Source organism: Streptomyces griseoloalbus (assembly GCA_014650015.1).
Lineage (GTDB): Bacteria > Actinomycetota > Actinomycetes > Streptomycetales > Streptomycetaceae > Streptomyces > Streptomyces griseoloalbus.
Genome location: BMUD01000006.1, coordinates 71,839 through 129,377, shown reverse-complemented (window position 1 = coordinate 129,377; position 57,539 = coordinate 71,839). Strand labels below are relative to the sequence as shown.

Genomic DNA, 57,539 nt, shown 5'->3' with positions numbered 1-57,539 from the left:
CCAACTCGGCCGGCACGGTCTGTTCGACCTGACCGTGAAGACCGAGGGCGACCTGCACATCGACTCGCACCACACCATCGAGGACACCGCCCTCGCCCTCGGCGCCGCCTTCAAGCAGGCCCTCGGCGACAAGGTGGGCATCTACCGCTTCGGCAACTGCACGGTCCCGCTGGACGAGTCCCTCGCCCAGGTCACCGTCGACCTGTCCGGCCGCCCCTACCTCGTGCACACCGAGCCCGAGAGGATGGCGCCGATGATCGGCGAGTACGACACCACGATGACCCGGCACATCCTGGAGTCCTTCGTCGCCCAGGCCCGGATCGCCCTGCACGTGCACGTCCCGTACGGGCGCAACGCGCACCACATCGTGGAGTGCCAGTTCAAGGCCCTCGCCCGCGCCCTGCGCTACGCGTCCGAACGCGACCCCCGCGCGGCCGGCATCCTTCCCTCCACGAAGGGCGCGCTGTAAGCCATGAACGGTCTGTCCACCGTCCTGATCGTCGTCGGCCTGTTCCTCGTCGGCGGGATCGTCTCCTTCGTCAAGCAGAAGATGCCCACGAGCCTGATCGTGGTCCTCTCGATCGGCGCCGCGATGTGCCTCGTCAGCGGCGCCCTGAGGCTGGAGGTGTGAGCGCTTGAGCAGCACTAGGAAGGTCGTGGTCTTCGACTACGGCTTCGGCAACGTCCGCTCCGCCGAGCGCGCCCTCGCCCGCGCGGGAGCCGACGTCGAGATCACCCGTGACTTCGACCGGGCCATGAACGCCGACGGGCTGCTGGTACCCGGCGTCGGCGCCTTCGCCGCCTGCATGCAGGGCCTGAAGGAGGCGCGCGGCGACTGGATCGTCGACCGCCGGCTCTCCGGTGGCCGCCCGGTGATGGGTATCTGCGTCGGCATGCAGATCCTGTTCGCGCGCGGCATCGAGCACGGCGTGGAGACCGAGGGCCTCGACGAGTGGCCCGGCTCGGTCGAACCGCTCCAGGCCGAGATCGTGCCCCACATGGGCTGGAACACCGTGGACGCCCCGGCCGGCTCCGAGCTGTTCGCCGGCCTCGACGAGGACGCCCGCTTCTACTTCGTGCACTCCTACGCCGTCCACGACTGGACCCTGGAGACGACCAACCCGGCGATGCGCGCCCCGCTCGTCACCTGGTCCACCCACGGCAAGCCGTTCGTGGCCGCCGTGGAGAACGGCGCCCTGTGGGCGACCCAGTTCCACCCCGAGAAGTCCGGCGACGCCGGTGCCCAGCTCCTCACCAACTGGATCGGAACCCTGTAGAGACATGGCCAAGCTCGAACTGCTCCCCGCCGTCGACGTCCGCGACGGCCAGGCCGTCCGCCTGGTGCACGGCGAGTCCGGGACGGAAACGTCGTACGGCTCCCCCCTGGAGGCCGCCCTCGCCTGGCAGCGCTCCGGCGCCGAGTGGCTGCACCTGGTCGACCTGGACGCCGCCTTCGGCACCGGGGACAACCGTGAGCTGATCGCAGAGGTCGCCGGGGCGATGGACATCAAGGTGGAGCTGTCCGGCGGCATCCGCGACGACGACACCCTCGCCGCCGCCCTCGCCACCGGCTGCACCCGCGTCAACCTCGGCACCGCGGCCCTGGAGAGCCCCGAGTGGGTGGCCGGGGTCATCGCCGAGCACGGCGACAAGATCGCCGTCGGCCTCGACGTACGCGGCACCACCCTGCGCGGCCGCGGCTGGACCCGCGACGGCGGCGACCTCTACGAGACGCTGGCCCGCCTCGACAAGGAGGGCTGCGCCCGCTACGTCGTCACCGACATCGCCAAGGACGGCACCCTCCAGGGCCCCAACCTGGAGCTGCTGAAGAACGTCTGCGCCGCCACCGACCGGCCCGTCGTCGCCTCCGGCGGCGTCTCCTCCCTGGACGACCTGCGCGCCATCGCCGGCCTGGTGCCGCTCGGTGTCGAGGGCGCCATCGTCGGGAAGGCCCTGTACGCCAAGGCGTTCACCCTGGAAGAGGCCCTGGAGGCCACCTCGTGAAAAAGGACACAGTGCGATGACGTCCGATGCCGTACGGCGCGTGCAGAGCGGAAGCCCCTGGGAGGAGTCCTTCGGCTTCGCGCGCGCCGTGGCGGCGGGTGACCGCGTCCTGGTGGCGGGCACGACCTCGTTCCGGGGCCGCGTGCTGTACGGGGAGGGCGACCCGTACGAACAGGCCAAGGTGGCCTTCACCATCGCGCTGGAGGCGATCGGCGAGTTCGGGCTCGGCATCGAGTCCGTGATCCGCACGCGCGTCCACCTCGCCCACGCGCGGGACGTCGACGCGGCCGGCCGGGCCCACAAGGAGCTCTTCGACTCCGTGCGTCCGGTCACCACCGTCCTGGTGGTCGAGGGCTTCGTCGACTCGCGCGTGCTGGTCTCAGTAGAACTGGAAGCATTCAGAGGAGCCGTGAACTCATGACCCTGGCGGTCCGAGTCATCCCCTGCCTGGACGTGGACAACGGCCGGGTCGTCAAGGGCGTCAACTTCCAGAACCTGCGCGACGCGGGCGACCCCGTCGAGATGGCCAAGGTGTACGACACCGAGGGCGCCGACGAGCTGACGTTCCTGGACATCACCGCCTCGTCGGGCAACCGCGAGACGACGTACGACGTGGTGCGCCGCACCGCCGAGCAGGTGTTCATCCCGCTCACCGTCGGCGGCGGCGTCCGCACCACCGAGGACGTGGACAAACTGCTGCGGGCGGGCGCCGACAAGGTGGGCGTGAACACCGCCGCCATCGCCCGCCCCGAGCTCATCCGCGAGATCGCCGAACGCTTCGGCCGCCAGGTCCTGGTCCTCTCCGTCGACGCCCGCCGCACCGCATCCGGTTCCTTCGAGGTCACCACGCACGGAGGCCGCCGCGGCACCGGCATCGACGCCGTGGAATGGGCGCACCGCGCCGCCGAGCTGGGCGCGGGCGAGATCCTGCTCAACTCCATGGACGCCGACGGCACCAAGGACGGCTACGACCTGGAGATGATCGCCGCCGTCCGCAAGCACGTCACCGTCCCGGTGATCGCCTCGGGCGGCGCCGGGAAACTGGCCGACTTCCCGCCCGCGGTCGCGGCCGGCGCGGACGCCGTCCTCGCCGCCTCCGTCTTCCACTTCGGCGACCTGCGGATCGGCCAGGTCAAGGACACCCTGCGGGAGGGGGGCCACCCGGTGCGGTGAGGCTCAGTGCGCCGACTGGGTCAGCTGGATCAGGTTGCCGACCGTGTCGTCCAGGACCGCGGTGAGGAACGGGCCCTGTTCCTGCGGGTCCTGGACGAAGTGGACGCCCTCCCCGCGGAGGCGTTCGAACTCCGCGCGGAGGTCGTCCACCGAGAGCACGATGGCGGGCAGGCCCGCCTCGCGGACCGACCTGCGGTAGGGCTCGGCGATCGGGCCCTGGCCCGGCTCCAGCAGGAGCTCCAGATCCTGCTGGGCGCCCTCGCGGGCGCCCACGGTGACGAACAGCGTGCCGTCGCCCAGGTCCATGTGGGTGCGGGTCTCGAAGCCGAGGACATCGGTGTAGAAGGCGTGCGCCTTCGCCACGTCGTCGACGTACACGCTGGTCATGGCCACTTTGATCACGAACTGCGCCTTTCGGATACGGATCAGATGCCGAGCTGCTTGCTCTCGCGCAGCTTCGCGATCGCGTCCTCGTCGCCCTCCACCTCGACCTTGGCCGCGCTCTGCCGGCCGTAGGCGAACAGCACCAGCTCGGACGGCTCCCCGGTCACCGTCACCACCGGGGTGCCGCGGTGCGCCACCGCCGTCTGGCCGTTCGGACGCCGCAGCACCAGGCCCGTCGGCGTGCCGCGGCCCATCAGCCGGGCGGAGCGCTCCAGCCGCGACCACAGGGCGTCCTGGAACACCGGGTCGAGTTCACGCGGCGTCCAGTCGGGCTGGGCCCGGCGGACGTCCTCCGCGTGGACGTAGAACTCGACGATGTTCGACAGCTCGTCGACCTGCTTGAGCGAAAAGGGCGAGAAGCGCGGCGGACCGGTCCTGATCAGCTGGATCAGCTCCTCGTACGGCTTGGCGGTGAACTCCGCCATCACCCGCTCCAGGCGCGCCGCGAGCTGCTTGACCAGCATTCCGCCCGCCGCGTCGGGGCGGCGCTCGCGCACCACCACATGGGCGGCGAGATCCCGGGTCGTCCAGCCCTCGCACAGGGTGGGGGCCTGAGGGCCCGCGGTCTCCAGCAGATCGGCCAGGAGGAGTCGTTCACGCTTGGCATGGGTCGACATGCCAGCCAGCCTACGGCCGAGTGCGGGGTCCGCCCAGTGGAACGGTCCGGGGCCGGTGGCCGGGGCGCGGCACAATGGTCCGCATGACCAGCACGTCCCGGCCCAGCCGCCTCGACCCGGAGATCGCCGCGCGGCTCAAGCGCAGCCCCGACGGCCTCCTGCCCGCCATCGCCCAGCAGTACGACACCGGAGAGGTGCTGATGCTCGGCTGGATGGACGACGAGGCGCTGCATCGCACGCTGACCACCGGCCGCTGCACCTACTGGTCGCGCAGCCGGCGGGAGTACTGGGTCAAGGGGGACACCTCCGGACACGTGCAGCACGTCAAGTCGGTCGCCCTGGACTGCGACGCCGACACGGTGCTCGTCAAGGTCGACCAGGTGGGCGCCGCCTGTCACACGGGCGCCCGCACCTGCTTCGACGCCGACGTCCTGCTGAAGGACGCCCCCGCCGACGGCGCCGATTCCGGCGCACCCGCCTCGGATCAGTAGGGTCTGCCGCCATGGATCTCGAGACGTTCCGCAAGCTCGCCACCGACCGCCGGGTCATCCCGGTCACCCGCAAGCTGCTCGCCGACGGCGACACCCCGGTCGCGCTCTACCGCAAGCTGGCCGCGGAGCGCCCCGGCACCTTCCTCCTGGAGTCCGCCGAGAACGGGCGCTCCTGGTCCCGCTACTCCTTCGTCGGCGTCCGCAGCTCCGCCCACCTCACCGAACGCGACGGGCGGGCGCACTGGGAGGGCACCCCGCCGGTCGGAGTCCCCACCGACGGCGACCCGCTCGCCGCGCTGCGCGCCACCCTCGAGGCCCTGCACACCCCGCGCGACCTCGCCCACGACCTGGGCCTGCCGCCCTTCACCGGCGGCATGGTCGGCTACCTCGGCTACGACATCGTGCGCCGCCTGGAGAAGATCGGCCCCGGCGAGCGGGACGACCTGGGACTGCCCGAGCTGACCATGCTGCTCACCAGCGACCTCGCCGTCATGGACCACTGGGAGGGCGCCGTCTGGCTGATCGCCAACGCGATCAACCACAACGACCTCGAGACGGGCGTGGACGAGGCGTACGCCGACGCCGTGGCCCGTCTCGACGCCATGGAGGCCGACCTCGCCCGCGCGGTGGCCCAGCCGCCCGCCGTGCTGCCGCCCTCGGAGCTGCCCGAGCACACCGCGCTGTGGGGCGGCCCCGACTTCCGGCGGGCCGTCGAGGACATCAAGGAGCGCATCCGCGCGGGGGAGGCATTCCAGGTCGTACCGTCGCAGCGGTTCGAGACCCCGTGCACGGCGAGCGCGCTGGACGTCTACCGGGTGCTGCGGGCCACCAACCCCTCGCCCTACATGTACCTGTTCCGCTTCGACGGCTTCGACGTCGTGGGCTCCTCCCCGGAGGCCCTGGTGAAGGTCGAGGACGGACAGGCCATGGTCCACCCCATCGCCGGCACCCGGCCCCGCGGCGCCACCCCGCAGGAGGACCAGGCCCTCGCCGACGAACTGCTCGCCGACCCCAAGGAGCGGGCGGAGCACCTGATGCTCGTCGACCTCGGGCGCAACGACCTCGGACGCGTCTGCGAGCCCGGCTCCGTCGAAGTCGTCGACTTCATGTCCATCGAGCGGTACTCGCACGTCATGCACATCGTCTCGACGGTCACCGGCCGGGTCACCGCCGACCGCACCGCGTTCGACGTGCTCACCGCCTGCTTCCCGGCCGGCACCCTCTCCGGGGCGCCCAAGCCCCGCGCGATGCAGATCATCGACGCACTCGAACCGTCCCGGCGCGGGCTGTACGGCGGCTGCGTCGGCTATCTCGACTTCGCCGGCGACTCCGACACCGCGATCGCCATCCGTACGGCCCTGCTGCGGGACGGCACCGCGTACGTCCAGGCCGGCGCCGGAATCGTCGCCGACTCCGACCCGGTCGCCGAGGACACCGAGTGCCGCAACAAGGCGGCGGCGGTGCTGCGCGCCGTCCACACCGCGAACCGGCTGGGAAGGGTCTGAGACGAACCCCGGGTGACGGTTCGCCCGGGGTTCAGGCGATAGTGGATGACGTGACTGCCGTACCTACCCCTCGTTCCGAAGCCGCCGGTTCCGCCCGGACCGGCCGCCTCAGCCTCGCCGTCGCCCTGCTGAGCGGCGCCCTGGGCGCGGCCGTGGCCCTGCTCGCCACCCGGCAGCAGTGGTCGGAGGGCACCGCGACGGTGGCCGGCGGCGCGTTCCCCCTGACTGCCCGGGGCAGCGACGTCACCGGCGTCCCCGCCGCCCTGGCCGTCGTCGGGCTGGCCGCGCTCGTCGCCGTCTTCGCCGTGCGCCGGGCCGGGCGTCTCGCCGTCGCCGCGCTGCTCGCCCTGTCCGGGGCGGGGACGATCGCCGCGGCGCTGCTCGGCGCGTCGGACAGCGCGGCGCTCGACGAGAAGGCCGCGGCGGCCTCCGGTGACACCTCCGCGACCGTGGACGCCCTCAGCCATACGGCGTGGCCCTACGTCGCTGCCGTGGGCGGTGCGCTGCTGCTGGTGGCCGGACTGCTCGCGCTGCGGTACGGGCGGTTGTGGCCGGGGATGTCCGGCCGGTACGAGCGGGCCGGCGCGGCGCGGCCGCGCCGCAGGCCCGCGGCCGTGGACCCCGACCGGCCCGAGGACCTGTGGAAGGCGCTGGACCGGGGCGAGGACCCGACCGGAGCGTGACGCCTCGCCGGCGTGGGACGGGCCGGGGTGGTCGCGCGGCCCCGGGGCCGTCGCGCTCACCCCTCCGGTACCCCCGGTCACCCTGGACGGGTGGGTGCGGGACAATGGGAGCGAGCGTCTGCTCAGACACGTACACAGCAACGAGGAGCAAGCAATGGCGGGCAGCAGCCACGGTCACACCCCGGCCGCCTGGACCGGTGTCATCATCGCCTTCATCGGTTTCTGCGTCGCGGGCGCCTTCATGGTGATGGACCAGCCCGTGGGCTTCTGGGGCGGCATGGGCATCGTGCTCCTCGGCGGTGTCGTCGGCGCCATCATGCGCGCGATGGGCATGGGCCAGCCGAAGAGCGACCACCCCGTGCACCAGGTCACCGGCGACCGCACCCCGGCCCACGCCGAGGGCTGAGCGCCGCGGAGCACTCCGGACGGGGGCGGCCGGCACGGTGGTGCCGGAACCGCCCCTGACACGTGTCCGGGGCGGTTGCGGCAGCGGACGCGCGTCCGGGGCACAATGCACGACGTGAATGCCCACCACCCCGGCGTGATGCGCGGCAGGGCGGCCCGGCTGGCCGTCCCCGCCGGCGTGCTCGCCGCCGTCGCCGGCGCCTTCGCCTACGTCGGAACCGTGGACCCCAACGAGGCCGGCCACTACCCCGTCTGTCCGCTGCTGCGCCTCACCGGCCTGTACTGCCCCGGCTGCGGCGGACTGCGCAGCGCGCACGCCGTCGTCCACGGCGACCTCCTGGCCGCCCTCCAGGCCAACGCGCCCGCCGTCCTCGGCTACGTGGGCTTCGCCGCGCTGTGGACCGTCTGGGTGGTCCGCGCGGTGCGCGGCCGGCCCCTGCGGATCGACCCGCCCCCGGTGCTCCTGTGGTCCCTGGGAGCATTGCTGCTGGTCTTCACGGTTGTCCGGAACCTTCCGTTCGGTGGCTGGTTGCATCCTTGATCAACAGGCGAACGTCCAGGTAGTGGAACCGGCGCCCACCGGATGCGGGGCATGCGCCCTGCTGCGGATACCATCACAGTGACCATCGAAGACCGACCGTCAGGAAGGGGGCCGCTCGCGTGAGTGTGCTCGACGAGATCATCGACGGAGTCCGTGCCGACCTGGCGGAGCGGCAGGCGCGCGTCAGCCTCGACGAGCTCAAGGAACGCGCTGCGAAGGCCCCCGCCGCCAAGGACGGCGTGGCCGCCCTGCGCGGCGACGGCGTCAAGGTGATCTGCGAGGTCAAGCGCTCCAGCCCGTCCAAGGGCGCGCTCGCCGCGATCGCCGACCCCGCGGGACTCGCCGCCGACTACGAGGCGGGCGGCGCCGCCGTCATCTCCGTCCTCACCGAACAGCGCCGCTTCGGCGGCTCGCTGGCCGACCTGGAGGCGGTCCGCGCGCGGGTGGACATCCCCGTGCTGCGCAAGGACTTCATCGTCACCTCGTACCAGCTCTGGGAGGCCCGCGCGTACGGCGCCGACCTCGCGCTGCTGATCGTCGCCGCCCTCGACCAGCCGGCCCTGGAGTCGCTGATCGAGCGCGCCGTGTCCATCGGACTCACCCCGCTCGTCGAGGTGCACGACGAGGACGAGGTCGAGCGCGCGGTGGACGCGGGCGCCAGGATCATCGGCGTCAACGCGCGCAACCTCAAGACCCTCGAGGTCGACCGCGGCACCTTCGAGCGGGTCGCCCCCGAGATCCCCGACCACCTCGTCAAGATCGCCGAGTCCGGCGTCCGCGGCCCGCACGACCTCATCGCCTACGCCAACGCCGGCGCCGACGCGGTCCTGGTCGGCGAGTCCCTCGTCACCGGCCGCGACCCCAAGACGGCGGTCTCCGACCTGGTCGCGGCGGGCGAACACCCGGCACTCCGCCACGGCCGCAGCTGATCCACCGGTAGGCTTGGCCCCGATGAATCCCCCGCCGACCCCGACGACCAGGGACCCGTACGCGCGCCTCGCGCGCGGCTGCCGCCCCCGCGGCTGCCGCGCCCCCGCGCGCCGCGTCCACGGCCGCAGGGTCCGCTACGTCATCGGCGACGAACCCGGGCAGGTCAACGGCATGCGATGGCAGCGCCCGCTTTCCGGGGACGCGGGGAACAGCGCGTCCGGCCACCACCGGCCCGCGGCCGACTGACGAACCCCGCCCCCACGGCGCACAGTGCCCACCCCACACTCACCGTGAGGCTCCAGCATGCCCAGTACCTTCTTCATCCCCGACCCGGAGGGGCAAGTCCCCACCGCCGACGGCTACTTCGGCGCGTTCGGGGGCAAGTTCATCCCCGAGGCCCTCGTCGCGGCAGTCGACCAGGTCGCCGTCGAGTACGACAAGGCCAAGCACGACCCCGAGTTCGCCCGTGAACTCGACGACCTCCTGGTCCACTACACCGGCCGCCCGAGCGCCCTCACCGAGGTGCCCCGGTTCGCCGAGCACGCCGGCGGTGCCCGGATCTTCCTCAAGCGCGAGGACCTGAACCACACCGGCTCGCACAAGATCAACAACGTGCTCGGTCAGGCCCTCCTCACCAAGCGCATGGGCAAGACCCGCGTCATCGCCGAGACCGGTGCCGGCCAGCACGGCGTGGCGACCGCCACCGCCTGCGCCCTCTTCGGCCTCGACTGCACGATCTACATGGGCGAGATCGACACGCAGCGCCAGGCCCTCAACGTGGCCCGGATGCGCATGCTCGGCGCCGAGGTCATCGCCGTGAAGTCCGGCAGCCGGACGCTGAAGGACGCCATCAACGAGGCGTTCCGTGACTGGGTCGCCAACGTCGACCACACGCACTACCTCTTCGGCACCGTCGCCGGGCCGCACCCCTTCCCGACCATGGTGCGCGACTTCCACCGCGTCATCGGCGTCGAGGCCCGCCGCCAGCTCCTCGAGCAGGCCGGACGCCTGCCCGACGCCGCCATCGCCTGCGTCGGCGGCGGCTCCAACGCCATCGGCCTGTTCCACGCCTTCATCCCGGACGCGGACGTACGGCTCATCGGCTGCGAGCCCGCCGGGCACGGCGTCGAGACCGGCGAGCACGCGGCGACCCTCACCGCGGGCGAGCCCGGCATCCTGCACGGCTCGCGCTCGTACGTCCTCCAGGACGACGAGGGCCAGATCACCGAGCCGTACTCCATCTCGGCCGGTCTGGACTACCCCGGCATCGGACCGGAGCACTCGTACCTCAAGGACAGCGGCCGAGGCGAGTACCGGGCGGTCACCGACGACGCCGCCATGCAGGCCCTGCGCCTGCTGTCGCGCACCGAGGGCATCATCCCGGCCATCGAGAGCGCCCACGCGCTGGCCGGCGCGCTGGAGGTCGGCAAGGAGCTGGGCAAGGACGGGCTGATCGTGGTCAACCTGTCCGGGCGCGGCGACAAGGACATGGACACCGCGGCCCGCTACTTCGGTCTGTACGACACCGACGCGGAGGTCGCCGCCGACGAGGCCGGCGGCGCCGCCGAGATCGAGGGGGACGCCAAGTGAGCGGGAACGTGCGGCTGCTGAACGACACCCTCGCCGCGGCGAAGGCCGAGGGCCGTTCCGCCCTCATCGCCTACCTCCCGGCCGGGTTCCCTACCGTGGACGGCGGCATCGAGGCGATCAGGGCCGCGCTGGACGGTGGCGCCGACGTCGTCGAGGTGGGCCTGCCGCACAGCGACCCCGTCCTCGACGGACCGGTCATCCAGACGGCCGACGACATCGCCCTGCGCGGCGGCGTCCGGATCGCCGACGTCATGCGCACGGTCCGTGAGGCCCACGAGGCCACCGGCAAGCCGATCCTCGTCATGACCTACTGGAATCCCATCGACCGCTACGGCGTCGAGCGCTTCACCGCCGAGCTCGCCGAGGCGGGCGGCGCCGGGTGCATCCTGCCCGACCTGCCCGTCCAGGAGTCGGCGCTGTGGCGGGAGCACGCCGACAAGCACGGGCTCGCCACGGTCTTCGTGGTCGCGCCCAGCAGCAAGGACGCGCGGCTCGCCGAGATCACCGCGGCGGGCAGCGGCTTCGTCTACGCCGCCTCCCTGATGGGCGTCACCGGCACCCGCGAGTCGGTCGGCTCGCAGGCCGAGGACCTGGTGCGGCGGACCCGCGCCACCACCGACATCCCGGTCTGTGTCGGGCTCGGCGTCTCCACCCCGGCCCAGGCGGCCGAGGTCGCCGGCTTCGCCGACGGCGTGATCGTCGGCTCGGCCTTCGTGAAGCGGATGCTGGACGCCCCCGACCACGCGGCCGGCGTCGAGGCCGTCCGGGCGCTCGCCGGTGACCTGGCCAAGGGCGTGCGCGGACAGGCGTAACCGGCCGGGTATCCGCAGGTAGTCATACGGGTCCCTCGTACGGGTGGACCTGGGACCGGGGAGGCGCTGTGCGCCTCCCCGGTTCGTTCTGCGGGTGTGAGCGAGAAGAACCGTGAGGGAAAGCGCACCGCCCGGGAGCGGCTGGCGGACGAGCGCGAGAAGCAGAAGGCCGCGGAGAAGCGGCGCCGCACCCTGATCGTGGGTGCGAGCGTGGTCTGTGTCCTGGGGCTCGCGGCGGTGATCGGCATCGTCGCGGCCAACGCGGGCGGCGGCGACAAGAGCGATTCGGCCGGCCCCGTCGTGGCCCCCTCGGGCGCCCTGGGCAAGGACGGCACGGCCATCCCGGTCGGGAAACAGAGCGCCAAGGCCACGCTCACCGTGTGGGAGGACTTCCGCTGCCCGGCCTGCAAGGTCTTCGAGCAGGCCTACAGACCGACCATCCACGAGCTGACCGACGCGGGGCAGCTGAAGGTGGAGTACCACCTGGTCACGCTCATCGACGGCGGCATGGGCGGCACCGGCTCGGGCCACGCGGCCAATGCCGCCGCCTGCGCCCAGGACGCCGGGAAGTTCGCCGCGTACCACGACGTGCTGTTCCAGAACCAGCCGATGGAGAGCGACGACGCCTTCGCCGACAACGGCAGGCTGCTCGAGCTGGCCGGCAAGGTCGAGGGACTCGACACCCCCGCCTTCCGTTCCTGCGTCGAGGACGGCAAGCACGACAGCTGGGTCGTCAAGTCCCATGAGGCATTCCAGAAGGGCGGCTTCAGCGGCACGCCGACCGTCGTGTTCGACGGCAGGAACATCTACCAGGACCGCTCGATGACCCCCGAGAAGTTCAAGCGGATGGTCGAGGAGGCCAACAAGGGATAGCGATGCCCCGGAGGAATCCCGGGGTCCTGTTATGGAGCCGTAGCCGGGCTGCCCGCCGTGCGGCCGGTCCGGCACGGTAGCGTCGACCCTGCCATGGAACTTGCCTACATTCCCAGCCCGTCGAGCGGGGTGCTGTACCTCGGCCCCGTTCCGCTGCGCGGCTACGCGTTCTGCATCATCATCGGTGTCTTCGTCGCCGTCTGGCTCGGCAACAAGCGCTGGGTCGCCCGGGGCGGGCGGGCCGGCACGGTGGCCGACATCGCTGTCTGGGCCGTGCCGTTCGGCCTGGTCGGCGGCAGGCTCTACCACGTGATCACGGATTACCAGCTGTACTTCAGCGAGGGCCGTGACTGGGTGGACGCCTTCAAGATCTGGGAAGGCGGCCTCGGCATCTGGGGCGCGATCGCCTTCGGCGCCCTGGGCGCGTGGATCGGCTGCCGCCGCCGGGGCGTCCCGATGCCCGCCTACGCCGACGCCGTCGCCCCGGGCATCGCCCTCGCCCAGGCCATCGGACGCTGGGGCAACTGGTTCAACCAGGAGCTGTACGGGCGGGCCACCGACCTGCCCTGGGCGGTGGAGATCACGTCCTCCGCCGACGGACGGGAGCCGGGCACGTACCACCCGACGTTCCTGTACGAGTCGCTGTGGTGCGTCGGCGTGGCCCTCCTGGTGATCTGGGCCGACCGTCGCTTCAGGCTCGGGCACGGGCGGGCGTTCGCGCTGTACGTCGCCGCGTACTGCACGGGCCGGTTCTGGATCGAGTACATGCGTGTCGACGAGGCCCACGAGATCCTCGGCCTGCGGCTGAACAACTGGACCTCGATCCTTGTGTTCCTGCTCGCGGTGCTGTACATCGTGCTGTCGGCGCGGAAGCGGCCGGGGCGTGAGGACGTGGTGGAGCCGGGTGTCTCCGACGGGGACGCTGCCTCCGGTGGTGAGGCCGACGGCGCCGACGAGGCCGGCGAGGGCGTGGAGAAGGACGAGGCCGAGGCGTCGGACGGCAAGAAGGAAGCCGACGGGGCCGGGCAGGATTCCAAGGACGGGGCCGGGTCGGCGAAGAAGAACTGACGGTCCGCCGTACGACGCGGAGGGCGCCCGGAGATTCTTCGGGCGCCCTCCGCGTGTGCCGGCCGAGGGGCGCGCAGCCCCGCGCCGGCGGGGTGCCGTCGCGCCCACCCGCGCCGCCCCGGGACCCTTCCAGGCCGTCAAGGCACCGGGGAGGCACGACTGCCCGCGGTGTCGGCCGAGCGGCGGCTCAGATTCTGCGGGCCAGGGAGAGGGTGCGGTGGGCCGCTGCCACCACCGCCGCGTCGATGAAGGTGCCGTCCGCAAGGGCCTGGGCGCCCTGTTCCGTGGCCGCTGCCTTGAGGACGGTCTCGGCCCGTTCGATCTCCTCCTGCGTGGGCAGATAGGCCCGCTCGATGACCGGCAGCTGGCGGGGATGGATCGCGGCGCGCCCCAGGAAGCCCAGGGCGCGGCCGTGGGCGCAGGAGGCCCTGAGTCCGTCCAGGTCCCGGGTGTCCGGGTGGACGGACTGGGTGGGCGGGGCCAGGCCCGCCGCCCGCGCGGCGACGACCACCCGCGAGCGGCACCAGTCGAGGCCCGCGTCGTCGTGTACGCCCAGGTCGGCCCGTAGGTCCGCCTCCCCGATGGCGATGCCGCGCAGGGATCGGTGGGCGGTGGCCACGGCACGGGCCCGTTCGATGCCGAGGGCCGTCTCCAGGAGGGCGTACAACGGCGGCACGCCACCGTGGGCGGACACGGCGCGACGCGCGACGCGGACGACGTCGGACGGCGAGGACACCTTGGGCAGCCGCAGTCCGGACAGCCCGGGGGCCGGGGCGAGGGCCGCGAGGTCGTCCCGGGCCCACGGGCCGGACAGGGCGTTGACCCGGACGTGGACCGGGACCGGCTGGGGGTCGCGCAACAGCTCGGCGGTGGCCGACCGGGCGTAGGCCTTCCGGTCGGGGGCGACCGCGTCCTCCAGGTCGATCACCACCACGTCGGCCCCGGAGGCAAGCGCCTTCGCCACCACGCAGGGACGGTCGCCGGGGGCGTACAACCAGGTCAGCGGAGTGTCCTTCACAGGGCACCCTCCGCGCGCAGCGCCGCGAGATCGGCCGGGGAGAGGCCGATCCCGGTCAGGACCTCCTCGGTGTCCGCGCCGTGCGGGCGGCCCGCCCAGCGGATCGCGCCCGGGGTGCCGGAGAGCCGGAAGAGGACGTTCTGCATGCGCAGCGGGCCCAGCTCGGGGTCGTCGACCGTGGTGATCGTGTTGAGGGCCTGGTACTGCGGGTCCGCCATGACGTCCCGCACGTCCTGGATGGGGGCGACGGCCGCCTCCGCCTTCTCGAAGGCGGCCAGCACGTCGGCGCGGGTGTGCCGGCCGATCCAGCCGCCGACCGCCTCGTCCAGGATGTCCGCGTGCCGGGCGCGGTCCGCGCCGGTGGCGAACCAGGGCTCGTCGATCAGGTCCGGCCGGCCCACCAGCACCATCACCCGCTCGGCGATCGACTGGGCCGAGGTGGAGACGGCGACCCAGGTGCCGTCGGCGGTGCGGTAGGTGCCCCGCGGGGCGTTGTTCGGGGAGCGGTTGCCGGTGCGGGGCTGGACGTGTCCCAGCTGGTCGTACCAGGTCGGCTGGGGTCCGAGCACGGTCAGGATCGGCTCGATCAGCGCCATGTCGACGACCTGCCCCTCGCCGGTGCGGTCCCGGCCGGCCAGCGCGGTCATCACCGCGTACGCGGTGGTCAGACCCGCGATGGAGTCCGCCAGGCCGAACGGGGGCAGGGTCGGCGGTGCGTCCGGTTCGCCGGTGATCGCGGCGAAGCCGCTCATCGCCTCGGCGAGGGTGCCGAAGCCAGGGCGGTGCGCGTACGGGCCGAACTGGCCGAAGCCGGTGACCCGCACCAGGATCAGCCGGGGGTTGGCGGCGGACAGCTCCGGCCAGCCCAGATCCCACTTCTCCAGGGTGCCGGGGCGGAAGTTCTCGATGATCACGTCGGCGGTCTCGGCCAGGCGCAGCAGGGTGGCCCGGCCGCCGGGCCGTGACAGGTCGAGGGTGATGGTCCGCTTGTTGCGGCCGAGCATCTTCCACCACAGGCCGATGCCGTCCTTCGACGGGCCGTGGCCACGGGAGGGGTCCGGTTTCCTCGGATGTTCGACCTTGACGACCTCCGCGCCGAAGTCGCCGAGCAGGGTGGCGGCGAGGGGGCCGGCGAAGAGGGTGGCGAGGTCCAGGACGCGCAGACCGGTCAGCGGGGGTCCGGTGGGGGCGGGGACGGACGGTGGGGCGGCGGTCGGGTCGGGCGGGGTCATGGGCGGGAGGCCTCCAGACGGGTCAGACGGGCCAGGGTGTCGAAGCCGGTGCCGTGGAAGTCGCCGACGGAGGTGGCCAGGCGGTTCTTCAGCGGGGCCGTCCAACGTTCGGGGAGCGCGGCCGGGGAACCCGCGAGCAGGCCGGCGATGCTCCCGGCGGTCGCGCCGTTGGAGTCGGTGTCCCAGCCGCCGGAGACCGCACGGCAGACGGAGCCGGCGAAGTCGCCGTCGGCGTGGGTGAGGGCGGCGGCGATCAGGGCGGTGTTGGGGACCGCGTGCACCCAGTGGTGGGTGGCGGCGTAGGTGTCGTGCAGCCGGTCGACGACGGTGGTGAAGTCGGCGTGCTCATGGGCCAGTCGGACGGCCCGCTCGACGGCGCGGGCGAGCCGGGAGCGGGGCGGGACGACGGTGAGGCCGGTGCGCAGACAGGCGTGGACGTCGTGGGTGCCGGTGGCGGCGGTGGCGATGACGGCGGCGGTGAACATCGCCGCGTAGACGCCGTTGGCGGTGTGGGTGAGGGTGGCGTCGCGGTGGACCTGCTCGGCTGCCGCGGCCGGGGCGCCGGGGTTGGTCCAGCCGTGCACGTCGGCGCGGATCAGGGCGCCGATCCACTCGCGGAACGGGTTGTGGTGACGCGCGGTCAGCGGGGGTTCCAGGCCGCCGAGGAGGTTGCGGTAGGCGATCCGCTCGGCGGTGAAGGTGCGGCCGGCGGGGAGTTCGTCGAGCCAGACGCGGGCGACGTCGGTGGTGGTGAAGGACCGGCCGTGGCGCTGGAGGACGATCAGGCCCAGGAGGGGGTAGTTGAGGTCGTCGTCCTCGGGCATGCCGTCGATGTTCTCGGCGAGGGAGGTGGCCGCGGAGCGGCGGTTCCAGGGGTACTGGGTGAGGAGCTCGCCGGGGACGCCACGGGCGGTGAAGTAGCCGGTCAGGGGCCAGTTGCCGGTGGCTCGGGCGAGGTGGCGGATGCCGTGCAGGGGGAGCTTCTCGACCGGTTTGCCCAGCAGGCAGCCCACGGCTCGGCCGAGCCAGGCGGCTTCGAGGCGGGCGGGGGACGGCGCCCGGGGGCCGGGTGCGCGGCCCGGCGCCTGCGGGGTGCCGCCGCGCCCGCCCTCCCCCGAGGGTTCGGCTCCGCCCGGGCAGGGCGGGCCTCCCTCGCCCCGGGCGGCACGACTGCCGGTGGGGTGCGGCGTGGGCCAGTCGGGGCACAGGCTCTTGATGTTGTGGAGGCCGGTCGGCTCGTCGTCTCCCCGGCTGCTGGGGAGGTCCGCCAGTTCGTCCAGGAGGTCTGTGGCCAGGAGGCGGAGGCAGCGGGACGCCGGCCGGGGGGACGCGCCTGCGGTGAGCGGGGCCTCGGGGCCGCCCGCCGCGCGCCAGCGGGCGGCGATCGCCGAGGGTTCACGGCCGTCCTGGACCGCCTGACGCAGTTCGTGGCCGATCAGGTCCTCCGGCTGGACCCAGGTCAGTCGGAGCATTCAGGGCCTTCCAGCTCCGCGAACGCCTCCTCGTGGGCGCGGCGGCGCCGTACGTCGCGGGCGAAGACCTCGCGGATCACGGCGGTGAGCGTCGCCGCCGGTTCCCACAGGTCGAGACGGCTGGCCTCCGCCACCGTCTTGGACCAGTCCTGGGGGACGGGTGAGCCGAGGGCGCCGGTCACGGCCCCGGCCATCGTGGCGATGGAGTCGCAGTCGCGGCCGTAGTTCACCGCGCCCAGCACCGCGTGCCGGAAGTCGCCACCGGCCACCACCACCATGCCCAGCGCGACCGGGAGTTCCTCGATGGCGTGCAGCCGGGAGGGGCGACGGGCGCCCAGGGACGGCGACCGGTAGTCGGGGCCCACGGTGTCGTACGGCGTCACCGCCTCCCGCAGCGGACCCAGCGCCGACTCGAAGTCGGTGTGCCGCGCCGCCTCCTCACAGACCCGCTCGATCGCCGCCCGGGTGCCGTCCTTCGCCACGGACAGACACGCGGCGACCACCGAGTCCGCCGTCGCGCCCGGTGCGCACGCCGCCGCCACGGCCGCCGCGAAGACACCGGCCGCCTCCCTGCCGTACGACGACTGGTGGGCGCCCGCGACGTCCAGCGCCTCGGCGTAGGCGGCTCCCGGGTGGGCGGCGTTGACCAGTCCGACCGGGGCCATGTACATCGCGGCACCGCAGTTGACGATGTTGCCGACGCCCGCCTCGCGCGGGTCGGCATGGCCGTAGTGGAGGCGGGCCACGAGCCATTTCTCGGCGAGGAAGATCCGGTGCAGCGGCAGCGCCCGCGCCTCCAGCTCCGGGATCCAGCGCGGGTTGGTCATCAGGTCCGGGACCAGGTGGTCGGCGACCGCGTACGCGTCCAGGTGGTTGCGGACCCGCGCGTACACCCGGACCAGCGCGTGCGTCATCAGGGTGTCGTCGGTGACGTGGCCGTCGCCCTTGTGGTACGGGGCGATGGGGCGGGCGGTGCGCCAGGCGTCGCCGTCCCACGGGCCGACGACGCCGTGTACGCGCCCGCCGTGACGCTCGACGATCTGCTCGGGTGAGTACCCCTCGACCGGCCCGCCCAGGGCGTCGCCGACGGCGGCTCCCACGAGGGCCCCGGACACCCGCTCGTCCAGGGGCAGACCCCGGCCGCCGACATCCTCGATTTCTTGCTCTTTGTGCGTCATGCCCGAATCATCCTCCGGGTGGGGTCGGTTGTGCGGCTTCCAGGAGCCCGGCGAGTTCCACCAGGTCCGTGCCGGTGAGCCGGGGGAGTACGCAGCCGGAGAGGGTGCGGCAGCTCTCCCTCCAGGACTCCGGGATCGCCGCGCCGCCGCCCAGCGCGCCGGTGAGGGCGCCGACGAGCGCCGGGGCGGAGTCCGCCACCCGCGACAGACACGCCGCCGCGGGCACCGCCTCCGCGATCCGGCCGCGGGCGGCGGTCGCCAGGGCGAGGGCGACGGGCACGGTCTCGGCGGCGGCGACGCCGTAGCTGTAGACGTGGTCGACGATCTGGTGCTCCAGCGGCGGTACGAGGGCGAAGGCGCTGGGGGCGTCCGCCGCGAGCTTCAGGGCGTGCCGGGCGTTGCGGCCGATCTCCGTGTCCTCGGGCAGCTCGGCGCAGGCGGCGGCCACGCACGTGTCCGGGTCCGCTCCGGCCAGCGCCAGGGCGACGGCGGCGGCCATGGCGCGGGCGCCGTGCACGCCGTCGCCGTCCTGGGTGTAGCGGGCGTCGAACTCCGCGAGTTCCGCGGCGCCCCGTGGGTCGCCGGGGTGGGCCACGGCCAGGACGCAGGCCCGTACGCAGGCGGCGTCGTCGAAGTAGTGCGGGTTGTCGTGGCCGGTGGCGGGCGGGCGCAGACCGGTGGCGAGGTTGCCGAGACCGGCCCGCACGGAGATGCGGGCGCGCAGGGGGAGCACGGCGGACTCGGTCTCGGGGGCGCGTTCGGTGGCCGCGGCGACCTCGGCGGCCACGGAGTTCCAGGTCAGGTCGAGGGCGGCGCGGGTACGACGCTCCCGGCTCAGGTCACCGAGGGCGGCGTCGTCGCCGGCGCGCAGCACCGCCTCGGCCGCGAACGCCGCCCACTCGGCGTCGTCCGAGGGGCCGAGGCGCAGGGGTTCGGGGGGCTGGTTGAGGGCGATCGGTACGGGGAGGGTGGTGGTCGCGTTCTGCTCGGCGAAGGTGTCCAGCTCGCGGGTGAGGCGTCGGGTCCACTCGGGCATCCGGACGGCGCGGTGCCGGGCGGCGGGCCAGCCGGCGGCGTCGCCTGCGGCGAGGCCGAGGAGGAGGCCCTCGATCCTCGCACCGGCCTGCGGTGGCTGGGTGGGGTTGTCGGCCTCGGCTGCGCGGTGTGCCTGCGGTGCCTGGGTGGCGTTGTCGGCCTCGGCTTCGCCTTCGGCCCGGGTGTTCCCACCCGCACCACCCGTGCGGGTTTCGTGGTCAGGTGCGGGTGGCCCCTGTGGGGCTTGTTCGCCGTCGGCGGGTGCGGGTGGCCCCCACGGGGTTTGTTCGTCGTCGGCGGGTGCCGGTGGTTCGGGTGGGGTTTGTTCGTCGTCGGCGGGTGCGGGTGGCCGCTGTGGGGCCAGTTCGTCGTCGGCGGGTGCGGGTGGCCCCCACGGGGTTTGTTCGGCGTCGGCGGGCGGGGGTGGTTCCTGTGGGGGTGTGGTGTCGGTCGTGGGGGCGGGTGGGGCGGATTCCGGGCCGATCGTGGTGGGCGGGGCCTCGGGGTGGGGGGTCATGCGGGGGCCTCCGTCGGGTCGTCCGGGGCCAGGACGAAGGTGTCCGGGGGCGGCTCGTCGGCTCGTGGCGGCAGCTCGCCCGGTGTCAGCAGGTCCGCGACGTCCAGGACGTGGTGGCCGGCCATCGCCGGGAGGCAACTGCCGCGGGCCGGGCCGATGGCGGCCGCCCAGGGTTCCGGGATCGCCCGGACGCCCCGCGTCGCCCCCGCCAGCGCGCCCGCCACCGCCGCCGTGGTGTCGGCGTCGCGCCCCATGTTGACGGCCGTCAGGACCGCCTGCTCGAAGTCCCCGTCGGCCGCCGCGTACGCCCCGAAGGCGAGGGCGACCGCCTCGGGGGCCAGGTCGGTCCACGGGTAGCCGCCGATCACCACCGCGGCGCGGACCGCGCGTTCGCCGAGGTGGGCCGCGGTGACGGCGCGGCGCAGCGAACGGGCGGTCCAGGAGTCGTCCGGCACCACCGCCAGCGCCGAGGCCACGACCGCGACCACCGGCGCCCCGGCCATCGCGGCCGCGACACCCGCCGCGACCGCCTGACCGCCGTAGATGCCCTCGCCGTCGTGGCTGACCGAGCCGTCGATCGCCGCCAGCCGGGCCGCCTCGTCCGGACGGCCCGCCGCGAACACCCCGTAGGGCGCCGCCCGCATCGCCAGCCCGTCGCTCCAGGCGTGCCGGTGCTGGGCGGAGATGGGCGCGGCCAGTCCCCGGCGCAGGTTCTCCAGCGTGCCGCGCTCGCTGAAGCCGGCGCCCCGGAAGGGGCCCTCGGCGCGGTCCGCGATCCACTCGTGCCAGGCCGCCTCGACATGTGCCGGGGTGAGCGCGCAGCCGTGCCGGGCCAGCAGCAGACCGGAGAAGATCGCGTACTCGGTGTCGTCCGTGCCCGCCGGACGCTCCGTCACGTATCCCGTGATGCGCCCCCACCTCGCCCGGATCTCGGAGGGCTTCATGTTCTCGGCCGGGGCGCCCAGCGCGTCGCCGACGGCCAGGCCGAGCAGCGCGCCGCGCGCCCGTTCGCGGAGCCCGAGGGCGTCCCCGGGCGCCGGGACCGAGGGGATGCGGGCGGTCGATGCCATACGCGGCACTCCTCTCAGGTGCGCCCCGAGAGGCGCGGAGCCCTTTGCGGAACTGTCCCCGGTGCGGTGTCCGGCGCAGCCTCACAGACCCCAGCGTCACCCGGTCGACATCTGTGCGCCGATCTACACAAACGAGCGGATCCCGCAAAACCGCAGGTTAGCCCAGCCTTTCCTTGCTGGCGGCGGGGAATGTGGCGGCATAGATTGGGTGTTGTCGAGAAGTGGAACGTGTCCAAAGAGGAGTCCTGGGGGACCACGCATGGCCATCATCGAGACCGAGGCGGCGCTGCACGAGGCGCACCGCGACAACCACACGCACCGGGATGTGAACGGCGGCTGGCTGCGCCCCGCCGTCTTCGGCGCGATGGACGGACTGGTCTCCAATCTCGCCCTGATGACCGGTGTCGCCGGTGGGGCGGTCAGCCAGCAGACCGTCGTGCTCACCGGCCTGGCCGGCCTGGCCGCCGGCGCCTTCTCGATGGCGGCCGGCGAGTACACCTCCGTCGCCTCCCAGCGCGAGCTGGTCGAGGCCGAGCTGGACGTCGAGCGGCGCGAGCTGCGCAAGCACCCCAAGGACGAGGAGGCCGAGCTCGCCGCGCTCTACACGGCCCGCGGTGTCGAGCCCGCACTGGCCCGCGAGGTCGCCCGGCAGCTGTCCCGGGACCCCGAGCAGGCCCTGGAGATCCACGCCCGGGAGGAGCTCGGTATCGACCCCGGCGACCTGCCCTCGCCCACCGTGGCCGCCGTGTCCAGCTTCGGCTCCTTCGCGCTGGGCGCCCTGCTCCCCGTCCTGCCGTACCTGCTCGGCGCGAGCAGCCTGTGGCCCGCCGTGCTGCTGGCCCTGCTCGGGCTCTTCCTGTGCGGCGCGGTGGTGGCCAAGGTGACGGCGCGCAGCTGGTGGTACAGCGGACTGCGGCAGCTCGCCCTCGGTGGCGCGGCGGCCGGTGTGACGTACGCCCTGGGCACACTGTTCGGCACGGCCGTAGGATGATGCGACTCGCACTTATGCGTGGGGCCGCATAAGTAGTCGTTACTTGCTGGTTTCGGCTGCATGACCACTGGGAATGAGCCGTAAGCGCTGTGGGCAATGAGGCCGGCGGCGTGCCCGCGGGACGGGCGAAGGAGCCCTTTCCCGCCATCGGACCGACGGACATCGATCTGTCCGGCCCGGTCCCCATAGCTTCCACCGCCAGGGGCGGAACCTCGCCGCGACCCACGCGGCGTCCGCATGTTGGAACGGATTATCCCGGTTCCCGAGAACCGCTCCATCATGTAACCTGCACGAAATTTTGCACTCACGCAGAGGGCCAACGTCGTCCCTCGGCACTTGCACATGCCACATGACGACGACGGGAGAGCCGATGCGTACGCCGCGCCAGCCGTCCCAGCACTCCACGAATGACCGGCTGAACTGGTCTTTCATGGATGCTCGCCCTGCTGCGCAGGGTATGTACGACCCCCGCAACGAGCACGACGCCTGCGGCGTCGGCTTCGTCGCCACCCTCACCGGCGAGGCGTCCCACACCTTGGTCGAGCAGGCCCTCACGGTCCTGCGCAACCTCGAACACCGTGGTGCCACCGGATCCGAGCCGGACTCCGGTGACGGCGCGGGCATCCTGTCCCAGGTCCCCGACGCCTTCTTCCGCGAGGTGGCCGGATTCGACCTGCCCGAGGCCGGTGGCTACGCCGTCGGTATCGCCTTCCTGCCGGAGGACGGCACCGAGGACGCCGTCGCCCGGATCGACGAGATCGCCGACGCCGAGGGCCTGACCGTCCTCGGCTGGCGCGAGGTGCCGGTCGCGCCCGAACTGCTCGGTGCCACCGCCCGCTCGACGATGCCGGTCTTCCGGCAGGTCTTCGTCAGCGCCGGCGAGAGCCGGGGCATCGACCTCGACCGCAGGGCCTTCGTGCTGCGCAAGCGCGCCGAGCGCGAGGCGGGTGTCTACTTCCCCTCCCTGTCGGCCCGCACCATCGTCTACAAGGGCATGCTGACCACCGGCCAGCTCGAACCCTTCTTCCCGGACCTGTCCGACCGCCGCTTCGGCTCCGCGGTCGCGCTCGTGCACTCCCGGTTCTCCACGAACACCTTCCCGTCGTGGCCGCTCGCGCACCCGTACCGCTTCGTCGCGCACAACGGTGAGATCAACACCGTCAAGGGCAACCGCAACTGGATGCGCGCCCGCGAGTCCCAGCTGTTCTCCGACCTGTTCGGCTCCGACGACAGGGCCATCGAGCGGATCTTCCCGATCTGCACCCCCGACGCCTCCGACTCGGCGTCCTTCGACGAGGTCCTGGAGCTGCTGCACCTGGGCGGCCGTTCGCTGCCGCACTCCGTGCTGATGATGATCCCGGAGGCGTGGGAGAACCACGACTCCATGGACCCGGCCCGGCGCGCCTTCTACCAGTACCACGCCACGATGATGGAGCCCTGGGACGGCCCCGCCTGCGTCACCTTCACCGACGGCACCCAGGTCGGCGCCGTGCTCGACCGCAACGGCCTGCGCCCCGGCCGCTACTGGGTCACCGACGACGGCCTGGTCGTCCTCGGCTCCGAGGTCGGCGTCCTCGACATCGACCCGGCGAAGGTCGTCCGCAAGGGCCGCCTGCAGCCCGGCCGCATGTTCCTGGTGGACACCGCCGAGCACCGCATCATCGAGGACGACGAGATCAAGGCCCAGCTCGCCGCCGAACGCCCGTACGCGGAGTGGCTCGAGGCCGGCGAGATCGAGCTGTCCGACCTGCCCGAGCGCGAGCACATCGTGCACACCCACGCCTCGGTCACCCGCCGCCAGCAGACCTTCGGCTACACCGAGGAGGAGCTGCGGGTCCTCGTCGCGCCGATGGCCAAGGCCGGCGCCGAGCCGATCGGCTCGATGGGCACCGACTCGCCGATCGCCGCGCTGAGCGAGCGTCCGCGCCTGCTCTTCGACTACTTCACCCAGCTGTTCGCACAGGTCACCAACCCGCCGCTGGACGCGATCCGCGAGGAACTGGTCACCTCCCTGCGCTCCTCGCTGGGCCCGCAGGGCAACCTGCTGGAGCCGACCGCCGCGGCCTGCCGCAGCGTCACCCTGCCCTTCCCGGTGATCGACAACGACGAGCTGGCCAAGCTCATCCACATCAACGCCGACGGCGACATGCCCGGCTTCAAGGCCGCGACCCTCTCCGGCCTCTACCGGGTGTCCGGCGGCGGCGAGGCCCTCGCCGCCCGCATCGAGGACATCTGCGCCGAGGCCGACGCCGCCATAGAGAACGGCGCCCGCCTGATCGTCCTGTCGGACCGGCACTCCGACGCCGAGCACGCGCCGATCCCGTCGCTGCTGCTCACCTCGGCCGTCCACCACCACCTCATCCGCACCAAGCAGCGCACCCAGGTGGGACTGCTGGTCGAGGCCGGCGACGTCCGCGAGGTCCACCACGTCGCCCTGCTCATCGGGTACGGCGCCGCCGCCGTCAACCCGTACCTGGCGATGGAGTCCGTCGAGGACCTGGTCCGCGCCGGTACCTTCCTGCCGGGCATCGAGCCCGAGAAGGCCATCCGCAACCTGATCTACGCCCTCGGCAAGGGCGTGCTGAAGGTCATGTCCAAGATGGGCATCTCCACGGTCGCCTCCTACCGGGGCGCCCAGGTCTTCGAGGCCGTCGGCCTCGAGCAGGCCTTCGTCGAGAAGTACTTCAACGGCACGGCCACCAAGATCGGCGGCGTCGGCATCGACGTCATCGCCAAGGAGGTCGCCGCCCGGCACGCCAAGGCGTACCCCGTGTCGGGCATCGCCCCCGCGCACCGCGCCCTGGAGATCGGCGGCGAGTACCAGTGGCGCCGCGAGGGCGAGCCGCACCTGTTCGACCCGGAGACGGTCTTCCGCCTCCAGCACTCCACGCGCTCCGGCCGCTACGACATCTTCAAGAAGTACACCGAGCGCGTGAACGAGCAGTCCGAGCGGCTGATGACGCTCCGTGGACTCTTCGGCTTCAAGTCCGGCCGGGGACCGATCCCGGTCGACGAGGTCGAGCCGGTCTCCGAGATCGTCAAGCGGTTCTCCACCGGCGCCATGTCGTACGGCTCCATCTCCCAGGAGGCGCACGAGACCCTGGCCATCGCCATGAACCAGCTGGGCGGCAAGTCCAACACCGGTGAGGGCGGCGAGGACCCGGAGCGCCTGTACGACCCGGCGCGCCGGTCGTCCATCAAGCAGGTCGCCTCCGGCCGCTTCGGTGTGACCTCCGAGTACCTGGTCAACTCCGACGACATCCAGATCAAGATGGCCCAGGGCGCCAAGCCCGGCGAGGGCGGCCAGCTGCCCGGCCACAAGGTCTACCCGTGGGTCGCCAGGACGCGTCACTCGACGCCGGGCGTCGGCCTCATCTCCCCGCCCCCGCACCACGACATCTACTCCATCGAGGACCTCGCCCAGCTGATCCACGACCTGAAGAACGCCAACCCCCAGGCGCGCATTCACGTCAAGCTGGTCTCCGAGGTCGGCGTCGGCACCGTCGCCGCGGGTGTCTCCAAGGCCCACGCGGACGTCGTGCTGATCTCCGGCCACGACGGCGGTACGGGCGCCTCCCCCCTCACGTCCCTGAAGCACGCGGGCGGTCCCTGGGAGCTCGGCCTCGCCGAGACCCAGCAGACGCTGCTGCTCAACGGCCTGCGCGACCGGATCGTCGTACAGACCGACGGCCAGCTGAAGACCGGCCGTGACGTGGTCATCGCCGCGCTGCTGGGCGCCGAGGAGTTCGGTTTCGCGACCGCGCCGCTGGTCGTCTCCGGCTGCGTCATGATGCGCGTCTGCCACCTGGACACCTGCCCGGTCGGCATCGCGACCCAGAACCCGGTGCTGCGGGACAGGTTCTCCGGCAAGGCCGAGTACGTGGTGAACTTCTTCCGGTTCATCGCCGAGGAGGTCCGCGAACTCCTCGCCGAGCTGGGCTTCCGCTCCATCGAGGAGGCCGTCGGCCACGCCGAGGTGCTCGACGTGACCCGCGCGGTCAACCACTGGAAGGCACAGGGCCTGGAGCTGGAGCCGCTGTTCCACGTGCCCGAGCTGCCCGAGGGCGCCGTCCGTCACCAGGTCGTCTCCCAGGACCACGGTCTGGAGAAGGCGCTCGACAACGAGCTGATCAAGCTCGCCGCCGACGCGCTCGCCGCCTCCGGCGCCGAGGACGCCCAGCCGGTGCGCGCCCAGGTCGCCATCCGCAACATCAACCGCACGGTCGGCACCATGCTCGGCCACGAGGTGACCAAGAAGTTCGGCGGCGCGGGCCTGTCCGACGACACCATCGACATCACCTTCACCGGATCCGCCGGCCAGTCCTTCGGCGCCTTCGTCCCGCGCGGCATCACGCTGCGCCTGGAGGGCGACGCCAACGACTACGTCGGCAAGGGCCTGTCCGGCGGCCGGATCGTCGTCCGCCCGGACCGCGCGGCCGACCACCTCGCCGAGTACAGCGTCATCGCGGGCAACACCCTCGCCTACGGCGCCACCGGCGGCGAGATGTTCCTGCGGGGCAAGACCGGTGAGCGGTTCTGCGTCCGCAACTCCGGCGCGCTGGTCGTCTCCGAGGGCGTGGGCGACCACGGCTGCGAGTACATGACGGGCGGTCACGCGGTCGTCCTCGGCGAGACCGGACGCAACTTCGCGGCCGGCATGTCCGGCGGCGTCGCCTACGTCATCGACCTCGACCGGGACAACGTCAACGCCGGCAACCTGAATGCCGTCGAGGCGCTGGACGACGCCGACAAGCAGTGGCTGCACGACGTGGTCCGCCGGCACCAGGAGGAGACGGGCTCCACCGTCGCCGCGAAGCTGCTGGCCGAGTGGGACTCCGCCGTGGAGCGCTTCAGCAAGATCATCCCCAGCACGTACAAGGCAGTGCTCGCCGCCAAGGACGCCGCCGAGCGAGCCGGTCTCTCCGAGACCGAGATCACCGAGAAGATGATGGAGGCGGCGATCAATGGCTGACCCGAAGGGCTTTTTGAACCACGGCCGCGAGGTCGCCACGTCCCGTCCGGTCGAGGAGCGCAAGAAGGACTGGAACGAGGTCTACGTCCCCGGCTCCCTGCTGCCCATCATCAGCAAGCAGGCCAGCCGCTGCATGGACTGCGGCATCCCGTTCTGCCACAACGGCTGCCCGCTGGGGAACCTCATCCCCGAGTGGAACGACTACGCCTACCGCGAGGACTGGGGCGCGGCCTCCGAGCGCCTGCACGCCACGAACAACTTCCCGGAGTTCACGGGCCGGCTGTGCCCCGCTCCGTGCGAGTCGGCGTGCGTGCTCGGCATCAACCAGCCGCCGGTCACCATCAAGAACGTCGAGGTCTCGATCATCGACAAGGCGTGGGAGACCGGTGACGTCGCCCCGCAGATCCCCGAGCGCCTGTCCAACAAGACCGTCGCGGTCGTCGGCTCGGGCCCGGCGGGTCTGGCCGCCGCCCAGCAGCTGACCCGGGCCGGCCACACCGTGGCGGTGTACGAGCGCGCGGACCGCATCGGCGGCCTCCTGCGCTACGGCATCCCCGAGTTCAAGATGGAGAAGCGGCACATCAACCGCCGTATCGAGCAGATGCGCGCGGAGGGCACCAAGTTCCGCACGGGCGTCGAGATCGGCCGCGACATGCCGGCGACGGCGCTGCGCAAGCGGTACGACGCCGTGGTCCTCGCCGTCGGTGCGACGACCGCCCGCGACCTGCCGGTGCCCGGCCGGGAGCTCAAGGGCATCCACCAGGCCATGGAGTACCTGCCGCTGGCCAACAAGGTCCAGGAGGGCGACTACGTCGCCCCGCCGATCTCCGCCGAGGGCAAGCACGTCGTCGTGATCGGCGGCGGTGACACCGGCGCGGACTGCGTGGGCACCGCCCACCGCCAGGGCGCGGCCTCCGTCACGCAGCTGGAGATCATGCCCCGCCCGAACGAGGAGCGGGACCCGGTCTCCCAGCCGTGGCCGACCTTCCCGATGCTCTACAAGGTGACCAGCGCCCACGAGGAGGGCGGTGAGCGGGTCTACTCCGTCTCCACCACCCACTTCGAGGGCGACGAGGACGGCAACGTCCAGTGGCTGCACCTGACCGAGGTCGAGTTCGTCGACGGCAAGCTGACGCAGAAGCCGGGCACCGAGCGCAAGATCCCGGCCCAGCTGGTCACCCTCGCCATGGGCTTCACCGGAACCGACCGGGAGAACGGGCTGGTCGAGCAGTTCGGCCTGGAGCTCGACGAGCGCGGTAACATCGCCCGCGACGCCGACTTCCAGACCAACGTGCCCGGTGTGTTCGTCGCCGGTGACGCCGGCCGCGGCCAGTCGCTCATCGTGTGGGCGATCGCCGAGGGCCGCTCGGCCGCCCGCGGCTGCGACCGCTTCCTCACCGGAGCGAGCGAGCTGCCGGCCCCGATCCGGCCGACCGACCGTTCGCTGATGGTCTGACCGGCGGCACGGCTCACAAGGTGACCTGACGGTCCCTCATATACGTCCCGTACAAAGGCGTACGGAACACTGGGTGGCGCCTGCCCGCCAGTCCCCGACCGGACGACTGGGCAGGCGCCGCCGCATGCTCAGGGCAGCGTGTAGCGGGTGCCGTACATCTCCCACACCAGCGGCGTGTCCAGGCCCAGGTTCCCGGCCTTCAGGAACCGGCGCTGGGCCGTGTCGACGCGGGAGGTGTCGCGGTCGGGGGCCCGGGTCAGCAGGGCCTCGCGGCGGACGTCGAGGAAGGCGTTCAGGTAGCCCTTCTCGGAACCGCCCTCGGCGGGCGTGTCGGCCTGCCGCATCGCCCGCTCGCGCAGGCTGTAGAAGCCGTCCGCGTCGGTGCCGGGGCCGTGGAAGACCATCGCGTCGAAGTAGACGAACTGGCCCAGCGTGCCGAGGCCGTCCAGCTTGGCGAGGCGGACCGCCGGCGCGAAGTAGATGCGGTCGCGCTCCTCCTCCTGGGCCTCGCGGAACGCCGGTACCTCCGCCTCCGCCTCCCAGGCGGCGGTGAAACCGGGGTCCAGGCCGTCGTGGGAGTCGGAGCCGTCGACCTCGCGCAGGGCGGGCAGGTAGGAGGCCAGCCGGTTGTCCGGGTGGGCCTCGGTGTAGCGCTCGACCAGGGTGAGCAGGTCGTGGGTGCCGGTGCAGAAGCCGATGATGCCCGCCGTGTAGCCGCAGCCGTCGCCCTGGTCCTCGATGGAGCCGTAGGTGGTGCGCCAGTCGGTGGTCGAGTGCTCGGCGCTCGCCACCAGCTGCTGGGCCAGCTCCTTCTTCGCGGGCGCGGCCAGCCCCGGCGGCAGCTCGGCGATGACCGCGTCGTCCGCCTTCCGCTCCCGCTCGGCCCGGTCCTTGGCGTCCTCGAGGGACGACTGGGCGGTGGCCGCGGGCGGCGCGGCCGGGGCGTCGGCCGAGTCCGCCGGCATGACGAAGTACATCCCCGTGGCGATGACGGGAACGGCCGCGAGGAGCAGCACACCGGAACGTCTCACTGGGGGACACCTCCACCCGTCAGCTCGGACACCTTGACCGCCGCCGCCACCGCCAGCACCACCAGGAGCCCCACGCACGCGCCGACCTGCACGAGCGTCCGGCGCCCGTCCCGGGGAGCGTACGCGAACGCCAGCGCCACCGCACCGCCCGCCAGCAGCCCGCCGAGGTGGCCCTCCCAGGACGTGACGAGCGCGGAGATCACCAGCCACAGCAGCAGCCCGGCCATGAACCGGTTGACCTGGCCCATGTCCACGCCGACGCGCCGGGCCACGACGTAGTACGCGGCCCCGATCCCGAAGATCGCGCCGGACGCGCCGACGACGGCGTCCCCGGGCGCGATCAGCAGCACCAGCACCGAACCGCCCAGCGCCGACAGCAGGTACAGGGCGAGGTAGTGCACCCGGCCCAGCATCGGCTCGACGAGCCGGCCCAGGTTCCACAGCGCCACCATGTTCATCACGACGTGGAAGACGCCGAACGTCCCCTCGGTGGGCGGCAGATGCAGGAACGCGCCGGTCAGCAGCCGGTACCACTCCCCGTCCACCAGGCCCTCCGGGGCGAAGCCCCCGGGGTACGGGTCGATCCACAGGTAGTGCTCGCCGTCCGGACCGACCAGCCCCGCCCCCACCATCGCGAACCGGTCGACGATCTCCGGCCGTACCAGCTCCGCCAGGTACACCAGCACATTGACGGCGATCAGGACGTACGTCACCACGGGCACCGCCGAGACCCGGCCGCCCACCAGGGTGCGGGCCTGCCGTACCGACCGCGCGCCCTCCTTCACGCACTCGGGGCACTGGTGGCCCACGGCCGCCTCCCGCATGCAGTCCGGGCAGATGTACCGCTCGCAGCGCGTGCAGCGGACGTAGCACTCCACCTCGGGGTGGCGGTAACAGGTGGTGACGGCGGACTCGGGATCCACGGGCCGGCTCCTCAACAGGGACGGGACGGAAGTGAGCCGGTGGGGGCGGCGGCGAACAAAATATCGAACACCGGTGGACGGGGCGAGAGGTGGGGGTGGTGGTGTCGTACGCTCTGGGCCAGTTCCGTGACGGAGGGGGAGCCGTATGGCCGCGATCGGTCCGAGCGAGATCGAGGAGACCGCGCCCGCGCTGGCCGGCCTCTACAGGACGGCCGGGGTGTCACTGACCAAGCACGGGCTGGAGGGGCTGCGCGCGGCGGTCTACCTGGTGGTCGACTACTCCGGCTCCATGAAGCCGTACTACAAGGACGGCAGCGTGCAGGCGCTCGCCGACCGGGTGCTGAGCCTCTCGGCGCACCTCGACGACGACGGCACCGTGCCGGTGGTGTTCTTCTCCACCGACGTCGACGCCGTCACCGACATCGCCCTGGCCGACCACCGGGGGCGCGTCGAGCGGATCGTGGCCGGGCTCGGCCACATGGGCAGGACCAGCTACCACCTGGCGATGGACGCGGTCATCGACCACTACCTGGACAGCGGATCGACCGAGCCGGCACTCGTCGTCTTCCAGACCGACGGCGGGCCGGTCAACAAGCTCGCCGCGGAGAAGTACCTGTGCAAGGCCGCCCGTCTCCCGCTGTTCTGGCAGTTCATCGGCTTCGGCGACCCGCACAGCAAGCAGTTCGACTACCTGCGCGGACTCGACGACCTCGCCGTCCCGGCCAAGCGGGTCGTCGACAACGCGGGCTTCTTCCACGCCGGCGCGGACCCGCGCGAGGTGTCGGACGCCGAGCTGTACGACCGCCTGGTGGGCGAGTTCCCCACGTGGCTGGTGGCGGCGCGGGCCCAGGGCATCGTGCGGTAGGGAGCAACACCCCGAGGGGCGTGGGCCGTACCGATGGCCGGCTCCGCCGCGTGGACGCGGCCGGCCGCCGCGCACCCGCGGTCGAGCGGCCGGCGACGACACCGCCGGGCGGTGTCGTTCGGATCAGGCCGACTCCGCCGAAACGGCGCCCCGCGGCCGGGCCGAGCGGGGTCCGGTGCGTGCGGCCGCGAGGCTAAGGAGGGCGCGGGCGGAGCCCCGGCAACCGACGACAACGCGGCGGACGCGCGTGCCGGGCCCCGCGACCCCGGCACGATCCGAACGGCACCGCCTCTAGGTGTCGCACTCCAGCACCGTCCGGCACAAGCCGCACCGCGCCCGCACCCGGCCCCGTACCGGTACCCGGATGCGCTGGTGGCAGGTCGGGCACGGGAACGACACCCGCAGCGGGCCGTGGCTGTCCGGTGTGAAGCTGTACGGGACGTCCGGCCGCGCGCCGGTCGGGACGACGGGCGGGCGGTGGTCCTGGGCGTGCCGGCGATCCCGCGCGTACCGCCGGCGGCCCGCCCAGCCGGCCGCCGTCAGCGGCGGCTGCTGCTCGTCACGGCGGGCCAGCGTCATGCCCTTCCCGTACGCCGTGTACGCCTGCGCGCTGGTGAACCACACCGACGGATCCTCCGCGAACGCCAGCGACCGCTTCGCCAGTACATACCCGAACTCCTCCGGTGTGAGATACCCCAGCTTCTGCGACGACGCCCCGTCCTCCCGGAACGCGTCCAGCAGCAGCCACCCCGCCCCCAGATACGTCGCCGTCGTGTCCGTCAGGATCTCGTTGTCCCGCGTCCCCGGGAACGACAGCCCCAGACGATGCAGATACACATGCGCCACCTCGTGCGCCAGGGCCGCCCCGATGTCCCGCCGGTGCGTCCGGAACCGGTCGTTCAACTCGACGAAGTACTCCGGCCCGGCGGTCAGTTCCACATGCGCCGCATGCGTCATCTCCCGGAACCCGACGATCAGCCGCGCGTCCGGCAGCCGGTAGTGCCGCACCATCTCGCGGGCCACCCGCTGCGCCCCCAGATGAAGATCGTCCGTGTCGCAGAACGCCACATCGGCCGGCGCCACACTCACCGAGAACGTGCGGACCGTGTCGTACGACAGACGCCTGTACAGCGCCGTGACGGCCGACCGCACCGTCTCCAGATGCGGGTATCCGTGCTCGACCGGCCCGCCGTTCGCCACGTCTCACCCCCGGACGCCCAGAACCCGATTCCACTGTACGGGCCGGCCCCCGCAGCCGCCCCCGGCCGGGCGGACACCGGCCCGGTCCCGCACCGTAGGCTGACGCCCCATGAGCACCAGCAACACCGCCCCCGGTGACGCCGACCCCGCCGTCCGCGAGGAACTCGCCCGGCTGCGCGACAGCATCGACAACATCGACGCGGCCGTCGTCCACATGCTCGCCGAACGCTTCAAATGCACCCAGCAGGTCGGCCGTCTCAAGGCCCTGCACCGGCTGCCGCCCGCCGACCCGGGCCGCGAGGCCCGCCAGATCGCCCGGCTGCGCGCCCTCGCCGAGGACGCCAGACTCGACCCGGCCTTCGCGGAGAAATTCCTGAACTTCATCATCGCGGAGGTGATCCGACACCACGAGCGCATCGCCGACGACACCGTCAACGGCGCCACGCCCTGAGCGAACCGCACCACCACGTCCTCCCCCGGGGAGTGACACGACGGCCCGCGCGGGGCATGCTGCGCTGTGCACTCCTTGTCAGCCGACGAGCACCGCCCGTCAGCTGCCGGACAGCCATCCGGTCCCTTACGAGGAGGGACGCGCGCCATGCCGCCGAATGCCCGGATCCTCATCGTCGACGACCACGAGGACACCCTCTACGCCCTGGAGAGCGCCCTGGCCCCGCTGGGCCACCTGCTGGGCCGGGCCACCAGTGGCGACGAGGCACTCAAACAGCTGCTGCGCGGAAACGTGGGTCTGCTGCTCCTCGACGTCCACATGCCCGGCACCGGCGGCCTCGACGTCGTCCGCTACATGCGGCGCCTGGAACAGACCCAGTACATCCCCGTCGTCCTGCTCACCGGTTACGCCCGCGACCCGCAGCTCGGCGCCGCCGCCTACGCCCTCGGCGTCGCCGACCTCGTCACCAAGCCCGTCGACCTCTGGGCCCTGCGCACCAAGATCCGCCACCTCTACGACGCCCATCAGCGCCACCTCGCCCTGGAACGCGAGATCCGCACCCTGCGCGCCCGGCTCGAGGAGCACATCGTGAGCCCCGGGCGTCCCGCCCTGCCCCACCCCCAGGCACACGCCGGTCCCGGACAGCCCGCGGGGGCGCACACCGGGGAGCTCGAACGAGACCGGACATAGGGCGCGTACCCGATCCGCCTCTGTGCCCAGGCAACGGCATCAGGCAGCATGGCCTGCATGTCCGTACTGACGCGCGACGAAGCGCAGAACCGAGCACAGCTCCTCGACGTCCACCGTTACACGATCGAACTCGATCTGACCACCGGGGACGAGACCTTCGACTCCCGCACCCTGATCAGGTTCAGCGCCCGCACGGACGCGGACACCTTCGTCGAGATCAAGCCCGCCGAGCTGCGCTCCGTCACCCTCGACGGACAGCCCCTGGACGCCGACACGCTCGACGGCAACCGGCTGCCGCTGAAGAACCTCACCGCCGGCGAGCACGAGCTGCGCGTCGACGCGCGGATGCGCTACTCCCGCACCGGCGAGGGCATGCACCGCTTCACCGACCCCACCGACGGCGAGACCTACGTCTACACCCAGCTGTTCATGGACGACGTGCAGCGCGTCTTCGCCGCCTTCGACCAGCCCGACCTCAAGGCCGTCTTCGACCTCGCCGTCACGGCCCCCGAGAGCTGGACCGTCCTCGCCAACGGCATCACCGAACACCTCGGCGGCGGACGCTGGCAGGCCGCCGCCACCCCGCTGATCTCCACCTACCTCGTCGCCGTCGCCGCCGGCCCCTGGCACTCCGTGCGCACCGAGCACCGCGGCCTGCCCTTCGGCATCCACTGCCGCCGCTCCCTGGCCCCGTACCTCGACGCCGACGCCGGGGAACTCCTCGACATCACCCGCGCCTGCTTCGACCGCTACCACGAGAAGTTCGAGGAGCCGTACCCCTTCGACTCCTACGACCAGGCCTTCGTCCCCGAGTTCAACGCGGGCGCGATGGAGAACCCGGGACTGGTCACCTTCCGCGACGAGTTCGTCTACCGCTCCGCCGTCACCGACACCGAACGCCAGACCCGCGCCATGGTCGTCGCCCACGAGATGGCCCACATGTGGTTCGGCGACCTCGTCACCCTCAGGTGGTGGGACGACATCTGGCTCAACGAGTCCTTCGCCGAGTACATGGGCTACCAGACCCTCACCGAGGCCACCCGCTTCACCGACACCTGGACCGACTTCGGCGTCACCCGCAAGCCCTGGGGCTACGACGCCGACCAGCGGCCCTCCACCCACCCGGTCGCCCCCGAGAACGTCGAGGACACCGCCTCCGCCCTGCTCAACTTCGACGGCATCTCCTACGCCAAGGGCGCCTCCGCCCTGCGCCAGCTCGTCGCCTGGCTCGGCGAGAAGGACTTCCTCGCCGGCATCAACATCCACTTCCAGCGGCACCGGTTCGGCAACGCCACCCTCGCCGACTTCATCGACTCCCTCGCCGCCGCCACCGAACGCGACGTCCACGCCTGGGCCGACGCCTGGCTGCGCACCACCGGCGTCGACACCCTCACCCCCGAACCGAGGAGCGGCGACAACGGCTACTGGCGCCTCGGCATCGGGCACGACGGCAGCACCGGGGTCTGGTCCGGGCCCGACCCCGACCAGAGCTTCCACGGCTTGAGCCACCTCGCCACCCTCCACTCGGCCGGCAGCAAGCGCCCGCACCGCATCACCATCGGCGTCTACGACCACGACCTGCACGAAGCAGGCCGGCTCACCCTGCGCGACCGCATCGAGGCGGACATCCCCGCCCACGAGAACATCGCCATCAGCACCGGCGGCACCCGCCCCGCCCTCGTCGTCCTCAACGACGGCGACCTCACCTACGCCAAGGTCCGCTTCGACCCCGAGTCCCTGGACACCCTGCGCACCCATCTGTCCGGCCTGCCCGAACCCCTCACCCGCGCGGTGGTGTGGAACGCCCTCAGGGACGCCGTCCGCGACGGCGACCTGCCCGCCGCCGACTTCCTGGACATCGCCCGCACCCACCTCCCGCACGAGAGCGACCTCGCCCTCGTCCAGGGCGTCCTCGCCTTCGCCTCCACCCACATCGCCGACCGCTACCTCGCCCCCGACCAGCGGCCCGCCGCGCTCGCCACCCTCACCACCCTGTGCCGCGACCTCATCCGCCGCACCGAGGACGGCGACAACCCCGGCCTGCGCCTGATCGCCGTACGCCAGTTCATCGACGTCGCCGCCCACCCCGACACCATCGCCGCCTGGCTCGCCGACGGCATCGTCCCCGGCGGTCCCGAACTCGACCCGGAACTGCGCTGGCGCGTCCTGGCCCGCCTCGCCGTGCTGGGCGCCACCGACGAGGCCGCCATCGCCGACGAACTCCGGCGCGACCCCAGCGCCACCGGCCAGGAGGGCGCCGCCCGCTGCCGTGCCGCCCTGCCCGACGAGGACGCCAAGTCCCGCGCGTGGCAGGCCATGTTCGGCTCCGACGACCAGGCCGACCTGTCGAACTACCTGTTCACCGCCACCGCCCAGGGCTTCTGGCAGCCCGAACAGGCAGACCTGGTGACTCCGTACGTGGCCCGCTACTACAAGGACGCGGTCGCCGTCGCCGCCCGCCGCGGCCCCGCCATCGCCGAGGCCGCAGGCCGCTGGGCCTTCCCCGCCCACGCCGTCGACGCCGAGCACCTCGAACTCGGCCAGAAGTGCCTGCGCGAGGCCGACCCGATCCCCGCCCTGCGCCGCAAGCTCGTCGACCAACTCGACGACCTGGCCCGCGCCCTGCGCGTACAGCAGGCGTAGCACAGCGCTCGGGGGCGCCGCCGAGCGGATCGGCGGCGCCCCCTCTGCATACCTCACCAAAAGGGGCGTACCCCCTTTCGAGTGCTATCTCCGGGCTTTCCGGGCGTGGCACCCCCTTCGCGTACACCCTTGAGTCCTCCCCGCGCCGCGCCCCGGAGGACAGCCCATGAGCACGCCGCCCCTCGCCTCGGGCCCCCAAGGCCCTTGCGGCCTCCGGCCGTTGCTCGACACCGTCCTCGACGCCCTGCACACCGGCGCCCGGGCGCGCGGGGGACCGCTGCCCGCCGGCGGCCCGGACACGGTCACCGCGCGGATCCGGGACGCCGTGGGGGACGTCCTGCCCGACCGGGGCGACCCCGAAGCCCTGCGCACCCTCGTCCACGCCTTCGCCGAAGGCGCCGCGGACCCCGCGCACCCCCTGTGCGCCGCCCATCTGCACTGCCCGCCCCTCGCCCTCGCGGCCGCCGCCGACCTCGCCGCCACCGCCCTCAACCCCTCCCTCGACTCCTGGGACCAGGCGCCGGCCGCCTCCGCCCTGGAAGCCCTCGTCACCCGGGCCCTCGCCCGCGAGGCCGGCCACGCCGACGGCCTCGTCACCACCGGCGGCACCGAGTCCAACCAGCTCGCCCTCCTCCTGGCCCGCGAAGCACACGGCGGCTCCGTACGCCTCGTCCACGGAGCCAACGCCCACCACTCGCTGCCCCGCGCCGCCTGGCTGCTCGGCCTGCCCGAACCCGTCGTCGTCCCCGCACCCGCCGGCACCCTCGACCCGGTCGCCCTCGACGACCTCCTCACCCAGCTGCCCGGACCCCACCTGGTCGCCGCGACCGCCGGCACCACCGACGCCGGACTCATCGACCCCCTGCCGGAGATCGCCGCCCGCTGCGCCGCCCACGGCGCCCGCCTCCACATCGACGCCGCCTACGGCGGACCCCTGCTCTTCAGCGACCGCCACCGGCCCCGGCTCGCCGGACTCGACGCCGCCCACAGCGTCACCCTCGACCTGCACAAACTCGGCTGGCAGCCGGTCCCCGCCGGCCTCCTCACCGTCCGCGACCCGGACGACCTCGACGCCCTGCGGCACCGCGCCGACTACCTCAACGCCGACGACGACACCGAGGCCGGACTCCCCGACCTCCTCGGCCGCTCCCTGCGCACCACCCGCCGCGCCGACGTCCTCAAACTCGCCGTCACCCTCAAGACCCTCGGCCGCACCGGACTCGGCGCCCTCGTGGACCAGGTCTGCGCCCACGCCCAGGAGTTCGCCGCCCTCGTCCACGACGACCCCCGCCTCGACCTCCACGACCGGCCCGTCATCAGCACGGTCCTGTTCCGGCCCGCCGACGCCACCGACACCGCCGTCGCCGCCCTGCGCCGGCACCTGCTCACCACCGGCCGCGCCGTCCTCGGCCGCGCCCGCGCCGACGGCCGGCTCTGGCTCAAGGCCACCCTCCTCAACCCCGCCACCCGCCACGACGCCCTGGCGGACCTGATCACCCTCGTCCACCAGGCACACGCGGAAGGACCCCGATGACCCCCACGTCCCCCGACGCCCCCCGCGACCTCGTCGGCATCGGCATCGGCCCCTTCAACCTCTCCCTGGCCGCCCTCGCCCACCCCCTCACCGCACTCAGCACCGCCTTCTACGACCAGCGCCCGCACTTCACCTGGCACCCCGGCCTGCTCCTCGACGACGCCACGGTCCAGGTCCCCTTCCTCGCCGACCTCGTCACCCTCGCCGACCCCACCAGCCCCTGGACCTTCCTCAACCACCTCAGAGCCCGCGAACGCCTCTACCCGTTCTACTTCGCCGAGCACTTCCACATCCGCCGCACCGAGTACGACGCCTACTGCCGCTGGGTCGCCGACCGGCTCCCCGCACTCCACTTCGGCCACCACGTCGACACCGTCCGCTGGAACCCCGGCCGCGCGCTCTTCGAGGTCGGCTTCACCCGACTCGACGCCGACGGCCGGGCCGAGTCCTCCGGCCGCGTCCGCGCACGTCACCTCGTCCTCGGCGTCGGCACCCAGCCCTGGGTGCCCGAACCGCTGAGACCCCTCGCCGACGCACCCGGCATCCCCGTCATCCACTCCGACGACTACCTCACCCACCGCGACACCCTCCTCGCCGCGGGCCACGTCACCGTCGTCGGCACCGGACAGTCCGGCGCGGAGATCTTCCTCGACCTGCTACGCCGCCGGCCCGCCGGCCGGGAGCGGCTCCACTGGCTCGGCCGCACCGAGGCCTTCGCCCCCATGGAGTACTCCAAGCTCGGCCTCGAACACTTCACCCCCGACCACACCCGCTACTTCCACGCCCTCCCCGAGGCCGTCCGCGACCGGCTCGTCCCCGCACAGTGGCAGCTCCACAAGGGCATCGACGCCGCGACCATCGCCGCCATCCACGACGAGCTCTACCGGCGCACCCTCCACGGCGGCTGGCCCGACACCGTCCTCACCCCCGCCGTCCGCATCCGCACCGCCGGCCGCCTCGGCCCCGCCAGGATCGAACTCCACCTCGAACACACCCGGCAGCAGACCCGCACCCGCCTCACCACCGACGCCGTCGTCCTCGCCACCGGCCATCGCGGGCGCCCCCTCGACCACCTCCTCGCCCCCCTCGACGCACATCTCCGCCGCGACCGCGCCGGCCGGCCCCGCATCGACGCGCACTACCGCCTCGACCTGGACCCCTCCGTCACCGGCACCGTGTACGTCCAGAACGCCGAACTGCACACCCACGGCGTCGGAGCGCCCGACCTCGGACTCGCCGCCTGGCGCAGCGCCGTCATCCTCAACCACCTCACCGGGGAGCAGACCTACCCCCTCCCCGAACGCACCGCCTTCACCACCTTCGGCCTCCACCCCCGGACGCCGCAGGTCCCGCCCGCCCGGCAAGCCACACGGCTCACCCCACTGGCGGACGGGACCTGACGACCCGTACGGACGGACGGCGATCAGAACACCGGCGTACCGTCCCGCGTCAGCCTCCAGTCCACCGACGCGAAGTCCTTCGGGTCCAGCACGCCCTTCGCCGTCACCCACTCCGCGATCCGCGTCCGGATCTCCGTCGACTCCGCCCACAGCTCCTTCGCCGACGCCACGTGCGGGAACGCGCCACCGCCGTTCGCCCGGTAGTTGTTCACCGCGAACACGAACTGCTGCGCGTCGTCCAGCGGAGCACCGCCGAACGTGAGGTTCTTGATCCGCGACCCGGCCGGCCGGGCGATGTCGATCTCGTAGCCGAGCCCGGAGACGTAGTCGTAGTTGTAGTCCGGTCGGCCGCCCGCGTTCGTCAGCCTCGCCACGTCCACCGGGGCCCCGGCCGCCGTCTGCGCGAAGTACTCCGCCGAGTACTCCAGGTACGCCCGCACCTGCGCCCCGGTCATCAGCTTCGCGACCAGCGTGTTGTCGTACACGTACAGGCTCGACAGATCCCGGATCGTCACCTCGCCCGCCGGGATCTCGGACGTCCGCGAGAACGGCGAGGCCTGCGCCAGTACCGGCAGCGACCCGTACCCGGTGCCCGCGAGGGCCGCCTTCACCACGTCCTCCTGCACCTTGGCGATGAGATCGATGATCGGCGCGTCCTTGTAGCGCGCCTCCACCGTCGTCAGGGTCTGCGTCGCCGTGCCCACCACCTGATTGACGTACGCCACGACCTCGGCGTGCTCGTCGGCGAGCAGCTTGGTGATCGCCGGGTCGTCCTCCACCGTCGCCGCGTCGCGCAGCGACGCCTTCACCGACTCCACCCGCCACCGGCCGCGCTCGAAGACGAGCCCGAAGTCGAACAGCGTCAGCCGCTCGGCGTAGCACAGCGGCTCCGACAGCACGACCGTTTCGCCGGTCTTCTCGTTGGTGACCAGCAGTTCCTCGATCTCCTGGTGCGCGTGACCGACCAGGATCGCGTCGATCCCGGGCACCTGCCGCGCCACGTTCGCCGCCGCGTTCTCCACGTACGGCAGCTGGTCACCGTACGACGACGTCCCCGACGACCCGGAGTGCGCCGACACCACGACCACGTCCGCGCCCATCGACCGAAGCTTCGGCACCCACGTGGCCGCCTGCTCCTCCAGCCCCGGGAACGTCAGCCTGCCCTGCACGTACGCCTTGTCCCAGATCGCGATCCCCGGGTTGGTCAGGCCCAGCACGGCCACCTTCACCGGGGGAGCGCCCTTCACCCGGAACGTCTTCATGAAGTACGGGGGGAAAGCGGGCTTCAGCGTCTTCGCGTCCAGCGCGTTCGCGCCCAGCAGCGGGAAGTCGCACTGCTCCTCGAACGTGCGCAGGGTCTCGATGCCGTAGTTGAACTCGTGGTTGCCGAGCGCCACCGCGTCGTAGCCGATGGCGTTCATCGCCTGCGCCATCGGATGCACCGGACCGCCCTCGGCGGTGATCGGGTCGACCTTCGCGTAGTAGTACGTCAGTGGCGTGCCCTGGATGGTGTCACCCGCGTCGAGGAGCAGCGTGTTGTGCCGGCCCTTCTCCTCGCGGACCTCGTTCACCAGCGTCGACACCCGCGCCAGGCCCTGCGCGTTGCCGGCCGCGTCCCCGTACTCGGCGTCCTTGAAGTAGTCCCAGTTGAAGACGTGCCCGTGCAGATCGGTCGTGCCCATCACGGTCAGCGCGTACCGCTTCACCGGCTTCCCTCCCCGCCCCGCCCCGGCGGCCTCGGCCGCGGGAGCCGCCGCCGTACCCGCGAGCGCCACCCCCGCCCCCGTCACAGCGGACCTCTTCAGAAACTTCCGGCGGTTCAACGGCATGTCGGGCTCTCCTCGGACAACGGGCAACAACGCGCGTGGACACGACGCACGCGGCAGACGCGGCGCGCGCAGCACAACGCGCGTAGATTCGCCCGATGATTCTGGCCCGAACACGCCGGCCCGGAACAGACCCCCCAGGTTGCGATCCGGTGTCCGGCACGCACCCCGCACCGGGACGACCGGTGACACAGTGGGACGTATGACCACCCCTCACCCCTACGGGACACCCGGCGCCCCCCATCTCACCGTGCGCGGCGAGGCCCACCTCGAAGTCGCCCCCGACCTCGCCCGCATCGCGGTCACGCTCACCGCGCGGGGCAGCGACGGGCGCGCCACCCTCGACGACCTCACCCGCCGCAACACCGCCGCCCTCGACCTGATCAAGTCCTACGGCGACGCCCTCGAACACCTCGGGACCGGCGCCCTCACCGTCATCCCCGAACTCACCGCCCACGGCCGCGGCGAACGCGTCCGGGCCCACCACGGCACCGTCCACCTCACCGCCGAGCTCAACGACTTCACCGTCCTCGGCGACCTCGCCACCCGCCTGGCCGATCTCGACCTCACCCGCGTCGAGGGCCCGTGGTGGTTCCTGCGCCCCGACTCCCCGGCGCACCGGCAGGCCCGGCGGCAGGCGGTGCACGACGCCGTGCGGCGCGCCCGCGCATACGCCGAAGCGCTCGGCACCACGGTCGCCGCCCTCATCGAACTCACCGACACCGGAATCGGAATCGCTCACCCGGAGCCCCTGGCCGGGACCCGCTCCATGGCTTTCGCCGCCTCCGCCGAGAGTGCCGCGCCGCCCCCGCCGCTCGACCTGGAGCCCCAGCGGCAGCATCTGCGCGCAGAGGTCACCGCCCGCTTCACGATGCGGCCGCCCCAGCTCTAGAACCGGCATTCGAACGCTCATCGGAGCGGCCCTGCGCACACTTCAACACTTGTCAATAGCCCTTCACCAACCGGCCGTTGAGTCGTCATGCGCAACCAAGTCGCTACCGACCGGTAAGCCCTAGGCTCGGTATATGCGCCGAGCGAAAATCGTCTGCACCCTGGGCCCCGCCACCGACACATACGACCAGATCAAAGCCCTGGTCGACGCGGGAATGGACGTAGCCCGACTCAACCTCAGCCACGGCGGGCACGCCGAGCACGAGGAGCGCTACCGACGGGTGCGGAAAGCCGCCGACGAGACCGGCCGCAGCGTCGGCCTCCTCGCCGACCTTCAAGGTCCGAAAATCCGCCTCGGCCGCTTCACCGAAGGCCCCGTACTCCTCGAACGCGGCGACACCTTCACGATCACCGTCGAAGAGGGCGTCGAGGGCGACCGCCACACCTGCGGCACCACCTACGCCGGCCTCGCCGCCGATGTCACCCCCGGCGAACGCATCCTCGTCGACGACGGCAAAGTCACCCTCGAGGTCACGGACGTCGACGGCCCCCGCGTGCGCACCACCGTCGTCGAAGGCGGCATGGTCTCCGACCACAAGGGCCTCAACCTCCCCGGCGTCGCCGTCTCCGTCCCCGCGCTGTCCAAGAAGGACGAGGACGACCTCCGCTGGGCGCTGCGCACCGGCTTCGACGTCGTCGCCCTGTCCTTCGTGCGCAGTGGGCGCGACATCAAGGACGTGCACCGCATCATGGACGAGGAGGGCCGCCGCCTCCCCGTCATCGCCAAGGTCGAGAAGCCGCAGGCGGTCGACGACATCGACGGCATCGTCGCCGCCTTCGACGGCATCATGGTCGCCCGCGGGGACCTCGGCGTCGAGATGCCGCTCGAACAGGTCCCCATCGTCCAGAAGCGCGCCATCAAACTGGCCAAGCGCAACGCCAAGCCGGTCATCGTCGCCACCCAGATGCTCGACTCGATGATCGACAACGCCCGGCCCACCCGCGCGGAGGCGTCCGACGTCGCCAACGCCGTCATCGACGGCACGGACGCCGTGATGCTCTCCGGCGAGACCAGCGTCGGCAAGCACGCCATCGAGACCGTTCGCACGATGGCCCGCATCGTGGCGGCGGCCGAGGAGGACATCCTCGCCAAGGGCCTGCCGCCGCTGACCGAACGCAACAAGCCCCGCACCCAGGGCGGCGCCGTGGCCCGCGCGGCGGCGGAGATGGGCGACTTCCTCGGTGCGAAGTTCCTCGTCGCCTTCACCCAGTCCGGCGACACCGCCCGCCGCCTCTCCCGCTACCGCAGCCCCATCCCGCTGCTCGCCTTCACCCCGGACCCGGCCACCCGCTCGCAGCTCAGCCTGACCTGGGGCGTGGAGACGTTCCTCGGGCCCCATGTCGGCTCCACGGACGCGATGGTCGAGCAGGTCGACGAACTGCTGCTCGAGTACGCCCGCTGCGAGAGGGGCGACACGGTCGTCATCACGGCGGGCTCTCCGCCGGGTGTCTCCGGCTCGACGAACATGGTCCGCGTCCACCACATCGGCGAGGACGACAGCCCTCGGCAGCGGTCCGGCGCCTGAACGCCCGCGAGGCGCGCCAGGCGCACAGCGAAAAGCGGATGTTCACCGAAAAGGCGTACATCCGCTGTCAAATGGTGACCTTGGATACAGAGGAAAAGTACCCCGGGTCGGATTCGAACCGACGCTGGATGGTGTTTGAGACCATTGCCTCTACCGCTGGGCTACCGGGGCGCCCTGCAAAACGAAGGTCGACGGTTACCCGCCGTGCCCCCACCTTACCGCAGCTGGGTACGCTCTTGTCAGCAGTACCGGTCTGCCCCGCACCAAGGAGCCCACGTGAGCGCCCCCGAGTCGCCCCAGCCTGTAGACGTGCCCGACGACGACAAGTCGCACGTGCCTCCGATGACGACCCGTGTCGTGATCGCCGAGGACGAGGCCCTGATCCGGCTCGATCTCAAGGAGATGCTGGAGGAGGAGGGGTACTCCGTCGTCGGTGAGGCGGGGGACGGTGAGCAGGCCGTCGAGCTGGCCCGTGAGCACCGGCCCGACCTGGTGATCCTCGATGTGAAGATGCCGAAGCTGGACGGTATCTCCGCGGCGGAGAAGATCGCCGAGGAGAACATCGCCCCGGTGCTGATGCTGACCGCGTTCTCGCAGCGCGACCTGGTGGAGCGGGCGCGGGACGCGGGCGCGATGGCGTATCTGGTCAAGCCGTTCAGCAAGAGCGACGTGGTGCCGGCGATCGAGATGGCGGTGTCACGGTTCACCGAGCTGAAGGAGCTGGAGCGCGAGGTCGCGGACCTCAGCCAGCGGCTGGAGACGCGGAAGCTGGTGGACCGGGCGAAGTCGGTGCTGCAGACGCAGTACGGGCTGTCGGAGCCGGCGGCGTTCCGCTGGATCCAGAAGACGTCGATGGACCGGCGGATGTCGATGCAGCAGGTGGCGCAGGCGGTCATCGACGACGCCGAGGAGAAGAAGGCGTCCAAGGGATAGGGCGATGGACCGACAGGCCGGGTAATCGCCCCGTGCCGTGCGTACGGCGAGGCCCGCGCCCCCTGTCGGGGGAGCGCGGGCCTCGCCGTGTGCGGGCGGCCTCAGTCCTCGCCGAGGTAGGCCTTGCGGACGGACTCGTCGTGCAGGAGGTCCTGCCCGGAGCCGGAGAGGACGATCTTGCCGACCTCCATGACGTGGGCGTGGTCCGCCAGCGACAGCGCCGCCTGGGCGTTCTGCTCGATGAGCAGGATGGTGGTGCCCTCGGACTTCAGCTCGGCGATGGTCGCCATGATCTTCTGCATCATGATCGGCGACAGACCCATGGAGGGTTCGTCGAGCATCAGCAGCTTGGGCCGGGACATCAGCGCCCGCCCCATGGCGAGCATCTGCTGCTCACCGCCGGAGAGGGTGCCCGCGGCCTGCTTGCTGCGCTCCCCGAGGATGGGGAAGAGCTCGTAGGCGCGCCGGATGTCCTTCTCGATGCCGTCCTTGTCGTTGCGGAGGAAGGCGCCGAGACGGAGGTTGTCCTCGATGGTCATCCGGGGGAAGATGTGCCGCCCCTCGGGGGAGTGGGCGAGCCCCAGCGAGACGATCTTGTGTGCCGGGATCTTCTTCAGCGACCGACCGTCGAACCGGACGTGGCCGGAGACCGGCTGGAGCAGTCCGGACAGTGTCCTGAGGGTGGTGGTCTTGCCGGCGCCGTTGGTGCCGATGAGGGTGACGACCTCGCCCGCGTCGACCTTGAACGAGATGCCTTTGACGGCCTCGATCTTGCCGTAGGCGACCCTGAGGTCCTCGACCTCCAGCAGTGCGGTCACTTGTCGTCCCCTTCTGTGGTGCTGTGCGCCTCGGCGGCCTCGACCTCGGCGGCCTCCTCCTGGCCGGGCGCGCCTTCGAAGGGGGTGCCGAGGTAGGCGGCGATGACGCGTTCGTCGGCCTGGACGACCTCGGCGGGTCCTTCGACGATCTTCTCGCCCTGGACGAGTACGGCGACCCGGTCGCAGAGGTTCATGATGAACCGGATGTCGTGTTCGATGACGAGGACGGCGATGCCCTGGTCGCGGATGGCGAAGATGAGCTCTTCGGCGGCGCGGGTCTCCTGCGGGTTCATGCCCGCCGTGGGCTCGTCGAGGAGGAGCAGGCCGGGCTCGCTGGCGAGCGCCCGGGCGATCTCGAGCTTGCGCTGTTCGCCGTAGGGCAGGTTGCGGGCGAGGTGGTCGGCCTTGGCGGCGAGTCCGGTGAACTCCAGGAGTTCCATGGCCCGTTCGCGGGAGGCTTCTTCGGCCCTCTTGAAGCCGGGCAGCCGCAGCAGCGCCGACCAGAGGCCTTCCTTGGTGCGGGTGTGCCGTCCGACGAGCACGTTCTCCAGAACGGTCATGTTGGCGAAGAGCCGGATGTTCTGGAAGGTACGGGCGATGCCGGCCTGGGTGACCAGGTGCGGCTTCGGCGGCAGCACGGTGCCCTTGTACGAGACCTTGCCCTCGGTGGGGACGTACAGGCCGGTGAGGCAGTTGAAGAAGGTGGTCTTCCCGGCGCCGTTGGGCCCGATGAGGCCGACGATCTCGCCGCTGTTGACGACGAGGTCGACGGAGCGCACGGCGGTGAGGCCGCCGAACCGCATGGTGACGTCGCTGGCGTCGAGGACCGTCGTGGTGGTGGGTGCGGTGGTGGTGGTCATGGTGGTCACGCCCCTGCCTTCGCGACGCCGGTCGCGCCGTCGGGGAGCGGCTTGTCGTCCGGTACGTCGAGCTGTCCGGTCTCGTGGAACTCGAGCTGCTTCCTGCGGTCGGCGACCAGTCCTTCGGGGCGGTAGCGCATGAGGAGCATGAGCGCGGCGCCGAAGAGGAGCAGCTGGTACTCCGCCATGAACTGGAGCTTGGCCGGGATCAGGTAGAGCAGCGCGGCGCCGATGAGGGGGCCGCTGATGGTGCCCATGCCGCCGAGGATGACGGCGGCGAGCAGGAAGGCCGAGTTCGGCGGCACGGAGCCGGCGAACTGGTACTGCTCCGGGGTGACGCTGTAGGACACGTGGGCCTGCACGGTGCCGGCGAGGCCGGCCAGGCAGGCGCCGAGGGCGAAGGCGAGGAGCTTGAGGCGGAAGCCGTTGATGCCCATGGCGGTGGCGGCGGTCTCGTCCTCGCGGATGGCGACCCAGGCGCGGCCGATGCGGGATTCCGCGGAGCGGCGGAAGACCATCACGACGATCGCCGTGAACAGCAGCATCAGCAGGTAGTAGTTGCCGGAGCGGGTGAGCTCGTGGCCCAGGACGTTGTGCGGAACCCCGAGGTTGAAGCCGAAGATCTCCAGGTCGGGGATGTTCGGGATGCCGTTGGAGCCGTTGGTGACGTCGGGTCCGCTGTTGCCGTTCAGGTTGTTCATGGTGATGCGGAAGATCTCACCGAAACCGAGCGTCACGATGGCGAGGTAGTCGCCGCGCAGTCGCAGGGTCGGGGCACCGATCACCACGCCGAAGATCAGCGAGGCGAGGGCACCGGTGAGAACGGCCGCCCAGAACGGGAAGTGCAGGCCGATGCTCGACTGGGGGGAGCCGGAGACCAGGGCGGCGGCGTAGGCGCCGACGCCGAGGAAGGCGACGTAACCGAGGTCGAGGAGGCCGGCGAGGCCGACGACGACGTTGAGGCCCAGGGCGACGGTGGCGAAGATCAGGATGTTCGCGCCGATGAGGGCGAACTGGTCGTTGCCCTGGGTGAAGGGGAAGCAGATCGCGGCGACGAAGGCGGCCGCGAGGGTGACGTTGCGGTGCTTGGCGGTGAGCGCCGAGAGCCGCTTGAGCAGTCCCGCGCGGGTGACGGCGGTGAAGCCGAACCCGGCGGTGATCAGGAAGCCGATGAACAGCTCGGAGTACTCGGTGCCGATGCCGTACGCGAAGACGTACAGGCCGACGCCGAAGCCGGCGGCGATGATGAGGATCTCGGCCCAGGACGGCAGGTCCTTGGCACGGCCGGGTTCGGGGGCGGTGAGGGAGTGGCGGATCCGGCCCCAGAGGCCCGGACGGGACTCGTCGGCGCCGTACGGCTGGTCGGCCGGGAGGCCGAGGGCGCCGAGGACGGCGACGAGGGCGCCGATGCCGGAGACCCACGCGCCGGGTTCGAGGTTGACCAGGCCGCCGAGCTCCTGGCTGATGGCGCCCATGGTGTAGCCCGTGGTGCCGAGGACGCCGAGGGCGCCCAGCAGCACGGGGCTGTTGGTGCCGCCGGGGGTGAGCCAGCCCAGTCCGCGGATGCCGTAGCCGGAGAGGACGAACAGCAGGGTGAGGGCGGCGCCGACGAGGGTGAGGACCTGCAGGCCGCCGGGGTAGCCGGTGACGGTGAGGTTGCCGGGGAACTCGTCGGTCCAGGTCCAGGCGAGGAAGGTGCCGACGAGGGCGAGGGCGGAACCGGCGCCGGTGATCGCGCGTGCCGCGGCGGGCGGCAGCGGGACGACCGGGGTGGCCGGTGCCGTGGCCGCCTTGGAGGTGGCGGAGCTGTCGGTGCTGGGGGTTTTGGTGGTCATGGATATCACGCCCGATCCGCGACGCGTTCGCCGAGCAGGCCTTGTGGCCGGAAGAGCAGGACGAGGATGAGCAGGCTGAAGGCCCATACGTCCTTCCAGGCGCCGCCACCGAAGAGTTCCATGCCCGGGATGTTGCCGATGTAGCCGGTGGCCAGGGCCTCGGCGACGCCGAGGACGATGCCGCCGAGCATGGCGCCGTAGATGTTGCCGATGCCGCCGAGGACGGCGGCGGTGAAGGCCTTGAGGCCCATCAGGAAGCCCATGCGGAAGCCGACTTGGCCGTTCTTGAGGCCGTAGGCGACGGCCGCGATGGCGGCGAACGCGGCACCGATGGCGAAGGCCATGACGATGATGCGGTCGGTGTTGACGCCCATCAGCTTGGCGGTGTCGGGGTCCTGGGCGGTGGCCTGCATGCCGCGGCCGGAGCGGGTCTTCGACACGAAGAGGCCGAGGGCGATCATGCACAGCGGGGCGGCGATGATGACGAAGAGGTCACCGCGCTGGACGGTGGCGCCGAGGATGTCGATGGGCTCGCCCTGGAACTGCGGGAAGGAGCGGTCCTTCTTCGCCTCCGGGTACCACATCCACACGATCTGCTGGAGGACGATGGACAGGCCGATGGCGGTGATCAGCGGTGCCAGCCGCGGCGCGCTGCGCAGGGGCCGGTAGGCGAAGCGCTCGGCCGCCGTGGCGAAGGCCACCGAGACGATCACGCCGCCGAGGATCATGAGGGGGATGGCGGCTCCGAGGGCGAAGCCGTCGGGGAGTATCAGGAAGACGGTCAGGGCCCCGAAGCCCCCGACCATGAAGATCTCGCCGTGGGCGAAGTTGATGAGCTGGACGATGCCGTAGACCATCGTGTAGCCGATCGCGATGAGTCCGTACATCGCGCCGAGGATGAGTCCATTGGCCAGCTGTTGCGGCAGTTCGTTCACCGCAGGGCCTCCGTGGAGTGGTTCGGATATGGCGCCGCGCGGGAGCGCTGGTGGGCGCTCCCGCGCGGCCTGGGATCAACGTGGTGAGGGTGTGTCCCCTGTGTGTCCCCTTGCTCAACCCACCTTGGGCGAGGCGCTGTACTCGGGCGCCCAGGCGTTGGTCTTGACCTTGTAGGCGGTCATCAGCGTGTTGGTGGTGTCACCGAACTCGTCGAAGGAGACGGTGCCGGTGACGCCGTCGAACTTGATCTTGCTCATCGCGTCGAGAACGGCCTTGCGGGCGTCGGACGGGACCTTGCCGTCGTTGCCGTCGACGGCCAGCTTGATGGCCTCGATGATCGACCAGGTGGCGTCGTAGGTGAGGCCGCCGTAGGCCTCGTACGGGTCCTCGAAGCCCTCGGCCTTGTAGTTCTCGATGAACTCCTTGGCGGACGGCAGCTGCTCGACCGGCTTGCCCACGGAGGTGGCGAGGTCGCCCTCGGCCTTCTTGTTCAGTTTCGGGAACTCGCCGGAGTAGATGCCGTCGCCGCCCATCAGCGGGATGCTCTGGCCGCTGTCCTTGAGCTGCTGGCTCAGCGGGGCGGCGGCCGGGTACTCGCCGCCGTAGTAGAGGGCCTCGGCGCCGGTCTTCTTGATCTTGGCGACGACGGCGTTGAAGTCGCGGTCGTCGGGGTTGATGTGGTCGTTGCCGACGATCTTGCCACCGAGCTTGGTGAAGTTCGTCTTGAACGAGGCGGCGAGGCCAGCGCCGTAGGTCTTCTGGTCGTCGATCAGGTAGACCTTCTTCTTGCCGGCCTTGGTGTAGAGGTACTCGGCCGCGAAGGCGCCCTGGATCTCGTCCGTGGTCGCGGTGCGGAAGAACGTCTTGAACTGGCGGACCGAGTCGCCGGTCTTCCAGCCGTCGCCCTGGGTCAGCTCGGTGCCGGTGTTGGCCGGGGACACCTGGACCAGGCCGGCGTCGTTGAACGGCTTCTGCATCTGCTGGGAGACGCTGGAGTTCAGCGGGCCGACGACGCCGAGGACGTCCTTGTTGCTGATGAACTTCTGGGCGTTCTGCTGGCCGACGGAGGGCTGTGCCTGGTCGTCGAGCGGTTCGAGCTCGAACTCGATGCCCTCGACGAACCCCTTCTTGTTGGCCGTCTTCACCGCGAGCTCGGCGGAGTTGCGCATGCCGAGGCCGAGGGCCGAGAGGTCGCCGGTCAGCGGGGCGTCGATGCCGATCACAACAGTGGTCTTGTCGCCGCCGCCACTGCCGTTGCTGCTGTCGTCGCGCGACCCGCATGCGGTGAGCGTGAGCGATCCCGCCGCGAGTGCCGCGGTGAGGGCGATGAGCGAACGTTGACGCACGATCCAGTCCTTTCCCCTGACAACCGCTTCCTGGTGGAAACGGCCGAGTCGAGCGCTGGGCCGACGTGACAATCGGGCGGCGCGGTGACTGGCCGTGACTCTAAGCGGGTCGGGGGAAGGTGGAGGAGGGTCTGGCCAAGGCTGTGACGCTCTTGTTATGACACGACGTATTGCAGAGCGGTACTGACTGGGGGGAACGGCGGAATTCTCGCCCTTTTGCCCTGTCCGGATGGTGAGAAACCGCAGGACTCGGCGCGGTGTGTTCAGGTGTATCGGCGGTTTTGGTCATTACCTGATGATGTTGCCGAGGGTGCTCGCGGGGCCTGGCGAGGGGCTCTGTGCAGCCTGTCGCCCGAAGTGGCGGGCCGGGTGGCTGTATTGCGTGTGTATTACGCAGAGTTACGCCGAGGAAAGGTGGTCCGGCGTTCCGGCGTTCTCCGGCGGTTTCCCTCATTCCGTCGCGGGTGGGGCATCGTGGCGATCCGGATCCGGTAACGGAACCGGCCGGGATCGGGTGGGATCGGGGATCGAATTTCCGTGCAATAGCCACCGAAAACGAGACGCGGTGCCGTCCGGACGTCGAAACGGACATTGAATCCGACGTTCCGGATTTTGATTCAGGGGCTCTGGCCTGCGGTTTCCATGAACGCCGGGGGCTTTTCGGTCATTGCCACGGCCCCTCGGTCGGCCCGCCGTGGCGGTACCGGTCGACACAGCCCTCACGTACCTCACGGTCCATCAACCGGTGTGCGGCCGCCGTGCCTTGACGCCTCTGGACCGGCCGCGCCGCGTCCACCGCCGCGCGCAGGATGTCGTACTGACCGTTGGACAGCCCCATGGACTGGTAGTCGCCGTACGTGGTGCCGGCGAGTGCCTCGCGGGACCAGTACCCGACGAGCCGTGCGCACAGTTCCTCGTCGGACGTGGCCCGGGGTGACGGGGACGAGGCCGCCGACGACGGCGCCGTGGAGCCCGTCCGGCCGTCGGACGCGTGTCCGGCCTCCCGGTCACCGGACGCATCGCACCCGGTGGCCAGAAGGCCGGCCAGCAGGGCGGCCACGAGACACGGACCGGGCGTCCGTGCCCCCGGCCGAGCGATCCCTGCCCGTTCCATGCCCGAACGGTAGGGCGCCCAGGGACCCGCGGCAAGGGCGGGTGGTGCGGGCCGGGCACCCTTCCCGCACCACCACGGCGGTCAGCCCGCCGCTCCCTCCCCGCCACCGGGGTTCGCGTCCCGCAGCAGGCAGGTCAGCCGCGCGGTGCACACCCGCTTGTCCGCCTCATCGGTGATGACGATCTCGTACGTCGCCGTGGACCGTCCCCGGTGCACCGGCGTGGCGACCCCGGTGACCAGGCCGGAACGGACACCGCGGTGATGGGTGCAGTTGAGGTCGACGCCGACCGCGATCTTGGAGACACCGCCGTGCAGCATCGACCCCACCGACCCCAGCGTCTCCGCCAGTACGGCGGAGGCACCGCCGTGCAGCAGCCCGTACGGCTGGGTGTTGCCCTCCACCGGCATCGTCCCGACGACCCGCTCCGCCGACGCCTCGACTATCTGCACGCCCATCCGCGTGCCCAGGTGGCCCGCCGAGAACAGCGCCCGGAGGTCCACGCCGAGCGCGGCGTACTCGTCGACGACCTCTTGCGGGAACTCGACCTGCTGCTGCTCTCCCATGGGGCCCGGCTCCGTTCGCTCGTATCGCGTCGTGATCACTACGGCTACCTGCTGAGCAAACGCTCAGTCGGTCGCCGATTGTTCCAGACGCACCACGACGGACTTGCTGGCCGGGGTGTTGCTGGTGTCCGCGGTGGCGTCCAGCGGCACCAGGACGTTGGTCTCCGGGTAGTACGCCGCGGCGCAGCCCCGGGCCGTCGGGTAGTGCACGACGCGGAAACCGGGCGCCCTGCGCTCGACGCCGTCCCTCCACTCGCCGACCAGATCGACGTAACTGCCGTCCGCGAGCCGCAGCTCCCGCGCGTCCTCAGGGTTGACCAGCACCACCCGGCGGCCGTTCCTGATGCCCCGGTAGCGGTCGTCGAGGCCGTAGATCGTGGTGTTGTACTGGTCGTGCGAGCGCAGCGTCTGCAACAGCAGCCGGCCCTTCGGCAGCTCGGGATACTCCACCGGCGCGGCGGTGAAGTTGGCCTTGCCGGTGGCGGTGGGGAAGCGGCGCTCGTCGCGCGGGGCGTGGGGGAGCGCGAAGCCCTCGGGGCGGGCCACACGCGCGTTGAAGTCCTCGAAACCGGGGATCACGCGCGCGATGCGGTCGCGGATCGTCGCGTAGTCCTTCTCGAACTCCTCCCACGGCACCGTGCTGCGCTCGCCGAGCACACGGCGGGCCAGCCGGCACACGATGGCCGGCTCGGACAGCAGGTGCCGGCCGGCCGGTTCCAGCCGGCCGCGCGAGGCGTGCACCATGCCCATGGAGTCCTCGACCGTCACGAACTGCTCGCCGCTGCCCTGGAGATCGCGCTCCGTGCGGCCCAGGGTGGGCAGGATCAGGGCGCGCGCGCCGGTGACGGTGTGCGAGCGGTTCAGCTTGGTCGACACGTGCACCGTCAGCCGCGCGCGGCGCATCGCGGCCTCGGTGACCTCGGTGTCGGGGGAGGCGGAGACGAAGTTGCCGCCCATGGCGAAGAAGACCTTCGCCTTCCCGTCGCGCAACGCGCGGATGGCCCGTACGACGTCGTAGCCGTGCTCGCGCGGCGGCGCGAAGCCGAACTCCCTCTCCAGGGCGTCCAGGAACGCCGGCGCGGGCCGTTCGAAGATGCCCATGGTGCGGTCGCCCTGCACATTGGAGTGGCCGCGCACCGGGCACACGCCCGCGCCCGGGCGGCCGATGTCGCCGCGCAGCAGGAGGAAGTTGACGACCTCGCGGATCATGGGCACGGAGTGCTTGTGCTGGGTGAGGCCCATCGCCCAGCAGACGATGACGCGCTGCGAATCGAGCACCATCCGCAGGCACCGCTCGATGTCCCCGCGCGTGAGGCCGGTCGCCGTGAGCGTCTCGTCCCAGTCGGCGGCACGCGCGGTCTCGGCGAACTCCTCGTAGCCATGGGTGTGGTCGCGCACGAACTCCTCGTCGACCGCGCCCGGCGTGTCGAGGATCAGCTTGTTGAGGAGGCGGAAGAGGGCCTGGTCGCCGCCGAGGCGGATCTGCAGGAACAGGTCGGTCAGGGCGGCGCCGGTGGTGAGCCCCTTCGGGGTCTGCGGGTTCTTGAACCGCTCCAGTCCCGCCTCGGGCAGCGGGTTGACGCTGATGATCCGCGCCCCGTTCGCCTTGGCCTTCTCCAGGGCGGACAGCATGCGCGGGTGGTTGGTGCCGGGGTTCTGCCCGGCGACGATGATCAGGTCGGCCCTGTAGAGGTCCTCGAGCAGGACGCTGCCCTTGCCCACCCCGATCGTCTCCGACAGGGCCGAGCCGGACGACTCGTGGCACATGTTGGAGCAGTCGGGCAGGTTGTTGGTGCCGAGCTCACGCGCGAACAGCTGGTAGAGGAAGGCGGCCTCGTTGCTGGTGCGTCCGGAGGTGTAGAAGACGGCCTCGTCGGGGGAGCCGAGCGCGGTGATCTCCTCGGCGACGATGTCGAAGGCACGCTCCCAGGTGACCGGCTCGTAGCGGTCGCCGCCCTCGGGGAGATACATGGGGTGCGTCAGCCGGCCCTGCTGCCCCAGCCAGTAGCCGCTGCGCCCGGCCAGATCGGTGACGGGGTGCGCGGCGAAGAACTCCGGGGTGACCCGGCGCAGGGTGGCCTCCTCGGCCACGGCCTTCGCGCCGTTCTCGCAGAACTCCGCCCTGTGCCGGTGCTCCGGCTCCGGCCAGGCGCAGCCAGGGCAGTCGAAGCCGTCCTTCTGGTTGACGCTGAGCAGTGTCAACGCCGTGCGCTTCACGCCCATCTGCTGCTGGGCCATGCGCAGGGTGTGACCGATCGCCGGGAGGCCCGCGGCCGCGTGCCGCGGCTCGGCGACCTGCGGCGCGTCCTGGACCGGATCACCCTTGGGCGGCTTGGTGGCCATCGCGCACTCCTGTTCACGCACGTGTGAGGTACGTCTCCGATCCTGCCACGCGACGGCTCCGACGATCCCGATCGGGCCGGATCAGCCGGTCCGGCCCGCGGAAACGGGGTGCGGGCAGGTGTCTTTCAGCCGGTCCGGCCCGCGAGAACGGGGTGCGGACAGGCGTCTTCCGGTCCGTCCGGCGTTCGAGGACGAGGCCGGCGGGCGAAAGAGGGACGGGAACGTGAAAGGCAAGGGGCGGAGGGGCGAAACCGTGCCGCCGCACGCGGGCGGGGCCGAGTGTCAGTGGGGCGTGGCAGGATCGGGGGCGTGGCAGAGACAGCATCGAAGAAGACCGACCAGACCTCCGGCGGGACCCGTCCGCGACTGATGCTCATGGACGGGCACTCGCTGGCCTACCGCGCGTTCTTCGCGCTGCCCGCGGAGAACTTCACCACCGCGACGGGCCAGCCGACGAACGCGATCTACGGCTTCGCGTCGATGCTGGCCAACACGCTGCGTGACGAGGCGCCCACGCACTTCGCGGTCGCCTTCGACGTCTCGCGCAAGACGTGGCGGTCGGAGGAGTTCACCGAGTACAAGGCGAACCGCTCCAAGACCCCGGACGAGTTCAAGGGCCAGGTCGAGCTGATCGGCGAACTGCTCGACGCGATGCACGCCGAGCGCTTCGCCGTCGAGGGGTTCGAGGCGGACGACGTGATCGCCACCCTCGCCACCCAGGCCGAGGCCGAGGGCTTCGACGTGCTGATCGTCACCGGTGACCGGGACTCCTTCCAGCTGGTCTCCGAGCACACCACGGTGCTGTACCCGACGAAGGGTGTCTCCGAGCTGACCCGGTTCACCCCGGAGAAGGTCTTCGAGAAGTACGGGTTGACGCCCGCCCAGTACCCCGACTTCGCTGCCCTGCGCGGGGACCCGTCCGACAACCTGCCCGGCATCCCGGGCGTCGGCGAGAAGACGGCCGCGAAGTGGATCAACCAGTTCGGCTCCTTCGCGGAGCTGGTCGAGCGGGTCGACGAGGTCAAGGGCAAGGCCGGGCAGAACCTGCGCGACCACCTGGAGTCCGTCAAGCTCAACCGCCGGCTCACGGAGCTGGAGCGCCGGGTCGAGCTGTCGAAGAGCGTCCCCGAGCTGGAGCGGGCCGCCTACGACCGCAAGGCCGTGGCGATGATCCTGGACACCCTGGAGATCAGGAACCCGTCGCTGCGCGAGCGGCTGTTCGCCGTCGACCCGGGCGCGGAGGAGGTCGAGACCACCCCGGTCGTCGTGGACGGCGTGGAGCTGGACGGCACCGTGCTGGGCACCGGCGAGCTGAGCGACTGGCTCGCCGAGCACGGCACCGGCCCCCTCGGAGTCGCCACGGTCGACACCTGGGCGCTCGGCAGCGGCTCGGTCGCCGAGGTCGCGCTGGCCGCGTCCGCCGGGCCGGCCGCGTGGTTCGATCCGGCCGAGCTGGACGAGGCCGACGAGCAGGCCTTCGCGGCCTGGCTCGGCGCCGCGGACCGGCCCAAGGTGTTCCACAACGCCAAGGGCGCGATGCGCGTCTTCGCCGAGCACGGCTGGAGCGTCGGGGGCGTCACCATGGACACCGCGCTCGCCGCGTACCTGGTGAAGCCGGGCCGCCGTTCCTTCGACCTGGACGCACTGTCCCTGGAGTACCTGCACCGCGAGCTGGCCCCCGCCGCCGCGCCCGACGGCCAGCTGGCCTTCGGCGCGGACGACGGCGCGGAGGCCGAGGCGCTGATGGTGCAGGCCCGCGCCATCCTCGACCTGGGCGAGGCCTTCGAGGCCCGCCTGGAGGAAGTGGGCGCGGCGGACCTGCTGCGGGACATGGAGCTGCCGACGTCGGCGCTGCTGGCCCGCATGGAGCGCAACGGCATCGCGGCCGACCGGGCCCATCTGGAGGCCATGGAGCAGATGTTCGCGGGCGCCGTGCAGCAGGCGGTGAAGGAGGCGCACGCGGCGGCGGGCCACGAGTTCAACCTGGGCTCGCCCAAGCAGCTCCAGGAAGTCCTCTTCGGCGAGCTCGCCCTGCCCAGGACGAAGAAGACGAAGACCGGCTACACCACGGACGCCGACGCGCTGGCCTGGCTTGCCGGCCAGACCGACAACGAACTGCCGGTGATCATGTTGCGCCACCGTGAGCAGGCGAAGCTGCGCGTCACCGTCGAGGGCCTGATCAAGACGATCGCCGCGGACGGCCGCATCCACACCACGTTCAACCAGACGGTCGCCGCCACCGGCCGCCTGTCGTCGACCGACCCGAACCTGCAGAACATCCCCGTCCGCACGGACGAGGGCCGCGCGATCCGCCGCGGCTTCGTGGTCGGCGAGGGCTTCGAGTCGCTCCTCACCGCCGACTACAGCCAGATCGAGCTGCGCGTGATGGCCCACCTCTCCGAGGACGCCGGCCTCATCGAGGCGTTCACCTCGGGCGAGGACCTGCACACCACGGCGGCCGCGCAGGTGTTCTCGGTCGAGCAGTCCGCGGTGGACGCGGAGATGCGCCGCAAGATCAAGGCGATGTCGTACGGCCTGGCGTACGGGCTGTCGGCCTTCGGCCTCTCCCAGCAGCTGAACATCGAGGCGGCCGAGGCGCGCGCCCTGATGGACGCGTACTTCGAGCGGTTCGGCGGCGTACGGGACTATCTGCGCCGCGTCGTCGACGAGGCGAGGGCGACCGGCTACACGGCGACGCTCTTCGGCCGCCGCCGCTACCTGCCCGACCTCAACAGCGACAACCGCCAGCGCCGCGAGGCGGCCGAGCGGATGGCGCTCAACGCGCCGATCCAGGGCACGGCGGCGGACATCGTCAAGATCGCCATGCTGAACGTGGACGGCGCACTGCGCGAGGCGGACCTGCGCTCCCGGATGCTCCTCCAGGTCCACGACGAAATCGTCCTGGAGATCGCCCCCGGCGAGCGTCCCGCGGTGGAGGAACTGGTCCGCCGCGAAATGGCGAGCGCGGTCCAGCTCCGGGTCCCCCTGGGCGTCTCGGTGGGCGCCGGCCCGGACTGGGAGTCGGCAGCCCACTAGGGCCTGTCGTTCGGATTTTGCCGGGACCGAGGGGTCCGGCACCGGGCCTCGCCGCGTTGTCGTCGGTTGCCGGGGCTCCGCCCGGTGCCCTCCTCCGTCTCGCGACGCACGGCACCGGACGCCACTCGGCTCGGCCGCAGGGCACCGCTCCCTGGAGCCGGCCCGAGCAAAACGACACCCTCTGGCCGTCCCGGGGCCGGGCCACCGCCACGGCCTCGCCGGCGGGGCTGCTTGTGTGGTGCCGTGCCGCGGCCGCCGGGCCGACGAGGAGCCGCGACGGCACGGTCCGACGCTGCCCGGTCTCACGGCCGGTCGCCGTCAGGGCTGCGTGCGCCGATGGGATCGCGTGTGCTGTGACGTGTGCGTCGCGGTGGTGAGGAGCCGCGACGGTGCGGTCCGGTGGGTCCGGTCGTCGTGACCCCCGGGCGGTCACTGCCTCCGCTGCTCCGACCGCGTCGCGTCCGCCGGGACGGTGACCGGCCACGGCGGCGGGGTCCCGAGGTGCCCGGCCGTCCGGACCGGATGAGCTGCCGCGACCCCGCGACCCCGCGACCCCGCGACCCCGCGACCCCGCGACCCCGCGACCCCGCGACCCCGCGACCCCGCGACCCCGCGACCCCGCGACCCCGCGACCCCG

General features: G+C 71.8%; 50 protein-coding genes and 1 tRNA gene (1 of these 51 running past the window's edge). 30 read left to right on the top strand and 21 right to left on the bottom strand.

Going from position 1 to position 57,539, the window contains the following annotated elements:
- The 6 genes in view from hisB to hisF are tightly spaced (at most 16 nt apart) and all read left to right on the top strand, a layout consistent with a single transcriptional unit that may run on beyond the window.
- Window positions 1–469, top strand: partial view of an imidazoleglycerol-phosphate dehydratase HisB gene (gene hisB, locus IE178_RS11270; protein WP_193512134.1) — the 3' portion only. It extends 134 nt beyond the left edge of the window; only the last 469 of its 603 coding nucleotides appear in the window; its start codon lies off the left edge, out of view; it ends in the stop codon at window positions 467–469.
- A 3-nt stretch (window positions 470–472) separates the two neighbouring features.
- Window positions 473–631, top strand: coding sequence for a CG2302 family histidine operon protein (locus tag IE178_RS11265; protein WP_184763412.1), 159 nt, complete (start codon window positions 473–475; stop codon window positions 629–631).
- 4 nt (window positions 632–635) lie between these two features.
- Window positions 636–1,277, top strand: a complete 642-nt coding sequence (gene hisH, locus IE178_RS11260; RefSeq protein ID WP_184763413.1) for an imidazole glycerol phosphate synthase subunit HisH — start codon at window positions 636–638, stop codon at window positions 1,275–1,277.
- A 4-nt stretch (window positions 1,278–1,281) separates the two neighbouring features.
- Complete coding sequence (gene priA, locus IE178_RS11255) at window positions 1,282–2,004, top strand: bifunctional 1-(5-phosphoribosyl)-5-((5-phosphoribosylamino)methylideneamino)imidazole-4-carboxamide isomerase/phosphoribosylanthranilate isomerase PriA (protein WP_184763414.1); 723 nt, start codon at window positions 1,282–1,284, stop codon at window positions 2,002–2,004.
- Window positions 2,005–2,020: 16 nt separating this feature from the next.
- On the top strand, window positions 2,021–2,425 hold the full coding sequence (locus IE178_RS11250) for a Rid family hydrolase (RefSeq protein ID WP_184763415.1): 405 nt from the start codon (window positions 2,021–2,023) through the stop codon (window positions 2,423–2,425).
- On the top strand, window positions 2,422–3,177 hold the full coding sequence (gene hisF, locus IE178_RS11245; protein WP_184763416.1) for an imidazole glycerol phosphate synthase subunit HisF: 756 nt from the start codon (window positions 2,422–2,424) through the stop codon (window positions 3,175–3,177). Before IE178_RS11250 ends, hisF begins: the two co-directional genes overlap by 4 nt.
- 3 nt (window positions 3,178–3,180) lie before the next feature.
- Here hisF and IE178_RS11240 read toward each other — a convergent pair whose 3' ends face one another.
- Together IE178_RS11240 and IE178_RS11235 are read right to left on the bottom strand one after the other, a co-directional pair.
- Window positions 3,181–3,579 (bottom strand): VOC family protein, encoded by a 399-nt coding sequence (locus IE178_RS11240; protein WP_193512133.1) that lies wholly within the window; start codon window positions 3,577–3,579, stop codon window positions 3,181–3,183.
- Window positions 3,580–3,602: 23 nt separating this feature from the next.
- Window positions 3,603–4,238 carry a TIGR03085 family metal-binding protein gene (locus tag IE178_RS11235; protein ID WP_193512132.1) on the bottom strand — a complete coding sequence of 212 codons (636 nt, stop codon included), beginning with the start codon at window positions 4,236–4,238 and terminating at the stop codon, window positions 3,603–3,605.
- Between the two features lie 83 nt (window positions 4,239–4,321).
- Here IE178_RS11235 and hisI point away from each other — a divergent pair, with 83 nt between their 5' ends.
- The 11 genes from hisI (at window position 4,322) to lgt (ending at window position 13,136) form a co-directional block, all read left to right on the top strand.
- Window positions 4,322–4,729 carry a phosphoribosyl-AMP cyclohydrolase gene (gene hisI, locus IE178_RS11230; protein WP_184763419.1) on the top strand — a complete coding sequence of 136 codons (408 nt, stop codon included), beginning with the start codon at window positions 4,322–4,324 and terminating at the stop codon, window positions 4,727–4,729.
- An 11-nt stretch (window positions 4,730–4,740) separates the two neighbouring features.
- Window positions 4,741–6,234: an anthranilate synthase component I gene (locus IE178_RS11225; RefSeq protein WP_193512131.1), complete on the top strand. Its 1,494-nt coding sequence runs from the start codon at window positions 4,741–4,743 to the stop codon at window positions 6,232–6,234.
- A gap of 41 nt (window positions 6,235–6,275) precedes the next feature.
- Entirely contained in the window at window positions 6,276–6,917 is a 642-nt protein-coding gene (locus IE178_RS11220) for a TIGR02234 family membrane protein (RefSeq protein WP_184763421.1), read from the top strand.
- A gap of 154 nt (window positions 6,918–7,071) precedes the next feature.
- The gene (locus IE178_RS11215) at window positions 7,072–7,323 is read left to right on the top strand and encodes an HGxxPAAW family protein (protein WP_184763422.1); all 252 of its coding nucleotides are present in this window, start codon (window positions 7,072–7,074) and stop codon (window positions 7,321–7,323) included.
- Between the two features lie 105 nt (window positions 7,324–7,428).
- Window positions 7,429–7,863, top strand: coding sequence for a DUF2752 domain-containing protein (locus IE178_RS11210; RefSeq protein ID WP_184763423.1), 435 nt, complete (start codon window positions 7,429–7,431; stop codon window positions 7,861–7,863).
- 119 nt (window positions 7,864–7,982) lie between these two features.
- Window positions 7,983–8,792, top strand: a complete 810-nt coding sequence (gene trpC / locus IE178_RS11205; RefSeq protein ID WP_184763424.1) for an indole-3-glycerol phosphate synthase TrpC — start codon at window positions 7,983–7,985, stop codon at window positions 8,790–8,792.
- Between the two features lie 22 nt (window positions 8,793–8,814).
- Window positions 8,815–9,039, top strand: coding sequence for a tryptophan biosynthesis modulator TrpM (gene trpM / locus IE178_RS11200; protein ID WP_184763425.1), 225 nt, complete (start codon window positions 8,815–8,817; stop codon window positions 9,037–9,039).
- A 57-nt stretch (window positions 9,040–9,096) separates the two neighbouring features.
- The gene (trpB, locus tag IE178_RS11195) at window positions 9,097–10,383 is read left to right on the top strand and encodes a tryptophan synthase subunit beta (RefSeq protein WP_193512130.1); all 1,287 of its coding nucleotides are present in this window, start codon (window positions 9,097–9,099) and stop codon (window positions 10,381–10,383) included.
- Complete coding sequence (trpA, locus tag IE178_RS11190; protein ID WP_193512129.1) at window positions 10,380–11,195, top strand: tryptophan synthase subunit alpha; 816 nt, start codon at window positions 10,380–10,382, stop codon at window positions 11,193–11,195. The genes trpB and trpA overlap by 4 nt, the downstream gene beginning before the upstream one ends.
- Window positions 11,196–11,291: 96 nt before the next feature.
- Complete coding sequence (locus IE178_RS11185) at window positions 11,292–12,068, top strand: thioredoxin domain-containing protein (RefSeq protein WP_193512128.1); 777 nt, start codon at window positions 11,292–11,294, stop codon at window positions 12,066–12,068.
- Between the two features lie 93 nt (window positions 12,069–12,161).
- On the top strand, window positions 12,162–13,136 hold the full coding sequence (lgt, locus tag IE178_RS11180) for a prolipoprotein diacylglyceryl transferase (protein WP_193512127.1): 975 nt from the start codon (window positions 12,162–12,164) through the stop codon (window positions 13,134–13,136).
- Window positions 13,137–13,323: 187 nt separating this feature from the next.
- Here lgt and IE178_RS11175 read toward each other — a convergent pair whose 3' ends face one another.
- Genes IE178_RS11175 through IE178_RS11150 form a run of 6 tightly spaced genes read right to left on the bottom strand, consistent with a single transcriptional unit; the run spans window position 13,324 to window position 20,658 of the window.
- Window positions 13,324–14,154: an HpcH/HpaI aldolase/citrate lyase family protein gene (locus tag IE178_RS11175; protein WP_184763430.1), complete on the bottom strand. Its 831-nt coding sequence runs from the start codon at window positions 14,152–14,154 to the stop codon at window positions 13,324–13,326.
- Complete coding sequence (locus tag IE178_RS11170; protein WP_193512126.1) at window positions 14,151–15,386, bottom strand: CaiB/BaiF CoA transferase family protein; 1,236 nt, start codon at window positions 15,384–15,386, stop codon at window positions 14,151–14,153. The genes IE178_RS11175 and IE178_RS11170 overlap by 4 nt, the downstream gene beginning before the upstream one ends.
- Window positions 15,383–16,858 (bottom strand): ADP-ribosylglycohydrolase family protein, encoded by a 1,476-nt coding sequence (locus IE178_RS11165; protein ID WP_193512125.1) that lies wholly within the window; start codon window positions 16,856–16,858, stop codon window positions 15,383–15,385. The genes IE178_RS11170 and IE178_RS11165 overlap by 4 nt, the downstream gene beginning before the upstream one ends.
- Window positions 16,846–18,036, bottom strand: coding sequence for an ADP-ribosylglycohydrolase family protein (locus tag IE178_RS11160; protein WP_193512124.1), 1,191 nt, complete (start codon window positions 18,034–18,036; stop codon window positions 16,846–16,848). The genes IE178_RS11165 and IE178_RS11160 overlap by 13 nt, the downstream gene beginning before the upstream one ends.
- 7 nt (window positions 18,037–18,043) lie before the next feature.
- Entirely contained in the window at window positions 18,044–19,588 is a 1,545-nt protein-coding gene (locus IE178_RS11155; protein WP_318279984.1) for an ADP-ribosylglycohydrolase family protein, read from the bottom strand.
- Window positions 19,585–20,658 (bottom strand): ADP-ribosylglycohydrolase family protein, encoded by a 1,074-nt coding sequence (locus IE178_RS11150; RefSeq protein WP_184763434.1) that lies wholly within the window; start codon window positions 20,656–20,658, stop codon window positions 19,585–19,587. The genes IE178_RS11155 and IE178_RS11150 overlap by 4 nt, the downstream gene beginning before the upstream one ends.
- A gap of 259 nt (window positions 20,659–20,917) precedes the next feature.
- Between IE178_RS11150 and IE178_RS11145 the strand changes: the two genes are divergently transcribed.
- The 3 genes from IE178_RS11145 to IE178_RS11135 all read left to right on the top strand — a co-directional run bounded on the left by IE178_RS11145 (window position 20,918) and on the right by IE178_RS11135 (window position 28,077).
- A complete protein-coding gene (locus IE178_RS11145) occupies window positions 20,918–21,649 on the top strand; it encodes a VIT1/CCC1 transporter family protein (RefSeq protein WP_184763435.1) in 732 nt (243 codons plus the stop codon).
- Between the two features lie 370 nt (window positions 21,650–22,019).
- Window positions 22,020–26,621 (top strand): glutamate synthase large subunit, encoded by a 4,602-nt coding sequence (gltB, locus tag IE178_RS11140; RefSeq protein ID WP_193512252.1) that lies wholly within the window; start codon window positions 22,020–22,022, stop codon window positions 26,619–26,621.
- On the top strand, window positions 26,614–28,077 hold the full coding sequence (locus tag IE178_RS11135) for a glutamate synthase subunit beta (RefSeq protein WP_184763436.1): 1,464 nt from the start codon (window positions 26,614–26,616) through the stop codon (window positions 28,075–28,077). Before gltB ends, IE178_RS11135 begins: the two co-directional genes overlap by 8 nt.
- Window positions 28,078–28,205: 128 nt before the next feature.
- On the opposite strand, the gene IE178_RS11130 is transcribed toward IE178_RS11135, so the two are convergent.
- Window positions 28,206–29,108 (bottom strand): chitosanase, encoded by a 903-nt coding sequence (locus IE178_RS11130; protein ID WP_318279983.1) that lies wholly within the window; start codon window positions 29,106–29,108, stop codon window positions 28,206–28,208.
- Window positions 29,105–30,031, bottom strand: a complete 927-nt coding sequence (locus tag IE178_RS11125; RefSeq protein ID WP_184763437.1) for a rhomboid family intramembrane serine protease — start codon at window positions 30,029–30,031, stop codon at window positions 29,105–29,107. The genes IE178_RS11130 and IE178_RS11125 overlap by 4 nt, the downstream gene beginning before the upstream one ends.
- 145 nt (window positions 30,032–30,176) lie before the next feature.
- Here IE178_RS11125 and IE178_RS11120 point away from each other — a divergent pair, with 145 nt between their 5' ends.
- Window positions 30,177–30,896, top strand: a complete 720-nt coding sequence (locus IE178_RS11120; RefSeq protein WP_193512123.1) for a vWA domain-containing protein — start codon at window positions 30,177–30,179, stop codon at window positions 30,894–30,896.
- A 291-nt stretch (window positions 30,897–31,187) separates the two neighbouring features.
- Here the strand turns inward: IE178_RS11120 and IE178_RS11115 are convergent, their stop codons facing one another.
- On the bottom strand, window positions 31,188–32,096 hold the full coding sequence (locus tag IE178_RS11115) for a hypothetical protein (protein ID WP_193512122.1): 909 nt from the start codon (window positions 32,094–32,096) through the stop codon (window positions 31,188–31,190).
- A gap of 109 nt (window positions 32,097–32,205) precedes the next feature.
- Between IE178_RS11115 and IE178_RS11110 the strand changes: the two genes are divergently transcribed.
- The 5 genes from IE178_RS11110 to IE178_RS11090 all read left to right on the top strand — a co-directional run bounded on the left by IE178_RS11110 (window position 32,206) and on the right by IE178_RS11090 (window position 38,814).
- Window positions 32,206–32,547 (top strand): chorismate mutase, encoded by a 342-nt coding sequence (locus tag IE178_RS11110; RefSeq protein ID WP_184763440.1) that lies wholly within the window; start codon window positions 32,206–32,208, stop codon window positions 32,545–32,547.
- 147 nt (window positions 32,548–32,694) lie between these two features.
- Window positions 32,695–33,237 (top strand): response regulator, encoded by a 543-nt coding sequence (locus IE178_RS11105; RefSeq protein WP_193512121.1) that lies wholly within the window; start codon window positions 32,695–32,697, stop codon window positions 33,235–33,237.
- Between the two features lie 48 nt (window positions 33,238–33,285).
- Window positions 33,286–35,880, top strand: a complete 2,595-nt coding sequence (pepN, locus tag IE178_RS11100) for an aminopeptidase N (protein WP_193512120.1) — start codon at window positions 33,286–33,288, stop codon at window positions 35,878–35,880.
- A gap of 166 nt (window positions 35,881–36,046) precedes the next feature.
- On the top strand, window positions 36,047–37,414 hold the full coding sequence (locus tag IE178_RS11095; protein ID WP_193512119.1) for a pyridoxal phosphate-dependent decarboxylase family protein: 1,368 nt from the start codon (window positions 36,047–36,049) through the stop codon (window positions 37,412–37,414).
- Complete coding sequence (locus IE178_RS11090) at window positions 37,411–38,814, top strand: lysine N(6)-hydroxylase/L-ornithine N(5)-oxygenase family protein (protein WP_193512118.1); 1,404 nt, start codon at window positions 37,411–37,413, stop codon at window positions 38,812–38,814. The genes IE178_RS11095 and IE178_RS11090 overlap by 4 nt, the downstream gene beginning before the upstream one ends.
- Window positions 38,815–38,837: 23 nt before the next feature.
- Here the strand turns inward: IE178_RS11090 and IE178_RS11085 are convergent, their stop codons facing one another.
- Window positions 38,838–40,643, bottom strand: coding sequence for a bifunctional metallophosphatase/5'-nucleotidase (locus tag IE178_RS11085; RefSeq protein ID WP_193512117.1), 1,806 nt, complete (start codon window positions 40,641–40,643; stop codon window positions 38,838–38,840).
- 199 nt (window positions 40,644–40,842) lie between these two features.
- On the opposite strand from IE178_RS11085, the gene IE178_RS11080 reads away from it, so the two are divergent.
- Window positions 40,843–41,532, top strand: coding sequence for an SIMPL domain-containing protein (locus IE178_RS11080; RefSeq protein WP_193512116.1), 690 nt, complete (start codon window positions 40,843–40,845; stop codon window positions 41,530–41,532).
- Window positions 41,533–41,665: 133 nt separating this feature from the next.
- Entirely contained in the window at window positions 41,666–43,117 is a 1,452-nt protein-coding gene (gene pyk / locus IE178_RS11075; protein ID WP_184763447.1) for a pyruvate kinase, read from the top strand.
- Between the two features lie 98 nt (window positions 43,118–43,215).
- Here the strand turns inward: pyk and IE178_RS11070 are convergent.
- Window positions 43,216–43,288: transfer RNA gene (locus tag IE178_RS11070), tRNA-Leu, on the bottom strand.
- A 105-nt stretch (window positions 43,289–43,393) separates the two neighbouring features.
- On the opposite strand from IE178_RS11070, the gene IE178_RS11065 reads away from it, so the two are divergent.
- A complete protein-coding gene (locus IE178_RS11065) occupies window positions 43,394–44,050 on the top strand; it encodes an ANTAR domain-containing response regulator (RefSeq protein WP_184763448.1) in 657 nt (218 codons plus the stop codon).
- Between the two features lie 101 nt (window positions 44,051–44,151).
- On the opposite strand, the gene IE178_RS11060 is transcribed toward IE178_RS11065, so the two are convergent.
- From IE178_RS11060 to IE178_RS11025, 8 genes are all read right to left on the bottom strand, one after another.
- A complete protein-coding gene (locus IE178_RS11060; RefSeq protein WP_184763449.1) occupies window positions 44,152–44,868 on the bottom strand; it encodes an ABC transporter ATP-binding protein in 717 nt (238 codons plus the stop codon).
- Entirely contained in the window at window positions 44,865–45,737 is an 873-nt protein-coding gene (locus IE178_RS11055) for an ABC transporter ATP-binding protein (RefSeq protein ID WP_438874365.1), read from the bottom strand. The genes IE178_RS11060 and IE178_RS11055 overlap by 4 nt, the downstream gene beginning before the upstream one ends.
- The gene (locus IE178_RS11050) at window positions 45,734–47,563 is read right to left on the bottom strand and encodes a branched-chain amino acid ABC transporter permease (protein ID WP_318279982.1); all 1,830 of its coding nucleotides are present in this window, start codon (window positions 47,561–47,563) and stop codon (window positions 45,734–45,736) included. The genes IE178_RS11055 and IE178_RS11050 overlap by 4 nt, the downstream gene beginning before the upstream one ends.
- A 5-nt stretch (window positions 47,564–47,568) precedes the next feature.
- On the bottom strand, window positions 47,569–48,498 hold the full coding sequence (locus tag IE178_RS11045) for a branched-chain amino acid ABC transporter permease (RefSeq protein ID WP_193512115.1): 930 nt from the start codon (window positions 48,496–48,498) through the stop codon (window positions 47,569–47,571).
- A 114-nt stretch (window positions 48,499–48,612) separates the two neighbouring features.
- Window positions 48,613–49,845 carry a branched-chain amino acid ABC transporter substrate-binding protein gene (locus IE178_RS11040; RefSeq protein ID WP_184763451.1) on the bottom strand — a complete coding sequence of 411 codons (1,233 nt, stop codon included), beginning with the start codon at window positions 49,843–49,845 and terminating at the stop codon, window positions 48,613–48,615.
- A gap of 664 nt (window positions 49,846–50,509) precedes the next feature.
- Window positions 50,510–50,959, bottom strand: coding sequence for a hypothetical protein (locus IE178_RS11035; protein WP_193512114.1), 450 nt, complete (start codon window positions 50,957–50,959; stop codon window positions 50,510–50,512).
- Window positions 50,960–51,040: 81 nt separating this feature from the next.
- Window positions 51,041–51,523, bottom strand: coding sequence for a PaaI family thioesterase (locus IE178_RS11030; protein WP_193512113.1), 483 nt, complete (start codon window positions 51,521–51,523; stop codon window positions 51,041–51,043).
- 63 nt (window positions 51,524–51,586) lie between these two features.
- Window positions 51,587–53,866 (bottom strand): FdhF/YdeP family oxidoreductase, encoded by a 2,280-nt coding sequence (locus tag IE178_RS11025; RefSeq protein WP_193512112.1) that lies wholly within the window; start codon window positions 53,864–53,866, stop codon window positions 51,587–51,589.
- 309 nt (window positions 53,867–54,175) lie between these two features.
- Between IE178_RS11025 and polA the strand changes: the two genes are divergently transcribed.
- Window positions 54,176–56,902, top strand: a complete 2,727-nt coding sequence (gene polA, locus IE178_RS11020) for a DNA polymerase I (protein ID WP_193512111.1) — start codon at window positions 54,176–54,178, stop codon at window positions 56,900–56,902.
- Window positions 56,903–57,539: the final 637 nt, after the last annotated feature.

Coding starts and splice junctions, on each gene's coding strand:
- IE178_RS11235 (WP_193512132.1), bottom strand. CDS start 4,238: ATGTCGACCCATGCCAAGCGTGAACGACTCCTCCTGGCCGATCTGCTG.
- trpB (WP_193512130.1), top strand. CDS start 9,097: ATGCCCAGTACCTTCTTCATCCCCGACCCGGAGGGGCAAGTCCCCACC.
- IE178_RS11155 (WP_318279984.1), bottom strand. CDS start 19,588: ATGACCCCCCACCCCGAGGCCCCGCCCACCACGATCGGCCCGGAATCC.
- IE178_RS11095 (WP_193512119.1), top strand. CDS start 36,047: ATGAGCACGCCGCCCCTCGCCTCGGGCCCCCAAGGCCCTTGCGGCCTC.
- IE178_RS11265 (WP_184763412.1), top strand. CDS start 473: ATGAACGGTCTGTCCACCGTCCTGATCGTCGTCGGCCTGTTCCTCGTC.
- IE178_RS11035 (WP_193512114.1), bottom strand. CDS start 50,959: ATGGAACGGGCAGGGATCGCTCGGCCGGGGGCACGGACGCCCGGTCCG.
- IE178_RS11030 (WP_193512113.1), bottom strand. CDS start 51,523: ATGGGAGAGCAGCAGCAGGTCGAGTTCCCGCAAGAGGTCGTCGACGAG.
- IE178_RS11080 (WP_193512116.1), top strand. CDS start 40,843: ATGACCACCCCTCACCCCTACGGGACACCCGGCGCCCCCCATCTCACC.
- IE178_RS11215 (WP_184763422.1), top strand. CDS start 7,072: ATGGCGGGCAGCAGCCACGGTCACACCCCGGCCGCCTGGACCGGTGTC.
- IE178_RS11210 (WP_184763423.1), top strand. CDS start 7,429: ATGCACGACGTGAATGCCCACCACCCCGGCGTGATGCGCGGCAGGGCG.
- gltB (WP_193512252.1), top strand. CDS start 22,020: ATGCGTACGCCGCGCCAGCCGTCCCAGCACTCCACGAATGACCGGCTG.
- IE178_RS11090 (WP_193512118.1), top strand. CDS start 37,411: ATGACCCCCACGTCCCCCGACGCCCCCCGCGACCTCGTCGGCATCGGC.
- pyk (WP_184763447.1), top strand. CDS start 41,666: ATGCGCCGAGCGAAAATCGTCTGCACCCTGGGCCCCGCCACCGACACA.
- IE178_RS11170 (WP_193512126.1), bottom strand. CDS start 15,386: ATGACCCCGCCCGACCCGACCGCCGCCCCACCGTCCGTCCCCGCCCCC.
- IE178_RS11050 (WP_318279982.1), bottom strand. CDS start 47,563: ATGACCACCAAAACCCCCAGCACCGACAGCTCCGCCACCTCCAAGGCG.
- trpM (WP_184763425.1), top strand. CDS start 8,815: ATGAATCCCCCGCCGACCCCGACGACCAGGGACCCGTACGCGCGCCTC.
- IE178_RS11145 (WP_184763435.1), top strand. CDS start 20,918: ATGGCCATCATCGAGACCGAGGCGGCGCTGCACGAGGCGCACCGCGAC.
- IE178_RS11025 (WP_193512112.1), bottom strand. CDS start 53,866: ATGGCCACCAAGCCGCCCAAGGGTGATCCGGTCCAGGACGCGCCGCAG.
- IE178_RS11110 (WP_184763440.1), top strand. CDS start 32,206: ATGAGCACCAGCAACACCGCCCCCGGTGACGCCGACCCCGCCGTCCGC.
- IE178_RS11105 (WP_193512121.1), top strand. CDS start 32,695: ATGCCGCCGAATGCCCGGATCCTCATCGTCGACGACCACGAGGACACC.
- IE178_RS11135 (WP_184763436.1), top strand. CDS start 26,614: ATGGCTGACCCGAAGGGCTTTTTGAACCACGGCCGCGAGGTCGCCACG.
- pepN (WP_193512120.1), top strand. CDS start 33,286: ATGGCCTGCATGTCCGTACTGACGCGCGACGAAGCGCAGAACCGAGCA.
- IE178_RS11120 (WP_193512123.1), top strand. CDS start 30,177: ATGGCCGCGATCGGTCCGAGCGAGATCGAGGAGACCGCGCCCGCGCTG.
- IE178_RS11225 (WP_193512131.1), top strand. CDS start 4,741: ATGGATCTCGAGACGTTCCGCAAGCTCGCCACCGACCGCCGGGTCATC.
- IE178_RS11160 (WP_193512124.1), bottom strand. CDS start 18,036: ATGACGCACAAAGAGCAAGAAATCGAGGATGTCGGCGGCCGGGGTCTG.
- hisI (WP_184763419.1), top strand. CDS start 4,322: ATGACCAGCACGTCCCGGCCCAGCCGCCTCGACCCGGAGATCGCCGCG.
- IE178_RS11165 (WP_193512125.1), bottom strand. CDS start 16,858: ATGCTCCGACTGACCTGGGTCCAGCCGGAGGACCTGATCGGCCACGAA.
- IE178_RS11150 (WP_184763434.1), bottom strand. CDS start 20,658: ATGGCATCGACCGCCCGCATCCCCTCGGTCCCGGCGCCCGGGGACGCC.
- lgt (WP_193512127.1), top strand. CDS start 12,162: ATGGAACTTGCCTACATTCCCAGCCCGTCGAGCGGGGTGCTGTACCTC.
- IE178_RS11250 (WP_184763415.1), top strand. CDS start 2,021: ATGACGTCCGATGCCGTACGGCGCGTGCAGAGCGGAAGCCCCTGGGAG.
- priA (WP_184763414.1), top strand. CDS start 1,282: ATGGCCAAGCTCGAACTGCTCCCCGCCGTCGACGTCCGCGACGGCCAG.
- hisF (WP_184763416.1), top strand. CDS start 2,422: ATGACCCTGGCGGTCCGAGTCATCCCCTGCCTGGACGTGGACAACGGC.
- IE178_RS11085 (WP_193512117.1), bottom strand. CDS start 40,643: ATGCCGTTGAACCGCCGGAAGTTTCTGAAGAGGTCCGCTGTGACGGGG.